We start from the raw sequence: 57671 nt of genomic DNA on the forward strand, positions 1-57671 counted from the left end.
AAATGGGAAGTGGTCCTGGTAAATATGGTAACTTCTCTAGTTCTGTTCCTGCTGAAGATTACCTTCCAACTTTCTTAAGTATGAAATATCCATACGCACAAGAAGGTGATGTAAAGGTAATGATTTATAGATATTACTCGGGAGGTACTAAAACGGTTGCCGCTGAATATACTTATTCAGAAGGTGCATGGAACTCAATGCCAACTAAAATGGATCAGTTTGTATTCTATGGAGCTGAAGGTTGGAAATTTGATCCTACTGTAACCTATACAATGGTTTCTGAAGATTACCAGATTATTGTAGACTATTCAGTAGATACACATGGTAAAACTTCTGATTATAGCGATTCTGAGTATTATTATGGTGCAGGTTCTAAGTATGTAAACTTTGACATTAGAAGTGGAAAATTCGATGAGAGTTTTGATACTTGGCAAGATGCGGTTAAGGAAGGTATTAAAACAGCTTACCTACCAAACAAATATCCTGAAGCTGTAACTCAAGTACAAGGAGTAGATGTACATTATATTATTGGATTTACAACTTATGATGGATCAAATACCAATTATACTATTGAGTTCAAGTGTACTAAATCAGGTCCAAATCCTGAATTTGAGTACGTAGAAGGTCCTACATTGAAGTAATTATAATTACAATATTTTTAAAACCCCGAATCATTGCGATTCGGGGTTTTTTGTTTCAGAAAAGTAAAGTTCAATAACGTATTAATGAGAATCTTATTGTATAAAACCCTGTGTTTAGTGACATAATAAATATCCTTGACATTGTGTGTAAACTGTATGAACTTGTTTAGTGTTTAATAAAAAATAATCAAATCACTAAAATTTTAAGTTATGAATAGAATTGATTTATGGTTACAAGACAACCTTTTAACACCAAGACCTAATGATTTTTATGCCCGGGTAAAACCAATGGGGAATATTAAAATTGAGGACATTGCCAAAGAGATTATTAAAGGGGGATCGGAGCACAACGAGGCAACCATTATTGATATCCTTTCGCGTAGCAACCAGGTGATTATTGAAAAGATGGCGCAGGGCTATAGTGTGAATACAGGAGTGTTTCATGGCCACCTTACCGTAAATGGAGTTTTTAATGGGGTTACCGATAGATTCAATCCCGAAGAGCACCGTTTAATTGCTTCTTTTACTTCAAGTAATGAATTGCGCGAAGAGCTAAAGAAAACACAAGTAGAAATTCTTGGGAAACAAACAGGTGAGCCTGTAATTGGGAAAGTAATTGATAGCCTAAGCGAGAATGAGGACAGTATCATCACTCCTAAGAATGTAATTATTGTGAAAGGCAATCGCTTAAAAGTTGCTGGTGAGGATGCATCGGTGGGAGTTTACCTTATCAACCAATCCGATGATACACTCCACAAGTGCGATCAAATCATATCCAATGACCCTAAACAGTTAATGGTAATGGTTCCAGCCTTAAGTGCCGGCAATTACGAATTGGAAATTATAACGCAATATTCATCGGGACATAATTTTAAAAAGACAGTGAGTAAAACTCAGTTTGAGCACATCTTGATTGTTGAATAAGGATACATTTGCCTATAGAAAGTCCGAATGGCTCAAAGCAGTTCGGGCTTTTATTTTTGGGGGACGCCATCCCCTCGTTGCAGGGGACAGTTTCCCCAGCAAGCAGGGAGTACTTTCCCCTCGAGGCTGGGGATGTCATTTGCTCGAGACAGGGGATACCTATCACCCTTCTGATATAAATACAAATCATTGCTTAGGTACAGCCCACCCTTATGCTGATTTCGTAATTCTTGTTTATAAAAAAAGGCTGAACCCATTAAAGATTCAGCCTTTCCAAATAAAAGTTATCAGTGCTTTATTTCTCTTTTACAAGATAAACAAACACTGGCAGGTGATCGCTATAACCACCTACGTAGTTGTCAAATGAAAAAGTTCTTTTAGGATATCCTTTGTAACGTCCATTCTCGGTAAACATGAATTTTTCTCTTAGTATTTCCGATTTCAGGTAAGTGAATCCGCCCTTTGTGTGTACCAAAGGATTTGAAAGAAGAATTTGATCGAACAAATTCCAGCTATCGCGGTAAGCAAGGGTTCCAATTCCATTTTTGTATAGATTTTCCCAAGGATTGTAGAATAAACCTCCTTGTACCTTCTTTTTGCTTGCTTTGGTACCAATTACTTTCTTCACACTTTCGTTGATTGGGTCGTCGTTTAAATCGCCCATGATAAAGATTTTTGCGTTGGCATCATCTTTTAAAAGTGAATCGGCAATAGAACGAGTAACTGCAGCAGCGCCATTTCTATTAGGACGACTTTTCTTTTCACCACCATATCGCGATGGCCAGTGGTTTACAATTACATGTACTTTATCTCCAAATAACAATCCGCTTACCAATAACTGATCGCGCGTGTAAAGTGTATCTCCATTTTCTTTAAGTGGCTGATACTTGTATTTTTTCTGATCCAAAAGTTTAAAATGATCAGGGTTGTACAATAAACCTACATCAATACCACGCTTATCAGGCGATTCGAAATGTGCAATTTGGTAGTTTCTGTTTTTAATTGGAGACTGTTGTACCAAATCTTCCAATACTCTTCGGTTTTCAATCTCCGAAACACCAAGAATTGATACTCCCTCTTGTACACCATTTTTTCCCATTAGAGAAATGATGTGAGCCATATTGAAAAGTTTGTCTTCATACCTGGCTTTGCTCCATTTTCTTTTTCCTCCTGGTAGGTATTCTTCATCGCGTTTGTTTGGATCGTCAATCGTATCGAAAAGGTTCTCCAAATTATAAAAACCTACGCAGGCCACTTGGTAGTCTTTCTTTTGTGCGAACGACTCACCAGATGAAACCATTAAAAAAGCCAATAATAAGGCTGCTATTGTTCTCATTCTTATCATGTGAATTCTGTAATTATGGCAGAAAATGTTCTGCAATAGTTTGATTCTAAATTTCTAAATAAAACAAGGGAATGGAAACTATCCCAATCAATCGGGGAGAATAGATTGATTTTACAGTCAAAATGGTTGGCAACGAATTGCGTTGCAATATTAAAGCTTTTTTAGCGATTATAAAAGTACATTAAGTTTGTAGACGATCTAAAATTGAAAAAAGGATCTTTGCATACTTATTAACATCTTAGTTTAAGTAAGGAAAATCTAATAGCTTTTGGTGCAAAATAGAATAAGGATAAGGTATTAATTATACGAATCAAAGGTTGAAAATATAGTTTAAAAAACAATAGAAAGGTTTATTTAAGAATTCTTCCCTAGGAGGGAAAAACTCAACTTGAAAAAGTGATGAAATTCATTACGGTCTAATTTTAACCATTGATTGGCATTAATTATTCTTTTTAATAATGATTTTAGTCTATGTAATCTTTGATATATGGTTGTTAATCAAAAGTTATGCGCTAAACTCGATCATTGATAACAGATATTGCAACACTTAATCAAATTAACCCATTCTTAATATGAGATTGTGATTAATATTATTAGTTTTGCAATCGTTAAAACACACCATTTTATTATCCCTCAACAAATATTCGTTGAAAGCAAATTTGTGGTTTTTTGGAATTTGCTTTTACCAGGGGAGAGGTAGGTAGTTTCCGAATGCCTAACTGTACTAATCAAATTATTTAATTTCATGAAAAAGATTCTTCTGTTTCTACTAATGGGAGTACTTTCATCTTTTGCATTGCATGCCCAAACCGGGAATGTTAGTGGTAAGGTGAGAAACTCTGTAGACAGAAATTATCTATCTCAGGTAAAGGTTGAAGTATTGGGTACCAGCTTAAGTACTTATACCGATGCTGAGGGTAATTTTCTGATCTCTGAAGTTCCGCAGGGCAAACACTTGCTGGAGTTTATTTTACAAGATTTTAAGAGCGTGTCGATGGCCGTAAATGTTGTCGCAGGAAGCACAATTGACCTTAAGGTGGTTGAATTGGTGCCAAGCGCTTTGAGTCAATCCTTAAAGGATTTCGACTTTTCTTCCTTAACCGATGAAGAATTAGATGATGAAGGTTCGAAAGAGAACATCTCTGGCTTGTTGGCAAGCTCAAAGGATGTGTTTGTTTCGAATGCAGGTTATGTCTTCAGTCAGTTGCGATTCAAAACTCGTGGATACAGCACCGACAATACCAGCATCCGTATGAACGGAATGTTGATGAACGACATGGAGAATGGTAGAGGATACTGGTACAAGTGGGGTGGTTTGAACGATGCTACTCGTAACCAGGAAATATATTACGGTTTAGGTTCAAATGATTTTGGATTTGGCGGTGTTGGTGGTACAACAAATATTAACACCAGTGCAAAAGACCAGAGAGTAGGAACCAAATTGGTTTACTCTCGTTCAAACAAAAGTTACGCTAACCGTGTAATGGCTACTCATTCAACAGGATTAATGGAGAATGGATGGGCATTTACAGTATCTGGATCTCGTCGTTGGGGAGATGAAGGATATGTTGATGCTACTTTTTACGATGCATACAGCTATTTCCTATCTGCTTACAAGCAGTTGAATGATAATCATAGCTTAAACTTTACTGTATTTGCAGCTCCTAGCGAAAGAGGTAAAGGCGGTGCATCAACTCAGGAAGTTTACGATCTTGTTGGCGATAACTACTATAACCCATACTGGGGATATCAGAATGGTGATAAAAGAAACTCAAGAGTGGGCAAGTCTCACCAACCAGTTTTCATGTTGAACCACGATTGGAAAATCAATGAGAAAAGCAATTTGAAAACAGGTGTTTCATATACATTTGGGCGTAATGGTAGCACCAGATTAGGATGGTTTAATGCTCCTGATCCACGTCCGGACTACTACAATAAGTTACCTAGTAACTCAGCAAATCCTGAAGAGGTTGCAAGACTATGGAAAACTGATCCAAAAGTTCGTCACATCGATTGGGACAGAATGTACCAGGTGAATAGCAACGATCCTAATGCACAGTATTATGTGGAAGAGAATCGTTATGATGCTGAACAGTTAATGGCCAATACAACATATACAAAGGAAATTAACAACAACTGGAATTTAACAGCTGGCTTGGATTACACTTATTATATTGGTAGCCGTTTTAATGTAATGGACGATTTGTTAGGTGCTGAATACTTATTGGATTACGACAAGTATGCTCCAACTTCAATGAGAGATAATGATTTGAATAATCCGGATAGAAAAGTAAAAGAAGGTGATACTTTTGGTTTCGATTACGATATTCATTTGAGAAAAGCAGGATTCTTTGCACAAACTGATTTCGTATACAACCAGTGGGAAGGTTACATTGGTGCTGAAGTAAGTCAGACAAAAATGTGGAGAGAAGGTAACATGAGAAAAGCGATCTTCGCTGATCAATCATACGGAGAAAGTAGTAAGAAAGATTTTACCAACTTTGGCGTTAAAGGAGGTTTAACCTACAAGTTAAACGGACGTAACTACTTTACTGCAAATGCTGCTTATCAAACCAGAGCTCCTTTCCTGAGAAATGCATTTGAATCAGCAAGAACAAGAAATAAGTGGGTTGATAATCTTGAGGAAGAAAAAATCATGTCTTTCGATGCAGGTTACCAATTGCGTTCACCTTTTGTTAAGGCAAGCATAAAAGGTTTCTATACTCGTTTCGAGGATCAAACTCAAGTTAGAAACTATTTTACAAGTAACTTCCAAAACGGACAAAGTGCTTTTGTAAATGCAATTTTAACAGGCATTGATAAAGAACACATGGGAGTTGAAGTTGGTGTTGAAGCAAAATTGACACCTACGTTAACAGCGATTTTCGCAGCATCTAAAGGTCAATATATTTATGATTCAAGACCTGAAATGAAAGAGGTTGCAGTAGATATTGACTTGGAAAGTGAAACCAATACAGTATATGCTAAGAACTTCTATGTTCCGGGGACTCCGCAAACAGCTGCTACTGTTGGATTAAAATACTCTTCACCTAAATACTGGTGGGCTGGTATTAATGCCAATTATTACGATGATACATACTTGGATTTCCATCCTGCAAGAAGAACTTCTAAAGCTGTTGAAGGTCTTACTCCAGGATCAGATGATTGGAATACTACGATTAATCAGCGTCAGCTTGATGAAGCTTTCACTTTAGATTTGAACATTGGTAAATCATGGAAAATTAATGATTACTACATTTCTTTAAATGCAAGTGTAAACAATGTTTTGGATGATACAGATATCACTACCGGAGGATACGAACAGAGTAGATCGTCTGTAGATTCAGATCGTAATTTTGGAGATAAATTGTACTACTACTATGGTCGTACTTATTTCGTGAACCTAAGTGTTCGTTTTTAATCTAAATTCTATAAAAACTAAGATATGAAGAGCATTAAAAAGTTTTTCTACGCTGCATTAATTACAGCGGGTCTTGCAACCAGCTTTGTAGCTTGTGTTGACAATGATTTTGACCAACCAGAGATTATGGTGCCTGAGTATGAAGGTACTTCAAATACAGCAATTGCTGATTTAAAAGCAAAACATACCAATGGTGAATTTGAAACTATTGAAGAAGATTTAGTAATTGAAGGATATGTTGTATCTGACGATACTGAAGGAAACTTCTACAAGCAAATCATTGTTCAGGATAGCCGCGAAGGTGCAACTGGTGGTATCGAAGTAAAAATTAATGAAAAAGGTCTTTCTTCAATGATGAAACCTGGTCAGCAGGTATTCATTAAGGCAAAAGGCTTGGTTTTGGGCGATTACAATGGATTGGTTCAGCTGGGAGGTGGAACTTTCCAGAATGGTAAGTACACAAACCTTGCAGGTATTGATCCAGGTTTAATTAAAGACCACATCTTCTTGAATGGTCTACCTGTAGAGCTACAGCCAAAAGAAGTTTCTCTTGAGGAGCTTAAAGACAACGATTTGTACAATTCATTGGTTAGTACATTGGTAAAGATTACTGCTGCTCAGTTTGAAGATGCAGATGGTACTTTAACTTATGCAGAAAAGGATAAGAGTTCGAACCGTGATCTTGTTGGTCCAAAAGGAAACAAACTAATTGTACGTAATAGTGGTTACAGCAACTTCTACGATGAAATATTACCACAAGGTTCGGGTACCATTGTTGGTGTTTTAAGTAAGTTTGGTAATGACAAGCAGATGATGATTCGTTCTTTGGAAGATGTTGACATGACTGGTGATCGTTTCGACGGATCTACTGGTGGTGGATCTGCTGGTGAAGTTACTTTAGGAAACTCAGTTACCAGTTTAAATGAAGCTTTTGACGCAATTGTAAATTACGAAGATATTGCATTTGAAGGATGGAATAATGTATATACTGAAGGAACACGTAAGTGGCAAGGAAAAGAGTACAATGGTACTAAATATGCTCAGGCTTCGGAATACAATTCTAAAGATGCGAAAAATGTTTCTTGGTTGATTACTCCAGGTTTGGATGTTACCAATGCTGAGAATAAGATTTTTAATTTCGAGACTAAGAATGGATACAATACTGGTGCTACTTTGAAGGTGTTGATTTCTACGGATTTGGCAACAGATGTGAATTCTGCTACATGGACAGAATTGTCTGCTAATATTGCCAGTGGAACAGCTGATAAGTATTCGGACTGGGTAAAATCGGGAGATATTGATCTTTCGGGATATAATGGTGTAGTATACATTGCATTCAAGTACGAAGCAGAAGTTGGTACAAAAGGTGGTACTTTCCAAATTGATAATGTGAAGTTTAATACCGCAGCAACTCCTCCTGCTGATATTACTGTAACAGAATTAAATGAGGCATTCGATAATGTTACTGCAGAGAGTGATGTGGCATTAGAAGGTTGGTTTGTTGGAGCTACAGCAGGTGATAGAAACTGGATTGGTAAAGAGTACAGTGGTAATAAGTACATTCAGGCATCAGGTTATAATTCAGAATTGGATGCTATGGAGGCTTGGGTTGTAACTCCAGGTTTAGATCTTGATGCTGCTGCTAATAAAAACTTTAGCTTCGAAACAAAGGCAGGTTATTCTAAGGAAGAAACTTTAGAAGTATTTATTGCAACAGATTTCGATAAGGATCTAACTGCTGCTAATTGGCAGCCACTAACTGTAACACTTGCTCCTAAAAATGCAACAGGTTACAGCAGTGAATTTACGAACTCGGGTGATATCGATCTTTCATCATATTCGGGAACAGTTCACATTGCTTTTAAGTATACAGGAAGCAAAGATAACAGCGGAACATGGCAACTTGATAACGTGAAATTCAATTATACAGAAGGTGGTGGCGACACTGGCGGTGGCGATAATGGAGGTGATACCAATGCAGCAAGCCTTTTCCCAGGTTCTGATTTTGAAAACTGGGATACCTTTACAGGTGCTTTAAATAGCTATGGTTTGAAAGATTATGCAACTCAAAGTACAGATGCGCATAATGGTTCTAATGCTTTACTACTTAAAGGTACTCCAACAAAGAATGATTATGTATTTACTGCTACTGTCCCAGAAGGATTTGATGCTACAGGGAAAACAAAAATTGTATTCTACATTAAAGGTACTTCTGGTAAATCTTTATCTCTAAATGTGTACAAAGCTGATGGATATGATAAATTTAATTTAGGAGATTATTCTGCAGCAGCAACTATTGAACCTTCTTCGTCTAATTCCTATACTGGAACTATTGATACAAGTGGAGAATGGGTTAAAGTTACATTAAACATTACTGATGTTGCTCTTCAAACAACAGCAGGAGAATCTCTATTTGCCTTAAAAGTTGGTAAAGAACAAGCTTACGATTTATTAGTTGATGATATTACAATTGAATAAGTAAGTTGATAAAATAATTTTAGGGCATTGTTCTTTAGCAATGCCCTATTTTTTAATAAATTGTTAGAACGATGAAAAAGATTTTATTACTGTTGTTAATGTTCAACTTCTTCTTGTTCTCTTGTGACTCGGGAAGCAGTGATGATTCAGCACCAGATACTGATATTGAACAACCAGATCAACCTGATGATGATAAGAACCCAGATAGAGAGAACTATTTGACTCCTAATGTAGACTCAGAAGGTAAGATTATCGTGAATTATACTCCAAAAGAATATGTAGCAACTGTAGAAGAGGGACAGCACATGTTGTCGGTTCGTATTCCTGATAGTTATTATACTTCTGCATCTACTCTTAAGGGAAATGATTTGAGAGAGGAGTTGCAGGAAATTATTTCTACTGGCGCTATTAAATTGTCATATACCAGCAGTTCATCTTACGATGTTTGGGACATGTGCGAAGCAGGTGATCAGAATCCGGCGGATGAAAGACAAGTATGGCAGATTTATACAGAAACAGGAAGAGCTAAAAATGACCATAGCGCTGGTGTAAGCGACGAATGGAACAGAGAGCATGTTTGGGCCAAATCGCATGGCGATTTTGGAACCGATAAGGGAGCAGGTACCGATGGTCATCATTTAAGAGCATCATACAGTAAAGAAAACAGTACCAGAGGCAATAAAAATTTTGGCGATGTGAATGGCCCTAGAACATCTAATACTCAATTTTATGAACCGCCATTAAGCGCTAAAGGTGATGTTGCTCGTATGATTTTTTACATGGCAGTTCGTTACGACTTTAAAGTTGATAACTCAGGAGTTATTAATAAAGAAGCTCGTATGGGTAAGTTGGATGATTTGTTGAAGTGGAATGAGCTGGATCCAGTAGATCCATATGAAATCAGAAGAAACAATATCATTTACGGTTTCCAGAAGAATCGTAACCCATTTGTAGACCATCCTGAATTGGTGAAGTATGTATTCGGCGACAAGAAGGATGCTGCCTGGAAAGAGTAATGATCAATTAGTAATTGTTATTACTTGAAAGAAAAAGCGGGTGTTCCAAAATATATTATTGGAGCACCCGCTTTTTTATTCATTTAATTCGGGCAAATTGAGATCCTTCAATTTATCCTTTACCAAGCCGTCATCTGGAAAAAGTATTAGAATAAAAAAACTATCATCTCTTTTGAAGAATAAAGTTGCCACATTGTATGATCTTATTGGAAAATCAAATAATACTTGATGGTATCCAGTTTCATCGCTAAGGGACATTTGGGAAACCTTGCCAATAATACCCTTCACTTTGTCCTTATTAATGTACTCATAGATTTTAGAATCAGAATTTAAGTTGAGATGTAAGTCAATGTCTAAATCAGAATTGATTCTTACTGAAGTTTCAAGAATGTCTTCTTTATTAAATGTTTGGCCAGGATATAAAATAAAATTACTTAAATCTATATTCTCAAAAAAATTAATACTGTCTATTGAGACATAGTTGTGATGTTTAAACTCCCAGATTACAAGCTGGTTGTTCTCATTGTAACGAATAAGATTAAAGTTTGCATTTTTCTTATATAGTGTAAAGCCAGAGTTAATATTATTTCTTACATTTTTATTAAGAATCCATTTATAATTCTTCCATTTGTCCCAATCTGGTTTGTACCTTTTTTGAGAAAATTCGCATGAGGATAGAATTAGGATGGAAAGTAAGATTATTACAAAACGATATTTCATTTAATTGAAGGAATTGTATAAATGGCTAATGATATAATGGAAAAAGCGGTTGAATCATCAACCGCTTTTTTTATTTCTTGATTAGTTTTTTCGAGATTCTTGTTCCATCCTTCATAGCAAATGTTAGGATGTAAATGCCTTTTGGAAGGCTGGACAAGCTTAAAGAAGTTTGTCCACTTTCTTCTATAATTGGTTTCCCTGTAAGGTTTATAATTCTTACTTTTTCAACATTTTGTTGATTTGTAAGATAAATGGTTCCGCTACTTGGGTTAGGGTAGAATGCAGGTTTAGCATCACTGGTAAAAGGATCATCTATGCTTGTGGTTCTATCTGTTTTAAAAGTCCATTCCGTTTTATCCGAAATACCTTTGAAATAATTGCCTGCAGCATCCTTCACAGCCTTTTCATCAATTAAAATGTAATAGCTTTCACCTTCTTCCAATTGGTTGCTTAAACTAATTGTAATCACATTGTCATCATACTCAATGCTCGTATTGGAAGCACCCAAATATTGTATCAGATCATCCTCTGAACTGTAAACTTTAAATCCATCACTATCATTTCCAGCACTTACAGAATGATTAAAATCCATACTGATTTCAATATCTGTACTAACATTTTCTGCTTCATTTAGAGGAGCTCTGGCAGTAATTTCAAGAGGATCGAGTACTAAATTACCTGTTGAGAATGCCCATGTGTAATTATTATCAATGCCTTTAAAATATTCCTCATCGTCATTCTTAATGGCATTGGTTTCTATTTTGATATAGTAGCTATTTCCAGCCTTAAAATTATTGTAAGGGAGTACTTTAACTGTTTTGCCATCGAAAGTTACCAATGAAGTATTATTCATTTTAATGGTTTCGAAAATACTATTATCATCCTTATTGTGAATAATTAAATTTCCTTCTCCCGCCGAAACTTCTTGAGTAAAATTCACTATTAATTCCGCATTCACTTCCACATTAGAAGTGTTATTTACAGGAACTGTAGAGGTAAGATTGAGCTCACCAGGACTTTCGTTCAACCAAATGTAATTGACGTATTCCGGATGGTCTATAAATGGATTTCTATTGCCTTGAAGTCTGTGAATTATGTTATTTCTAGCAATCTCATTATCGCTAACCGGATCTTGCTTGTGCCACTCCAGCAAGGCATCTTGTCTTCCATGATAGGACTGGCCTGATCGATATAAACTCATATCATTGGTCATTTCGCAATCAGGTTCTCCGTTAGTTCCTTCATAGCGAACGGTCATGTAAAAAATCATACGAGCAACATCGCCTTTCATTTCATCTCTAGGTTCCCATGAATCGTAATCGTATTTGCAGTCTGTTGCTTCATGATGTGCCGTTCCTCCATTGTCGAAATATTTATTGCTTCTGTCTGTATTAACGCTGCCATCGCAAGGGCGAAGACAATGAATATCTGTTGATGCACCAGGATTATCGTATGGATCTCCTAAGCCATAAGATTTGGCCCATATGTGTTCACGATTCCATTCTTTGGAATTTTTCGATTCACTACGTCCTGTGTAAATTAAAATGACATTATTGGGGTTGTTGGGATCTTCATCAGTCTCTTTCATAGCATCCCAAACATCATATTTGCTCGATGTATAAGGTAAAACAGTATTGTTTTTAATGATATTGTGAAGAGCGGTTTTTAATTCATCTCCTGATTTACCTTCAGTATTTTGGTAATATTGATCAACAGAAGTTTGGGCCAATGCAGAAAATACATTAGCCAAAAGAATAATTAGTATATAGAGTTTTGTGCGTAGAATTCTAATCATATACAAATCCTTAGTACGTTATTAATACCTTGGTTGAGAGCATAAAAATGGTTGTGGTTGTATATACTACGAACAAATCACGGAAAAGTGACTACTGTTGCACGGAATATTGAGGCCAAATTATGAAATATCTGCTATATAGCCTTATTATTCAATAATATTTTGATGAAAAAGATACAAAAAAATCCCGCCGAAGCGGGATCAAGAATGATTAACCATTTTGCGATGGTAATTGTTAAGATTTTTTATTTAATAGTAATTTATCGTAGAAATAAAGAGCAATAACAGCAAATAAGCCAATTGCTAAAATCACATACCAGATATTATCTGGATTGTAGGTGTTCCAAAGGAATTGAGTCAATTCGTTTTGGTTCATACCCATTAATTCGCCAGCTCTATTGAAATATTCTGTAGCTGAAAAATCTTTAGAGATAGCAGGAATATCCAAACCTCTTTTTTCCACTTCTTTAACCAATAGGTTCACCTTATCTGACATGCTGCCATATACATTACCTGAGATTACCCCACCAAGAGTACTACCTGCAAAAACAGGTAAGAAAGAACATCCCATGTATAAACCAACTTTATCTTTTGGCGCAATTCTACCAATGTATTCTGTAATTTTTGGAGAACTGGCCATTTCACCAATCGAGAAAATAAAGATTGCTGTAATTACAAACAATACATTTTGTGTGTAAAGGGTTAGTGCCATACCAATGGTACAAACCAAAATCCCACCCATCATTGCTTTTAATGGCTTTAGTTTCATTACAATTGATGAGATGATAATCTGGAAGATGATGATGAACATGGCATCGAAATTCACGATAAACTCTGAGTCCATTTGTCCACCTTTGCCATAAGTTTCCGTTACTGCAGGCATAAAACCTTCGAAGAAATTGTAAACTGATGAAGTATCAACCCACTGTGTAATAAATACAGGCAAGGTAAAGAATAATTGATAGTACATGCTCCAGAATGCTGCAACTAGAAGAAGGAAAATTACGAATTTAAAATCGCTTAGTGCGGTTCCTATATTTCTGAATACATTACCAATTGCTTCTCCTAATGATTCTTGTTTGATTGCTCTTTCAGGTTCCTTGTAAAACAGAATCAAGATAAAATTGATTAAGATTACACCAGCAGAAATATAGAAAACAGTAGTGTAGCCACTGTCTTTGTATGCAAGTGTTACCAAAGGACCGATAAATGCACCAATGTTAACCATCATATAAAAGATTCCAAATCCAATTGATGAGGTTTCTTCGTCGGTCGTTTTTGCTACCGTAGCTGATATAATAGGCTTAAATAAAGCTGCACCTAATGCCAAGTATAGATACATGGTAAATACTCCTGCAAAAGTATTGAATAGAGGCAGGGCAATGAAAGCTGTACTATATACAACAAATGAAATTCCTAAAACACGTTTATACCCGTATTTGTCCGCAATTGCACCAGTAATAACAGGAAGGAAGTATAAAATACCAGTTCCAACCCCCATGATAATTCCTTTTTGTGCCTGCGATAATCCAAGTGCTCCAATATCTGTTGATCCTGTAAGGTAGTTGGCAAATAGCATAAAAAAGCCATACCAAGCCCATCGTTCGAAAAGCTCAATGGTGTTGGCTACCCAAAAGGTTCTGGGAAATTTTTTAAATACTTTAGTAATACTCATAACTAAAAAAAATTGGTTGTGTAGGTTGTTTGTGTTGTTGTTTAAAATTTGATTACTATTCCATTTCCACTAAATAATACCCTCTGATTTTTGCGTTTGTGAAAATAAAGGCCTGCAAAATAGCCAATTCCTCCACCTAAAACAACATCTGAGAACCAGTGTCTGTTTCGGTACATTCTTGCTAAACTTACCGATGCTGGAATTACATAAATCCATTTGCTATATTCTTCGGCAAAAGGTGTGAACACAGACCATGCCACAAATGCATGTCCCGATGGAAATGATTTGGTGTTGTTGGTATTTCCTCCAAAAGCATCAAAGTGCATATTGCCATGCATCTGATCAGGACGAGAACGACCAGCAATAATTTTAATCCCTTCGGTTAAAATTGCTCCAGTAGCCAATGCTTTTGCAGAGTTTAGAGCTGTATTGGAAAGTCTTTCGTCTTTTATAATTGCACCAATTGCCCATGTTGCCACTATCGAAGGTGCAATAATCTTTTTTTCTCCAAATTCATTAAAGAAATCTGTGTATTTTCCTGCAAAAGAAGATTGATTGTCTTTAATTCTATCATTGGCCCATTCATCTATCAAGAAAGCACCTCCTAGCAAACCACCAAAAATGATTAGGTTCTTGCTGCTGAAAACTTCTTTACCCAAACCTGGATTTAAGATGTTTTTTGAGTTTTTAAAATAGGGAATAGAATCTTGTTGAACAGGATTAAAACCTTTTGATTGGATTGATATGACCAAAAGGAATAGAAGTGCTAGTAACTTATTTTTCACGGGTTAAATTTTTGAACCCAACAAAAATATAAGATTTTTTGAATAGGAGAGGAAGGATATGAAAAAAGCCACCCAAATTGGATGGCTTTTTTTGCTCCCCCTCTAGGACTTGAACCTAGGACCCCCTGATTAACAGTCAGGTGCTCTAACCAGCTGAGCTAAGGAGGAGTGTATAACTCCTAATTTATTTTTAAACCCATTAAGAAAGGTTTTTTGCTCCCCCTCTAGGACTTGAACCTAGGACCCCCTGATTAACAGTCAGGTGCTCTAACCAGCTGAGCTAAGGAGGAGTATAACTCCTAATATATTTTAAAACTCATTAAGAAAAGTTTTTTGCTCCCCCTCTAGGACTTGAACCTAGGACCCCCTGATTAACAGTCAGGTGCTCTAACCAGCTGAGCTAAGGAGGAGTATAACTCCTAATATATTTTAAAACTCATTAAGAAAAGTTTTTTGCTCCCCCTCTAGGACTTGAACCTAGGACCCCCTGATTAACAGTCAGGTGCTCTAACCAGCTGAGCTAAGGAGGAGTATAACTCCTAATTTTCCTCTACACCTCACGTTTGAACTGTGTTTCTTGAGGAAAATTGCGATGCAAAACTAACAGGTTTTCCTCAATAATGCAACAGCTATTTCAATATTTTTTCAAAAAAGATTCATTTTTTTTCTTCCTGCTTTCTGTGGAATAATCAGGAATTGTTCCTATCTAATTGTTTATCAATATTGATGGGGAGTGTGGGGTGGAAAAGTAAGATTGTAGTTAAAATTTAAGAAATACAGTAAAGATTACTTCCGTATGTTGAAAAAGGCATATAAAAAACAGAATTTCCCTGCTTTTAGAGACGAATTTTATTGTAATTTTGGATTGTAATTTTCAAACGATAATTCAAATATCTAAAACAACATACACATGTACGGAAAATTCAAAGACTATCTTGCTGAAGAAATACAAGGCATTAAAGATGCTGGTTTGTACAAAAACGAGAGAATCATAACAACTCCACAGGGAGCAGAAATTAAAGTGAATACTGGTGAGACAGTATTAAATTTCTGTGCTAATAATTACCTTGGATTATCATCACACCCACGTGTAATGGAAGGAGCTAAAAAAGCTTTAGATTCTCACGGTTATGGAATGTCTTCGGTTCGTTTTATTTGTGGAACTACTGATATTCATAAAGAATTAGAGCAAAAGATAGCTAAGTTCTTCGGTATGGAAGATACCATTTTATATGCAGCAGCTTTTGATGCTAATGGTGGTGTTTTTGAGCCATTGTTCACAAAAGATGATGCAATTATCTCTGATGAGCTAAACCACGCTTCTATTATTGATGGAGTTCGTTTGTGTAAAGCAGCTCGTTACCGTTACAAGCATGCTGATATGGCCGACTTGGAAGAACAATTAAAAGTTTCTCAGGCTCAGCGTTATCGTATCATCGTAACTGATGGTGTTTTCTCAATGGATGGTGATATTGCAAGATTGAACGAAATTTGTGATTTAGCAGATAAATACAATGCATTGGTAATGGTTGATGATAGCCATGCTTCAGGTTTCATTGGTGATACTGGTCGTGGAACTCACGAATATCACAAATGTATGGATCGTGTAGATATCATTACTTCTACATTAGGAAAAGCATTAGGTGGAGCACTAGGTGGGTTTACTACTGGTAAGGCTGAAATTATCGATATGTTGCGTCAGCGTTCACGTCCTTATTTGTTCTCAAACTCATTGTCTCCAGTGATCGTAGGAGCTTCTATCGCAGTATTCGATATGTTGAGCGAATCAACTGAGTTGAGAGATAAAGTTATCTGGAATGCTCAATATTTCCGCGAAGGCTTATTAAAGGCTGGTTTCGATGTGAAGCCATCTGATTCTGCAATTAATGCTTTGATGTTATACGATGCAGTACTTTCTCAGCAATTTGCTGCAAAATTGTTGGATGAAGGAATTTATGTAATCGGATTCTATTATCCAGTTGTACCAAAAGGACAAGCTCGTATCCGTATTCAGCTTTCTGCTGCGCACGAAAAAGAGCATTTGGATAAAGCTTTGGAAGCATTTATCAAGATTGGTAAGGAATTAAAAGTGATTGAATAGAACTCACAATAAAAATTGAAACCGGAGGCTCATTTGAGTTTCCGGTTTTTTTATAATTTAGTTCCAACAAATTAAATAAAGATGATGAAGCGATATTTATTCTTGTTTTTAGTTCTGTTTTTTTCTTTTGAATCTTATTCGCAGTACTATAAAGATCAAAACTATTTTGTTGGTGGATCAATTGGTTACCAGTTGCCTCTTGGCGATTTTGGTGATCAGGCAAATGGAGGTCCAAACTTTCGTTTGACCGGGAGAAAAATGCTGAATAAGAAATTAAGCGTTGGAGCAGAATTGTCTTTTAGTTTGCTAGGACAAGATAAATTTTGGGATGGAAGCCATTTGGGAAGCTATGATGTAAACTACAATATTGGTTCTGCATTACTTCGAGCATCATACTATTTCGATGCCTGGGACCGAGATTTTAGGCCTTATGCTTCACTTGCTTTCGGATATTTTTATTATCGGAATGAAATCGATTATACAGCTTCTTCTTCAGGTTCTAGTCACAGTAAGCGAACAATTACCGAAAATAAAGTAGGTTTGGCTCCAAATATTGGTTTTTTATATCACATATCCGATACATGGAGCTTTGATATGAACCTGAGGTATACTTTTATTCCTAACTTTCCTGATTCAGTTACGGCAAAGGATGAATCTGGGGAGGAATATCCATATTATTTAGGATTCGATAAAATCTCACTCCCCGAATTATCAATAGGTTTCTTTTACAGATTTTAAAATAGCCCGTGAATCTTCGCTTCAACTTTGTCCACAATACTATTTAAATCAGCTGGATTTTCAAGGAAATCGATGTTGTCAGCATCAACAATCAACAAATTTCCATTGTTATAGTTGGAAATCCAGTTTTCATATCTGTTATTCAAGTTCTTCAAATAATCCAATCGGATCGTTTCTTCGTAGTCGCGACCTCTTTTTTGAATTTGATTAACAAGGGTAGGCACCGAAGAACGCAAGTATATTAATAAATCGGGTGCTTGAACCATTGAACTCATTAGTTGAAACAGGTTACAATAGTTTTTAAAGTCGCGCTCCGACATTAAACCCATATCGTATAGGTTAGGAGCAAAAATTTTGGCATCCTCGAAAATGGTACGATCCTGCACCACATTTTTTCCCGAATTGCGGATATCCATTATTTGGGTGAAGCGACTTTTTAAAAAATAGATTTGCAGATTGAATGACCAACGCTGCATGTCGTCGTAAAAATCATTTAGGTACGGATTTTCATCCACATCCTCGTAATGAGCTTCCCATTTGTAATGTTTGGCTAATAATTCTGTTAAGGTAGTTTTTCCTGATCCGATGTTACCAGCTACGGCTATATGCATTGTATTATAATTATCAGTTATGAATTAAGAATCAAAAATTACAAGTTCAACTCATAATGATTAACTCATAATTTAGAATTAAAAAAGTCCATGAAGTTGAGCATCAATCTTAGTGATTACTGAGCTCAAGTCTTTAGGATTATTTAGGAAATCAATATCATCAACATCAATGATTAAAAGCTTTCCGTTTGTATAACCATTAATCCAGGCTTCATATCTTTCATTCAATCTCTTTAAGTAATCCAGTCGAATGGTTTCTTCGTAATCACGACCTCTGGCCTGAATGTGCTCTACCAAGGTAGAAATAGAAGCTCTAAGGTAGATCAATAAATCAGGTGGCTGAATTAATGAACTCATAATATCGAAAAGAGACAGGTAATTGTCAAAATCTCTTTTAGGCATTAAATTCATTGATTCAAGGTTTGGAGCAAATATGTATGCGTCCTCATATATTGTTCTATCCTGAATGATATCTTTTCCAGATTCTCGTAAAGCCAGAACCTGATTGAATCTGCTATTTAAAAAATGGATTTGCAAGGCGAAGGACCAACGATTCATATCGTCGTAAAAATCATTTAAATATGGATTGTCGTCCACATCTTCGAAATGAGCTTCCCAACCGTAATGTTTTGCCAATAATCCAGCCAGTGTTGTTTTCCCGGCACCAATGTTTCCCGCTACAGCAATGTGCATATTTATGTTTAGTTATTAGTGGAAAAATGCAACTAAAATTAGTAATATTTTTTTGGATATCAACCCCTTATCAATGAGAATAAATGCACTTGGTTTTTAATCAGAAACTTAGAGTTTTAATTGAGATAGAATCTTCATTTCCAATAAAGATCCTATCCTTATAGCATCTGATAATTGACTTAGAAGGATCTTTTTTTGAATAGATTAATTGATGGGATTGATTTAGAGCTTGATAAAGATGGATACCAATATGATCTTGGTAATAGATGTTGTTTCCAATTAGCTGGAAGTCTTGAAGATTTTTAAAAGACAACTTTCGAACAAATTGACCATTTTGATCCAACTGTAAAATGCCTTTATTCTTGTAAAGTAAATACAGATAACTATTGTGTTCGTAAATTTTTGTGATCTCTGCTTCCTCAAAAAAAGATCCCAACAAAATAGTTTGGTCTGCTATTTCACCATTATTGGTGATGTGAGTGGCTTGTTTTTCTATCGAGTTGTACATCCAAAAGCCACCTTTCTGCGAATTGCATACAATTTCAGTTTCGTTATCCGAAAAATCGTACAAGTCAATCTCATTGCCAATGGTAGATAATTTATTGTTTAGATAAATTATCTGATTAAAATCTCGATAAAAGACTACAATTCTCAAAGGATCTGAAACATCAATAGAACTGATACTCCCTAAAGAAGAATCAGAAAAATTACAAACTTGCTTTCCTTCAGAGTTGTACTTTAACAATTGGGATCCATTTGCCACATATACATTTCCCATGTGATCAATTTCGAAGAAATCGCAAGGAGTATTAATTTTTGTAGGTTGATATAAGTTAAGAACAGATAAAAACCAAATGAGTAAAATCTGCATATGCTATTGATTGTCTTTAAGCAATTCTTCAATTAATGTTCGGTTATTGGATAAACGAGGAACTTTATTTTGCCCTCCAAGTTTTCCTTTAGATTTTAGCCAGTTGTAAAATAATCCTTTCTTAGCAATGCTTACAATTGGTTTTTCGAGTGTGATGTTTTTGTAGCGTTTGGCTTCATAATCCGAATTCAGACTCATTAATGCATTATCAAGAATGTAATTAAATTCATCAATATTTTGTGGCGCTTGCTCGAATTCTATCAACCACTGGTGTGTTCCTTTCTGGTTTTTATCCATGAAAACCGGAGCTGCAGTATACTCCTTAATCACCGAATTGGTTTTAGTACAAGCTATTTTCATTGCCTTTTCGGCATTGTCAATAATTAACTCCTCACCAAAAGCATTGATATATAGTTTTGTTCTTCCCGAAATCTTAAATTTGAATGGTGATTTAGAAGTAAAATGAATGGTATCGCCAATTTGATATCTCCAAAGTCCTCCATTGGTAGTAATTAGCATTGCATAATTTTTGTACAACTCAACATCTTCCAGACTAATGGCTTTAGGATTTTCATCATTTACATTTTCCAATGGAATAAATTCATAATAAATGCCATAATCAAGCATTAGTAACATGGCTTCATCATTTGGATTATCTTGAATCCCAAAGAACCCTTCTGAAGCATTGTAGGTTTCCAGATAATTCATCTGAGATGAAGGTAATATCTCTTTAAACTGTTCGCGATAAGGTGTGAAACTTACACCACCATGAACGAAAAGTTCAAGATTTGGCCAAATTTCATGGATGTGATTTTTACCTGATACCTTTAGAATGTGTTTCAGTAATACCAGGAACCATGACGGAACGCCAGAAAGACTGGTAACATTTTCGTTTAATGTTGCCTCAGTCATTTTGTGTAATTTCTCTTCCCATTCATCCAGCAATACGATTGAAGTATCAGGAGTACGAATAAAATCAGCCCAGAAAGGTAAATTTTGGATCAAGATGGCAGACAAATCCCCATAGTAAGAATCATTGTTCATGTTGTTGATTTGATGACTACCTCCCAAGGTTAATCCTTTTCCATATAGAATACCGGTATTAGGATAAAGAGATGTGTAAATGGCTAAAATATCTTTACCACCTCTAAAATGACAATCTTCAAGAGCCTCTTTACTAACAGGTATAAACTTACTTTTTGAATTGGTAGTACCTGATGATTTTGCAAACCATTTGATTTCAGAAGGCCAAAAAACGTTTTGTTCGCCACTTCTCAGGCGTTCAATATGTTTTTCAATGTCTTCGTAGGTTTGTATAGGAAGTCTTTCTTTAAAGTCTTGCAGTGATTGCATGGACTTAAAGTCGTACTTTCGTCCCCACTCAGTATCAGATGCCTGATTCAATAATTGAGTAAGAGTTTCTTTCTGTATTTCAATAGGATGCTCCTTGAAAAAATCTATTTGCGAAAGTCTTTTGGTATTTAACCAGCTGACAAGAGAGTTGATAAATGCCATTTTTTAATGTTTTTGCTGTCTTAAATATAAATATTTTTTAACAGGTATATTGTCTTAGTTCATTCTAAATTAAGGTCATTATGTTGATTTTTATTATCTTTGATCGTCTATTGATAATTATAACTAACCCATTATGAACATACTTGATATCCTAATTGGCTTACCTTTAATTTATGCCATATATAAAGGATTTACCAAAGGACTAATTATTGAAATTGCTACTTTACTGGCTTTAATTTTAGGAATTTACGGAGCCATTCATTTTTCAGATTTTACTGCGGAATTCATTGAAAACCAATTTGATTACCATTCAAATTACATGGGAATTATTGCTTTTATTTCCACATTTTTGGTAATTGTGATTGTCTTAAACGTTTTGGGTAAGATGTTGAATTCTTTGATTGAGGCAGTAGCTTTAGGTATGATAAATCGCTTGTTAGGAGCTGTGTTTGGGCTGATAAAAGGGATTCTTATTTTAAGTATATTGGTATACTTTGTGAATTTTTTAGATCAGAAGTTTGATTTTATTTCGAAGGAGAAAAAGGAGGAAAGCTTGTTTTATAAACCAATGGTACAAGTGTCAGAAACCATATTCGATATATTTAATTCAGATTTAGGAGATACTACCGACAAAATAAAGGAAAAGGTTCAAAAACAACTACCCGTTGAAGTATAATGAAGCAAAGAATTAAGAAGTACCTCAGAAAATTACCCAAAAGAAGAGTTCAGCATTTCGAAGGTTTTTGTCCCAATTGTGAATTTCCCGTTAATGGAAAGTTCTGCTCGAACTGTGGTCAGTCAACAAAAAGTTTTCAACGTCCGTTTTTGACCGTTGTGTCGGAATCTGTAGGCGATGCACTGTCTGTAGATAATAGATTAATACATACACTGGTTCCCCTGTTTTTAAAGCCGGGTTACTTGACTAGGGAATTTATGCGGGGGAGAAGAGCCCGGTATACACCACCTTTTCGATTGTACCTGTTTTTAACCTTTTTTGCCTTTTTATTGCTGGCTTATAATCACAAACCAGAAAGTGCAGCAGCTAAAGAATTGACTGTTGAAACGGATGATGGTAAGAAACTGGATATGGTTTCCTTATTGGAGGAAATGGTTGATGAGGAAGAGTATGATGTAGATAGTCTGAAATTAGATTCCTTGGCAGAGTTTAAAAAAAAGAATGGGGGCGTTGCAATTAATATTGGCAAGAAGAATGTTGCAAAAGATTCCTTGAAAGCAAAGAAAGAAAAAGACGACGGTCTGATTGGAGACAGTGATGTGAAAAAACTTATTGAAATGTGGAAGTTAAATCCTTCGCTGATGATGGATACTGCTTTTAAGAAGTTATCACAAACACTCTTGGTTATTTTGCCTCTTTTTGCCTTAGCTCTGGCCTTAATGTATATCAGAAGAAAGCACTACATGCTGGAACATCTGTTGATTTCACTCAATTTTCATGCATACATTTTTGTGCTCGTAATCATTAGTGAATTGTTGCTGATGGTGAACTTGGAGTTTCTTAGTACACTGGCTTTGTACCTGTACTTTTTAATTCCGGTTCAACTGTTCCTGACCATGAAATTCTACTACAAACAATCGTGGGTAAAGACCTTTTTTAAGTTTGTATTTGTATCCTTTATCTATAACATTCTACTTTTTACAGGAATCATTATGAGTTTGGTGGCAATGGTAGCTTAAGAACCAATTTAATAGGGGAAAAGAAACGGCAAAATTCTTATCTTTGTCGTTCGATTAAAAAATAGGATAAGTATATCCAAATAAGGAAAAAAATAGAAAACATGAATTTTATTGAGGAACTACAGTGGCGTGGCATGATTCACGATATGATGCCAGGAATAGAAGAACAACTTCAAAAAGAATTGACATCAGCATATGTGGGAATTGACCCAACTGCAGATTCTCTTCACATTGGTCACTTGGTTGGTGTAATGATGTTGAAGCACTTTCAGGTAGCAGGACACAAGCCAATTGTGTTGGTTGGTGGTGCCACAGGTATGATTGGTGACCCTTCGGGAAAATCTCAGGAAAGAAATTTGTTGGACGAAAAAACTTTACGTCACAATCAGGAGTGTTTAAGAGCCCAGTTGTCTAAGTTTATGGATTTCGATTCAGATGCTGAGAATGCTGCGGAAATGGTAAACAACTACGATTGGATGAAGGACTTTTCATTCCTTGATTTCATTAGAGATATCGGAAAGCACATCACCGTTAATTACATGATGAGTAAGGATTCTGTAAAGAAAAGATTGAGCGCCGATTCAAAAGCCGGTATGTCTTTTACTGAGTTTACTTACCAGTTGGTGCAGGGAACTGACTTTCTGGAGTTGTACCGTTCTAAGAACTGTAAATTACAAATGGGTGGTTCTGACCAGTGGGGAAATATCACTACAGGAACTGAATTAATTCGTAGAAAAGAAGGTGGTACTGCCTGGGCTATTACCTGTCCGCTAATTACAAAAGCTGATGGTGGTAAGTTCGGAAAAACAGAATCGGGAAACATTTGGTTGGATCCAAAACGTACTTCTCCATATAAATTCTACCAGTTTTGGTTGAATACCTCAGACGAAGATGCTGAGAAATACATCAAAATCTTTACTCTAATTCCTCGCGAAGAGATTGCAGCTTTGGTGGAAGAGCACAAAGAGGCTCCGCACCTAAGAAAACTTCAGCAACGTTTAGCGAAAGAAGTAACTATCATGATTCACTCTGAAGAGGATTACAATACTGCCGTTGAAGCTTCACAAATTTTGTTTGGTAAAGCTACAGCTGATGTATTAAAAAAACTTGATGAAGATACCTTCTTGTCTGTTTTTGAAGGAGTTCCTCAGTTTAATGTAGATAAAACGGAGTTTGAAGCGGGAGTTGATATTTTGGAACTTTTAGCGGTTAAAGCTGAGGTATTTCCATCAAAAGGAGAGTTAAGAAGATTGTTCAAAGGAAATGCAATTAGTATCAATAAGGAAAAGGTTCAGAATTCTGAATTAGTAGTAACAAAAGAACACCTTATTGCGGATAAGTATTTTCTTGTTCAGAAGGGGAAAAAGAATTATTTCTTAGTTGTGGCTTGTTAATTTAATGCTATTGCTTTATTTTTAGAGGATAAAGTAAAATCAAAAACCAAATCATAACCAAAAAATTAAAATTTATGAAACTATTAAAGTATGCCTTAATGGTATTGTTCTCTGTTGGAATGATGAGTTGTGGAGGCGGAGGCGGTGACGATCCTGTTGATGAACAAAAGCCTACGGCAAGTATAAATAGCTCAGCAACTGTAAAAGCCGGTGATAATTATACTGTGGCATTTTCAGCAAGTGATGATATGGAGCTTGAATCATACAGAGTGCAAATTGCATTTTCAAATGCGATTGGTATGACGGTGAAAACTTATCAGGATTTTTCCTTTGATTCAAATTCTGATTTAACAGATGCTGAAGGAAATACATTACCAAGCATTAAAGGTGAAAAATCTAAGTCTGTAAGTTTCCCAGTTTCTACTCGTTTTGGAGAGAATACTGTTGCTAAAAAAGGAATGTACAAATTAACAGTTACATTAACTGATGCCTCAGGAAAAACAAATTCTGCTGAGAAGGATTTTCAAATTCAATAATTTGAATTAAGAATATAATAAAAAAGGATCGGTAACCCGATCCTTTTTTTTATGCTTTAAACTCTATACCAAACAAGGCAATATCATCCACTACAGCTTTGTTCTTTTTACCAAGATCTATGTGCCTGGTTAAATCAAGAAATGTATCTTTTAGGTTTTTATTATTTGAGAATAAATTACTGATTAATTGCATGCCAACTTCCATTTTATCATCTACCTCTAATTCAATCAATCCATCTGTATAGCAAAGTAATTTTGAGTGATCTTTAATGGTAACTTCACCTACCAATACCATTGGAATTTCATCAAGCATTCCCAAGCCAATACAGCCTTTTTTTAATAGTGTTGTTTCTTTGGTTTTGTAGTTATACAAAATTGGAGGATGATGACTTGCATTTACATATCGAAGTTTTCGGGTCGTGTAGTTGTAAACACCTATGAATAGGGTTAAGAATTTTTCATCGCTAGAGCTTTCACAAACCTTTTGATTCAATTTATTCATCAATTCGTCCAAAGGAGTATCTGGGTTAAAAAGAGCTCGTAAAGTTGCTTGGAAGTTTGACATGATAAGGGCTGCAGGGATTCCTTTTCCCGAAACATCGCCAATACAAAAGCCCAATTCCTGATCATTAAAATTGATGAAGTCGTAATAATCGCCACCTATTTCGAAGTGTGGCTGATAGTAACCTTGTGATGCAATATACTCGTTTTGTGGTAGTGAATTTTGATTTGGAATCAATAAGTTTTGAATTTTTGAAGCCAGTTCCATTTCTTTTTTTATTGCCTCTTGGGCGATCAACTGCTTGTGCATTCGCTTATTCTCCATGGCTACAATTATAATATTGGAAATGGTTTGAATAAAGGCCAGGTGCTTAATGGCAGGGCTCATTCCTTCCATTTCTTCATCCAAATCGCCAATAAGAATATAGGCAAGAACTGATTTTTTATGAAATACCGGAATTAAGAAATCAAAGATTCTGAGGTGTTCGGGAAAGTCAGTTGAAATATAGGTAATTTCTTCATGCTTTGCTAAATCACTTTCTATAATGATATTATCAATAGTATTATTAGTGACACCCGAAATTAGCAACTTCTCCCAAGTAGAATTGAATTTAAAAACGACAATTTTGCCAATCTTTAGCTCGTTAAATAGGATGTCTTCATATTGTTTGAGCAGATCTTCAACAGATAAATTTTCGTTGATTGCTTGTGTGATTTTTAAGATTAGATCTAGCTTAAACTTACTGTTTACGGCTTGTTGCTTAATCACTATAGTGGGGTTTTTAGAGAATTAGGTTTCCTCTAAATTAGTAAATATTGATTCTTCAGGCAATTTGAGAGAGGGGAATAAAAAAAGGATTCCATGAAGAATCCTTTTTGTATGATAAGATTACAGATATTAAGCTTTTACACGCTCTACATAGCTGTGATCACGAGTGTCAACTTTAATTACATCGTCGGTATTAATAAACAATGGAACCATGATTGTTGCTCCTGTTTCAATTGTAGCAGGTTTTAATGAATTTGTTGATGAAGTATCACCTCTAAGACCTGGTTCAGTATAAGTAACTTGCATTGTTACATGGGCAGGTAATTCTGCATATAGAGGAGTTTCTGTATCAGCGTGCACAACAACTTCAACTGGATCTCCATCTTTTAACAAGTCAGGAGCATTAAACAAAGATTCTTCAAGTGCGATTTGCTCATAAGTTTCAGTGTGCATTAGGTTGTAACCCATGTCATCTTTGTAAAGAAACGTATGTGGACGTCTTTCAATTCTTGCAACATCAACTTTAACACCAGAGTTAAAAGTGTTATCGATAATTTTACCAGTTTTAACGTTTTTAAGCTTAGTTCTTACGAAAGCTGGACCTTTTCCTGGTTTAACGTGTTGAAATTGAATAATTGTATATAAATCATCCTTATAATGGATACACATTCCATTCTTAAAATCTGCAGTACTTGCCATGATATTATGAATTTAATTTTATAATCGATTTCAATTTATAATGAGCATTTGATCTCATTAATTTTTTGCAAAAGTAATTGAAACAATTAATAATCTAAAATATTAAGTGTTTTTGTTTGATATAGATAGCTATGAGAAATAAATAATTTTAATTCTTACGAAGCGAACTTGTGGAAAAATTTGAAAAATTTATCAGATCGCAACGCAGAGATCCCAAAAATAGATCGAATTGTACACGCACAGGAATTTTGTTGGCATCTGCAGAGATCCATATTTTCATATCGTCTTCGTCCTCGAATGCACGTCCGGTTTGAACAATTGGAATAAACTTGTAGCATTTCACATTTCCAATTTTGCTTTTTATATTTTCATACCCCATAAATCTAAATTGCAGTAAAAACTCTTCGTCTGCAAAATAAGTTTGGATTTTAACTACCTGACCAACTTCCAGGTCTGAATTAAAATAATACGCCCGGGCGAAATAAAAAGCAGAAAGGATATCATGAATACCAACAGGAACATCTTTAATTCCCGATCGTTGACTGTTAATTTGATTTTGTTCCCGATCAAAAGTAACTTCGTTATATCTTTTATAACTTCCTTCCTTGATATCTCGAATGGCTTTTATTGGAAGTAATGTTTCTTTATCGAAAAAACTTTCGTAGGTATCCTTAACACGATAAAGGGTGTTGAATAAGCCAACGGTTCGACCTGTTAAAGTAGCATGATATACTTCTTTGTCATTAATTTTATCTGACTTAAGTTTCAAGCTGGCTTTTCCACCTCTTACAATGCCATAATGGATTACATATTTTAAATGTTCCCCTTTATCAGCTGATTTTACAGGCGTATTTGAATATGTACTTGTCGATAGTACAAATAAGGAAATTAAAAATAGTGTAAATCTCAGCATACGCATTGTTTTAGTTCTTAATTAAAGATATTCTTTTTAGGCGTTGTTGCTACAAAATCTTTCAAATAAAATGGTTCAAAATAAGCAACATCTTCCAGTTCATTTTTGTTGAATTTATTCTCTGCCAATTCAATCATTCCAACAGCAGTTGCATTTACATCATCAAGAAAGATGCCATTTTCATTTGTGATCACATCTTTGCATTTGCCTGATCCATCACCAAAGAAAACAATCTCTTGTTCTGAAAGTTCATTTGCAAATGAGTTTTCATCGATAATATCAGCAGAAATATCTTTTACCAATTCAGTATTTGCATTGTAGAATGCTGTATAAACTTCCATTCTTCTGGCATCAATCATAGGACAAAACAAAGTTTTTTCCTGATTTTTTATTATAGATGATAAATCAGAATTGTATTGCAAGGCTTTTGTCATTGATTGTAATGTACTAACTGCGATTAGAGGAATTCCTGCCCCGTAGCAAATACCTTTGGCTGTTGATACACCAATTCGTAGACCTGTATAAGAACCTGGACCCATACTAATTGCCACACCATCTAAATCAGCTGTGCTTAAATTGTTTTCTTTTAATATATTTTCGATGAAAACAGTAAGATGGCTTGCATGTTTCATGCCTTCTTTGTTTTCTTTTAAAGCCAATAATTTCCCGTCTTTCCCTAATGCAACAGAACAAATTGCTGTTGATGTTTCGATATTTAAAAGTAATGCCATGTTCTAATTTTTTAAATCACTGCAAAATAAATGATAAAATGCGAAAACTAAATGAATTACATCAGTAAATTGCACTTTAGTTTGTTAGATCAAAATTCGAATCTATCATTATTAAGACAATTGAGAATTATCAGACACGTAAATAGAATAAAAAACTCTCAACCGAAACCAGTTGAGAGTTTTTAGAGTTGTTATATTTAAACTTGATTATAATTTTATCTCGATGCCATTGTAAAAGTCAAGAATCTTTGTTCTGAAAATGTATTCATATTTTGCCTGAAGCAAGTTCGATTTGGCTTGAAATAGGTTGTTTTTTTCTTGGTTGTAGTCTACTGAATTTACCAAGCCTAAGTTGAATTTCTCTTCGGTATAACGGAATGCTTCTTCGGTTGAAGAAACTGCAGTTTCACTAGAAAAATACTTGTTCATTGCAGCTTTAGCATTTGCATGAGCTTGTTGAATTTCTTTTCTCAAGTCATTTTTTCTGTTTTCCATATTCAACTTAGAGCGATCGATATTAATTTTTGCATTGGCAATATTTCGATTAACAATACCTCCATTAAAAATAGGAATTCGTAGATTGAAACCAAACGATTTTCTTTCGCGATTTGATAACTGATCACCAAGTTTCATTTCATTACGAATAATAATTGGTTGAGGTCTATTTTCATCATCTAAAATTAAATCCCCATTGTCATCTCTTAAAAGTCCTCTCTCTTGAAAGTCTTTAGAATAACTTGAACCCCAATATCCAGACATAGAAAGCGATGGAGCTCTTTGACCTTTTGCAATCACGAGTCCTTTTTCAGAACTTTCCAATCTGTATCTTGCAGCTTTCATTTCAGGTCTGAATTCCAAAGCATTAATGAATACTGATTCAGGATCAACCATTGAGCGTGTTGCATTCAATACCGGTAATTCAGGAATGCTAATGTCGAATTCTGTAGGGTTTTCAAGATCTAGCAATTGGGCTAGATCAAGCAAAGCTAAATCAAGATTATTTGATGCATTAACTACTTCAAGTGCTTCTCGAGCTGCTTGTGCATTCTGCTCCATCAAAGTTCCTTTTGGAAGGGTTCCTGCTTCAACCAAAGCTTCTGTTCTCTTAATTTGAAGTTTAGTAACTTTTAACTTTTCCTGAGCTATATGTAACAACTCTTTGTTGAAAAGAATATTCAAATAGGAAGAAGTAATATTTAAAGCCAAATCTTCTTTTGCTTTTTCTACATCTTGAAGGCTAGCTTGAAGATCAAGCTCATTTTGTTTTATTGAATTGTACTTTTGAAAGCCTTCGAATAGCGTTACACTCGCTGATAATCCAACAGAACCACTTTGTGTATTCATATCACCATAAGTATTATCTGCTGTTAGTGTGCGACCATAGCTAAAGTCATACCCTGTGTTACCATTTAAATTTGGCAATAGATCGAACTTGGATTGTTTTGTATTGTTAGATTGAATTTCAGCATCAAGTTTACGCAACTGTAGGTCAATATTGTGTTCTTTCGCATAGTTGATGCATTTCTCTAAGCTCCATTTTTCTTGAGCATTTGCTGAAGAGAATGAAAATGCAATTGCAATTAGCGGTAATAATAATTTTTTCATTTGTTTTTGTTTTATAATCCGTAATACGGTTTAGGCAATTATAAAAACGATTTTGATATGATAAATATGAACGATATAATGCTCTTTACAAAGTTTGCTTAATCTTTCTTCTTATTTTCTTTAATCATATCTGATTTTTTCTTCTTCTCGCCCTTAAGTTTATCATCTTTGGTTATACCTTCTAAAACCTCAATATTAATTCCATCAGATAATCCAGTTTTGATAAAACGTCTTTCAAATTCTTGAGGAGAAGTTTCTACTTCAACAAAGGTTGAGTCATTTTCAAACTCTAACAAGCTTTCGTTTACAGCAAGTACTTTATCTCTTTTATCTAATACGATTTCAGCATTTGCACTATATCCTGATCGAATAAAGTACTTGTCGTTTAGTTTAACTGAAGCTTTAATTTCAAACTGAATTGCTCCATTTTCTTCAACACCTTTTGGAGAAATGTATTCAAGATTTGCATCAAATTTAACATCTTCAATAGCACCAATGGTAAGTTTAAGGTTCATTCCTTGATTAATCTTTCCAACTTCAGTTTCGTCAACTTTACCTTGGAAAATCATTTCACCCATATCAGCTACTATAGCTACAGTTGTACCATCGTTAAATGTATTGGATTGAATTACAGAGTTACCTTCCTTAATTGGAATATCCAAAATCATACCTTCAATAGTTGAGCGGATGATCGTGTTTGTTGCATTTGCTGATTTTTTTGTAACACCTTCTTTAATCAGTTGTAAATTATCTTTTGCCGATTGCAATTCTTCACGTGAGTTGCGATAAGCCAATTGAGTTTTCTGGAAATCTGATTCAGAAATTACTTTTTTATCATACAAAGCTTTATCACGATTATAGTTAATTTCAGAATCTTCATAATTAATTTTTGCAACATTAACACGTGATTCTGCACTGTTAAGGTTAATCATGTCAGGAATGATCTTAATTTTTGCAATTGGATCACCTTTTTTCAACATTTCACCAGCTTCAACATATAAAGTTTCGATAATACCAGAAACACCTTGAGGTTTAATTTCAATTTCTTTTCTAGGCACAACCGAACCCGTTGCAATTGTTTTTTTAACAATGTCAGTAATCTCAGGAGATTTAGTGTTGTAAACTACAGGTTTATCCTGCGACTTTTTATAAAGGAAAAAAATGGTTCCTACAAAAAGGACGATTAATCCTACAACCATTAAGATTCTTAGAACTTTTTTCATGACTTGTATTATTTTCAGATTTATGACTTTTATTCGTATCTCAATGCATCAACAGGTTTGATTTTAATGGCTCTTTGTGCTGGTAAAAGCCCAGCCAGAACTCCAAAAAATACCAAAACACCGAGTGCTATAAATGCAACATTAATATCAACGTAAGGATTTAATATTTGAGGATTAGGACTACCTTCGGTTGCTTTGCCTATTAATTCAACAATTACAACTCCGAATACCAATCCCCAAAAGCCTGCAAAGGAGGTTAAGAATACCGATTCGTTAATGATTTGACCAACCACTAAGGCAGGTTTTGCTCCAATAGCACGCTTAATTCCTAACTCCTTGGTTCTCTCTTTTACAACTACGTGCATGATGTTACTAACGCCAATTACTCCAGTAATCAGAACTCCGAATCCAATTACCCAAAACAAGAACCCAATGCTATTGAAAAGGCCAAATATCTTATTGAACATTTTGGCAATGTTAAAGTTCCCAATAGCTTGCTTATCTTCCGGGTGAATAGAGTGGCGGCGTGCCAGAATTTCAAATATCTTATCTTCCAATTCAGCAACAGATTCGCCTACTTTAGCAGTTGCAAGGAATACATAGAATTTGTCTCCATAATTATACAATTGTTGCAGAGTTGTAAAAGGCAACTGTATAATATCATCTCGATTACCCATGTTATTGCTCAAAGGCTTAATCTCACCAATGATTTTAAAATAAATTCCATTTACTTTTAGGAATTGCCCAATAGGATCTTCATCTTCCTCAAACATCAACTCCTTAACACGTGGACCAATGGTGATTACTTTTCGAAATTCTTTAAGGTCATTTTGGTTGATAAATCTTCCAGAAACTACTTCAACAGGGTTTACCATGTTCATTTCAGGAGATGTACCTTTAATTCTAAAATTCCCTTTTTTCTCGTTACGAAAAGTATTGTGAGTTGCACCGCCACTCCAACCATTAATATCGGGAGCAATGTGTTCCAATTCAGGAATTCCTTTTTTTAATGCAACTAAATCATCATTTGTAAACTGATAAAATCTGTTCCGGGGTAAGCCTTTGTAGGCTTTGGTTGTTCTTTCTACCCAAAATACTGTCGAGTTGGTTGCAAAGTTTCCCAAAGAAGATTGAATGTTATTTTGAAATCCTCTTCCTATTCCCAGAAGAGTTACCAAAATAAGAATCCCAAACATCACACCCAATCCTGTAAGAAAGGTGCGAAGTTTATTCTTTTTTAGTGCGGCGGTAATTTCCTGCCATTTATCTAGATCGAACATTTTAATGTCGTTTATAAGTTCGTATTATTCGTCTCTTAAAGCTTCTATTGGTCTAATGGCTGCAGCTTTTCGTGCTGGGAAAAATCCTGCCAAAGCACCAGTAATTACCAATACAATAGTTGCACCTACTGCAATGCCAAGATCAACCTGTGGATTTAAGAAGTATATTGCAGCTGGAGCATAAACCTTCTCGATAATGTCAAATTGGTTAATGGCTTCCAATAATCCAACGCCTGCAATTAATCCTACATAACCCGACGCTGCTGTAATAAATATTGCTTCCATTAGAATTAAGCCAACAACAGATCTTGGAGAAGCACCAATTGCTTTTCGAACACCAATTTCTTTGGTCCGTTCTTTTACCACAATCATCATGATATTGAAAACACCAATCACACCTAGTACAATTGTGAATATGCCTATGATCCAAACAAACATCTCGATTGCACTAAATAAACCTGCAAAAGTTTGAGAGTTTTCAATATTATTCTGAATCCATAGCGCATTTTTATCTTCTTTGCTGAAATTGTGTCGGGCAGCCATTTTATAGGTAATCTGCCTTTCAATATTTTTACTCTCTTCAACCGAAACATTATTCAATGTGAAAGAGATTCTACGGATATGATCGTTGTTATTGAATATTTTTTGAGCTACGGTAATTGGAATGTAAATATCCCTTGAGTTTTCATCGAAACTTTGTTGGTGAAAAACACCAACAACTTTAAATTTAATATCGTTAATATTAATGAATTTGTTAAGAGCGGTTTCTTTTGGGAAAAGCACTTTTTTTACTTCATCCTGAATGGCCACAACCTTTCTGTGTTCATCTAGGTCGTTCTGGTTTAGAAACCTTCCTTTTACAATTTCAAAATTTTTAATTTCTTTATAAGTATCATGTACAGGTGATACATTAAAATTCCCGAAGTTATTTTTATAGGAAATTGTTTCAGCACCAGGAATGTATGACATAGCTGAAATCGCATCAATTTTTTGAATTGATTTTTTCAGATTCAAGAAATCATCATTTACCATTTGAATCCTTTTTCCTTCTGGAGTTCCTTTATATGCTTTAGTAGTTCTACCACCATATATTTGCATACTGTTTGTAGCATCTTGAGCAAATACAGAAGTCATACCATTACGTAAACCTCTGCCTGCTCCCAATAGGAAAATCAGCATAAAAATTCCTGTAGCTACCGAAAAACCCGTTAAAATAGTACGAGTCTTATTTTTCCTTATGGTGCTAAATATTTCTTGCCACTTATCTCTGTCGAACATAGCTTGATATTAGGGTTTGGTCTATTCCTGGATAGAAATTTTAACCGATTCGGTATTGTTAATTTTGTTATTCTCTACGATTGATTCAATAAGTCCATCCTTTAAGTTGATGATTCTATCAGTCATATGAGCAATGTCGTTTTCGTGAGTAACAATAATTACAGTAATTCCCGATTTGTTGATTTTTTTTAAGAGTTCCATTACCTCTACTGAAGTTTTCGAGTCAAGAGCTCCGGTCGGCTCATCAGCTAGAATAATTTTAGGTTGAGTAATCATTGCACGAGCTACAGCAACTCTCTGCTTTTGTCCACCTGAAAGTTCGTTCGGCATGTGGTGCGCCCATTCTTTCAATCCCATTTTATCAAGATATTCCAAGGCTAGTTTGTTTCTCTTTTTTCTGGATACCTTTTGATAGTATAGTGGAAGTGCCACATTTTCCATGGCATTTTTAAAAGAAATCAGATTAAATGATTGAAATACAAAACCCAACAAGTTATTGCGAAGCTTAGCAGCTTTTGTTTCGCTCATCGATTTGATTTCCTCGTTGTTTAGTTCGTAAACTCCATCGTCATGATTGTCTAAAAGTCCGAGAATATTCAATAATGTTGACTTTCCAGAGCCGGAAGATCCCATGATTGATACCAATTCACCTTCTTTAATATGCAAATCGATACCTTTAAGTACATGCAACTTGTTGGTTCCGGTGATGTACGATTTGTGAATGTTTTGTAATCGGATCATAATATTGATGTATTTTAAAAATCTATATACAATAATAAATTTATGCGGTTTGATCTCAAATTAATTTAGACCAACGCACACAATTATCGACAAAACTGTATTATCAACTGATAATGTCGAAATAAATAAGCATAATAATAAAATAGAAAATCTTCACCCCAATACTATAGTTAATTTCAATACTCGTGCCACTAAGTGGAACTTTCATTAAATCAGTAAAATATGTGTTTTGTTTATTCTTTTTTAACGATTTTTGTGTACGATGTTATTACATAGATTGTACGAATGCGTACAATTCGATACACTAATATAACAGCTAAAGTGGTGAATTGTTAATAATTGCTAAACAAATCGGGCAATGAGAATTTTTAATGTAATTTAGGTGCTTTAAATCTAAATTATGGATTGGATAAAATTACTTTCAACGAAAAGATTCGGACAAGAAGACAAATACTCACCAGCAAGTGTTGATGTGAGAACTCAATTTCAAAGGGATTACGACAGGTTGATATTTTCATCACCATTTCGTCGTTTGCAAAATAAAACACAAGTATTTCCGCTGCCAGGAAGTATTTTTGTACACAATCGCTTAACTCATAGCTTGGAAGTTTCTAGTGTTGGAAGATCGCTTGGGAATTTGTTGGCTGAGAAATTAATTGAGAATAAAAAAGTAGATCCTGAATCAGGGATTAGGGAAATAGGTAGCATTGTTGCTGCAGCATGTTTGGCTCATGATTTGGGTAATCCTCCTTTTGGACATTCTGGAGAGAAAGCCTTGTCACATTATTTTGAAAAAGGAGAGGGAGCAGCGATAAAAGGTCGATTTAGTGATGAGGAATGGTTCGATTTAACAAATTTTGAGGGCAATGCAAATGCATTACGACTATTGACACATGCTTTTAATGGCAGAAGAAAAGGAGGTTTTGCACTTACTTATTCTACCATAGCATCCATTGTAAAGTATCCATGGGAATCAAATAAAATACCTGAAGTTGGAAAGAAAAAGTATGGATATTTTCAGGTAGAAAAAGAATCTTACTTTAAGATTGCCAAAGAGCTTGAAATTCCTGAAGTAGGTGAGGGAATATATGCACGTTTCCCTTTGGTATACTTGGTTGAGGCTGCCGATGATATTTGTTATCAAATTATGGACATCGAGGATGCTCATAAATTAAATATTCTGAGTACTGCAGAAACCAAAGAACTCCTTTTAAATTTTTATGATCCTGAAAAAGAAAAATCAAGTCTTGACAGAATAAATAAAACTTGTGAAGAGGTAACTGATACCAATGAGCAGATTGCATTTATTAGAGCAAGTGTAATTGGTAAATTGGTAGGAGAGTGTGTTAACGTTTTTCTGGATAATTACGATGATATTTTAAAAGGAACATTTAATGGCGCTTTAATCAAGGAGGTTGAGCCAACTTGCAAACAAGCGTATAAAACCTGTACAGGAGTTGCTGTTCAGAGAATTTATCGACATCGATCGGTTATTGAAATTGAATTGGCAGGTTATAAAATCTTAGGAACCTTACTGGAAGAATTTGTTTCAGCGGTGATGGAACCAGATAATTTCTATTCGAAAAATCTATTATCCTTAATTCCTCAGCAGTACGATGTGTCGGGAGAGGATGACTACAAGAAAATCATGTCTGTATTGGATTTTGTATCTGGCATGACCGATGTGTTTGCTCTTGATTTGTATCGAAAAATAAAAGGGATTGAATTACCTGAAATAAAATAAAGCATGAGAAAATTTATGTTAATTTGTATCCTTAGTTTAGGATGGATGTCAGGTGTTATTGCACAGGAAGAATGGAAAAAGATAGAGTCTGAGAAGTCAAAAATAAAATTTTCGATTCCTGATCAACCCATTGTTCAAAATAAAGAACTCAATGGCATTTCAATAGAGGTTTTCAGTTTTAAGGATGCAGTCACGGTATTTGGGATTGTGGCTTCTGATTTTTCAAAAGTAGGAATTGATTTTACCTATTCAGATCCGACCGAATATTATGAAGAAATGAAAGAAGGTAGTTTGGTGAGTAATGGAACAATTTTGTTAGAGGAAAGATCGGTAGCTTACCAGAAAATGTTGGGGAAAGAAATCGAATATACCCAAATGGTGGGCAAACATGAGTATACCTATTTTAAACGATTCTTTTTCCGTGGAAAATACATTTATCAAATTGCGATAGGTGGCCCATCGCGAATGAAAAGAATACTTCTTGATAAAAAGAATTTATACTTTAATTCGGTGGAGTTTTTATAATTACCTGATTTCAATTCAAAATATGGTCACAGTTTCAATTATTTTTTAGTGGAAATTGATTCAGATTTTTTAAACTAAATCTTGAACAAATCTGACTTACTGTGAATAATATTTTGAGTCGATTTTAGGTTAATATTTACGTAGATATTAATTGATATTACGTAATCGTGAATTCATATTACGTAATCGTTAAACCATACAAAACCAGCTTGAAAAATACACGTATTCCTATTAAATTTAAAGTAGTAAAAACAGTAAATATTAGGGGATATGAAACTATTAAAAAAGCTAAAAGATTTGTTCTACACAGCAGACGACGATTTCGTTGTTGTTGATCTTACTACAAAAATGATTCAATCGATGAATTCAAGAGAGTGGAATCGATTAAAAAACAAGAAAAACTTCATGGTTATTAAGTAGTTTTTGTTGTAGGAAGTAAAAGAGATTGGCTGGAATGATATTGGCAAATCGTTTTAGCCTGAGGGTTTGGCGACCTTATGAAAAAATGATTTCGACTATTTGTCGGAATTTTTTTTGCTGTTTTCTTTGTATTTCTTCAATCCTCGAATAATAATATTGCCTGTTCCATTTGGGTCGCATGGATATTGAAATTCTCTCTTACTCAATTCTTTATTGTTGATGATTTCATAGAATTTGTCTAGGTATCTAATTGTGTTTTTCCTGTAAGTCTTATCAATCAAGGTATTGTTTTGGTAAATGGCATAAATATCTTTTTTCAAATCATTAAATAACTCGAAAGTAGATTCAAATTCATTCATATTATCCAGGCAATAGCCTCTATACCTTCTATTGCGAACAGAACTTAATTGAAGGGCTTCTGCAGGTGCTGCATATGGGGTGTTTACAATTCCCGACATGTCAAAATCGTAAGGAACCGTAACAATTGATTTGCCACTATGATTAACCAGTAATTTAATGTTGTGTAGGTATTGTATGGACCAATCGGTGTTTCCGATTAGGTATTGAAATACAGCCATTTTCAGAAAGGATTCTTTATCGATTGTTTGTGGATTAACATTTAGTTGCTTGCGAATTGCTGAATGATTTCGCTTTGCCATTTTATTCTGATCTTCCAAAAGAATTCCATACTTAGCGCTTCTGGTTTTATTTCTTTTTGTGTCTTCAAAAATCACCTTAACTAGTCTTACCTGAAAACTTTTCTCTGTAATTAATTGGTAGATTTTATAAACGAGGTATTCTTGCACAACAAATTTTTCAATATCACAAGTGGTAACCAATTTTAATTTATTCTGCCCTTTAAAAATTGTTTTAGCCAAATCCGGTAAAGTGTCAAAATTTAAAAGTAGGGGAGGAGTTGCACAATTTGCTCTCATCTTGCGAAAATGCCCTCTTGTTTTTACTCGAATATCCAAAGAATGTTGTTGGTTATTAATATCATATGAGAAAATAAAAGGATGGTATGTTGCATTCTCTTTTCTATCGTTGAACAATTTTCTGATATCTCCTTTTAGTTTGATTTCAAATATTTCATCACTACTGAAAAGAGGCAATGTCTCGTAAGGGCTATTTGTTGCATTTTGAGCACAAACTTCCCAAGTAAAACAAAAGGATAATATCAAGAAAAGGAAGAATCTCATATTGCTTAATTTGTAGTACATGCAGATTATTTACGAAGGATATATTCATCAATCAATTCCAGTGTGTCAGGATTCTTAACGCGAACGCTGATTTTATTCCCATCAACATCTATCAATACAAGAGCATTTTGAGTAGAGAAGTTTCGCACATTTTCTGACCAGGGCGTTTTTTCCTGGGCATAATAAGGAGCACCTGCTGCACCATTGTTTATCTGGTAGAAAGTTCTGCTCAATTCCAACTTTTTGTACTGATAGCCCTGAGGATATCGTACCATTTTATTGGTGATGGTAAGTAGGTTGTAGTTGTGTTCATCGCCACTTAAGATGGCCACCGTTTTTTTGCTTTTGTTAACGATGAGGTCAAGCAATTCATCACGCCTTTCTATGATTCCTTTTTCATAAAATCGCCCCTTCACAACCGCTCTAAAGTTGTTGTTGCCATGATACCACATATCATCTTTTACATGTCCGCCATTGGGAAAGAAAGGAGTGTGAATGGTAATAAAAACATGGTCGATATCCTTATTTTTCTCCAAATGATTTAAGGTTTTTTGGAGCCATCTCATTTGGTTATCCATGATATAGGCGTGCAGATTTCCACTGCTTACATTGAGCCCGTGTGGGGCATACCAGTAATCAGAGTTAAGAACTACCATGGTAACATTGTCGTAACTGTACCAGTAAACGGATTCCTTGTAGGAAGGAAAGTCATCCTTGTCAGGATTGGGGTCGTATTTTGAATTGTCTTCACTGTGAGGACCATTTTGTGGAAGACAGAAATTATCCTGGAACAGTGACTCTCCGGAATCCGTGGCAAAAGGAAAATGATCAATCATATAATTTTGTTGGGTTTGAGGATCATGAAAAATGAAATTGTAAGCCTCATGATTTCCAAAACCCGCATAGAAGGGGATGTAGTGCCACCATGATTCTACAGCACGTTTCCAGTTTGCATATTGCAGGTTCATCCTATCGCGACTGGTGTCATACCCATCTATTACATCACCTGTGAATTGTACAAACCTGGCATCTTCAAGTTTTGCGAGAGCAGCAATACGCTTCATGATATAGGCATTGGTGCCGTATATATCCCTTTCTCCACCTCCTTGTCCCGATCGGGAGTCACTGCCATAGGCAAAAGTAAATGGTTTTCTACTGCCAGGTTCAGGGGCAGTTTTGAATTCAAATTCATATTCAAAGTCACCTACCTTTAGTTTGTAAGGATGCAGTTTGTCTGCCTGGAGCTTGTCCAGTTTTATTTCGTGAGTGAGACTTTTCTTTTTATTATTAAAAACCTTGTTATTACAAAGGATGGAGGACCGGACAGGTTTTGATGTTGTAAAAGAAATCATTGCACCCTTATGGCTTAGCTGATTTACAAAAGGCCCTTCTATAACTGTTGGTTCAGCTGTGAACAGATTGTCTTTAAAACTAAAAGCTACTTTGCCATCGTAAAAAATCATGCCGTTGCTGGCTACAATTCGATAGCCTAAAATTGCTTTGCCATTCTTTTCCCAGTCTACCATATCGTACCTCCCAGACAGATTGTCTCGTATAGGAATTTGAGCTTTCCCGTTCACAATTTGGGAGCTTTCCCTGAAATAAACAGGTTGAGGGTAACGACCATCCTGATAGTTAATAAAGCCATAGTATAAGATTCCGTTGAGTTCAGGAAATTTAAAATCAAGATCAAGTCCCAGATTTGTTCCTTTGATATTCGAATACAGATCCTCAAATTGAAAGAGGTCTTTGCGATGGACAGCATAGATTTTTCTATCCTCGAGCTTTAGAAACAGACCTTTTTCATCAATGGATATATTTGAATATACAGCAGGTATTTCCTGTGTTTTTGCCAATAAGGAAAATAGGATCAATAAACTCCCTATAAGTATATGTCTCATGCTTTTGCGTGTTATTTCTGAATACCATTAAAGATACGACATGATAATCAGTAACAGAGAATTTTTTTGAGGAGGGGAGAGGTGAACACAAAAAGCGAACCTCCCTTTTGCATGCGATTCGCTTTTGCCCTATTTATAAGGTTATGAACGTTATTTTTAAACTCTTTTAAATCGAACTTAGCTTATTAGTTGATGGAGATGTTTTCCTTCTTTAGCTCATTACTGTTAGGAAGATGTGTGTACACTTCCAGCAAATCAACCTTGGTCCAGAGGCCTGCATTGTTTGCATGTATAAAGATGTGATCGAGAGAGGCCTCTTCCTGGTTTTTCCCCTGAAAAAAGATTTCTGCCTTGAAGGGGGCCACCTGTTTTAATCGCAGCTTTAAGACTTTGTGTGAGACCAAATGAATGTCATACTCCCTGGAGTTGTTCTCATCTGCCTTGTGTTTAATTCCGTAGGCAAAGCTTTTCTCGATTCTTGTCAAAGGTTCTGTTTGCCCGTTTTTCTCATATAAGATCCAATAGGCCAGAATGGGTTCCTCCTCGTTTAGTTGCCCATTTTCCTTGAAATTTGCCTCATAAACAACGGTGTTGGTGTTGTGGGTGCGTTGAATATAGAACAAGTGATGCTCTTTTTTGTCAGGGACAGGATAGTCTGCGACTTCCCCCTTGCAAAATGTGAGTGCACTCAGAAAGATCAATAGTAAGTTCATAGTTGCTTGTTTTTTCGATACCACTGAATACTTGATGCGATGCCCGTTTCCAAATCGTATTGCGGTATAAACTTGAAAGCCTCCAGTGTTTCCTGGGAGTTACAGGCCCAGTTCATGCTGGTAAGTTCCTTGTACTTATCGCTATTGAGTAAGGAGGTTTTACTCCTTGCCTGGGCTGCTTTTTCCGACAGCAATGCAATGCATTTTAGTAGTGGTCTGGGTATAACAAGAGGAAAAGTCCATTTCCCCAGTGCTTTCTTGCTGATTTTCGACAATTGTCGGCAGGTATAGGTTTCCCCATCCGATACAAAGAAACTTCCATTGCTTACCGAACTGCCCGTTGATTGAATGAGTAAACGGGCAAGGTCTTTCACATAAATGAAGGAGAGCTGCTGTTTGGGGCTGCTGATGTAGGGCTCAATATGCTTTTGGATTGCCTTGAACAGGGACAGGAAATCTTTATCTCTGGGGCCATACACAGCCGTTGGCCTGAATATCAGGTAAGGCACTTCCTGCTGTTTTTTCAGATATTCTTCTACTCGCAGCTTACTTCTACCATAATGTGTAATGGGAGCAGGCTGGTCCGATGGCTCAATGGGAAGCATGCTTTTGGCATTTCCGGGGCCCATGGCAGCCAGGCTACTCATTAATATAAATTTCTTGGGGGCAAACTTAGCTTCCACCAGCGATTCCAGCAGGTTCTGAGTATACTGATTATTGATTCGATCAAAGTCAGAGGGCTCCACAACTTGCGTGGCTCCGGCGTTGTGAATCACATAATCGAAAGCGGGAATATCCAGCTTCTTCCACTCCTGTTTTAGTTTTTCACGATCGGAAAGATCCAGCCTCAAAATGTGAGTCCGATCCACATCCAGGTATTGCAGGTTGCTGCTGCTGCGCACTCCGGCATAGACTTCATGATTTTGCCTCAGGGCTTCTTCTACCAGGAAACTCCCAATAAACCCGTTTGCTCCGGTGATAAGTATTCTGCTCATCTTATAATTGTTTGGTGTAACACCTGCGTCTTTTGTGTTGCCTGTTTGGGGTGAATCGCCACATGGCTTGCACCTTCTTGTTATCCTCCAGTTCAATATTGCTCTCGGCGTTATAGATCCCCATGCGGGCAGCGCCACTGATAATGTCGCTCATGATAATGGCATTAACTCCCTTGTTTTGATATTGCTCATCCACTGCAATCAGGTAAAGGTCCACGCGGTCGTTTTTATTCACCGCCTTTAGCAGGTGCAGTGCGCCAAAAGGAAACAGCTTCCCCTTTGCCTTTTGCAAGGCCTTTGTGAAGGAGGGCATGGCGATTCCAACACCAATTAGTTTTCCAGTTTCGTCGCCCACCAGGCTGATCAGGTTCATGTTGATGAAACTCAAATACGACTTGGTGTAATAATCCATTTGCTCCTTGCTAAGGGGAATGAATCCATAAAGATCCTTATAGCACTCATTAATCAGCTTGAAAATTGCAGGGGCAATCTTCTTCACTTCCCTGGAACCTTTGGGTTTGATGCTGACCAACTTGTTTCTTTCCTTGCATCTTTGGGCGAGCGATTCCATTTTTCCGGCAATGGCGTCGTTGGTTTGGATCTCATATTCCACCCAATCGGTACTTTTCTCGAAGGCTAAGTTTTCAATGTGCCTTTGGTAATAAGGGTAGTTGTATAGGGTAGCCAAAGTGCCTTCACAATCAAAGCCTTCAATTAGCAAGCCCTGGCGATCCATGTCTGTAAAGCCCATGGGGCCATGCAATACTTCCGTATCATGTTGTTTCAACCACTCAATGGCAGTTTTCATCAGGGCAGCGGAAACTTGCAGGTCGTCGGTAAAATCGAACCAGCCAAAACGGCCTATCTTCTGATCCAGCTTCTCTTGTTCTTTTCGGTTGATGATGGCAGCAATGCGCCCCACAACCTGATTGTTCTGGTAAGCCAGCCAGTATTTGCTCTTGCAAAAAGCCAGTGCCGGATTTTTACTTTTTTTCAAGGTGTGCGATTCGTCAAGATGAATGGGAAAGGCAACCTGCTTATTGTTTTTGTATAGATTCGTATAAAAACGAATGAACTGCTTCAGTTCAGAAATCGTCTTAACTTCTCTTATTTCTAGTGACATAGGTTTTCTTGCGGGACATATGATTTTACAACTTGGCTAATGGTCTCAATGGCATGCTCAATTTGATCTTTGCTGTGAGCCGCTGTCAGTGAAAAACGCAAAAGTGCATCGTTCTCCTTCACCCCAGGAGCCACTACGGGATTGACATAGATTCCACGGTTCAATAATTTTCTGGCTACGCGGAAAGTAAGAATACTGTCACGAATATAGATTGGGATGATTGGCGTTTCGGCTAGACCAATATCAAGGTTGTGTTCTCTCATTAGGCGCAAAGCATAGTGGGTGTTTTCCCATAGCTTTTGGCGGAAGGAGTCATCCGATTTGATGAGGCGTAGCGAGGCCAACACACTGGCTGTGGAAGCTGGAGGCAAGCTGGCACTGAACATGTAGGAACGCGAGGCGTGGCTCAAATAGTCTATCACATCCTTGTTACCGGCAACAAAACCACCAACCGAAGCCATCGACTTGCTAAAGGTTCCTCCAATCAAGTCAACCTGTTCGGTAATGCCATAATGCGAGGCTGTACCAGCCCCATGATTTCCCAATACCCCAATGGCATGGGCACAATCTACAAAAGTGAAGGCGTCGTGCTTGCTTGCTTCCATCACAATTCTGTCCAGCTTGGCAATATCCCCATCCATGGAGAAAATACCATCGGTGATAATAAGTTTTACCCCTGCAGAGTTTTTTCCCCTGTTCAGCTTTCTGCCCAAATCAAAAATGTCATTGTGCTTGTATTTAATTCGTTGGGCCAAACTCATTCGGCAGCCGTCAATAATAGAAGCGTGGTTCAACTCATCGATGAAAATATGATCTCCCTTTCCTGCCATGGCCGGAAGCACACCCGTATTCACCTGGAATCCGGTAGGAAAGATGATTACCGCTTCCTTGCCCAGAAAATCTTTCAATTCATCTTCCAGCTCGTGGTGTAAATCCAGTGTGCCGTTCATGAATCGGCTTCCGGTACAGGAGGTGCCGTATTTATTGATGGCCGCTGTGGCCGCTTCTTTTATTTTTGGATGATTGTTCAATCCCAGGTAGTTGTTCGAGCCAAACATCAAAACTTCCTGGCCTTCGATTATGGCCGTATCGGATTGAGGTGATGAAATGGGACGAAAAAAGGGATACATGTTGGTTTCACGTAATAGTTTGGCCTGTATGACCAAATTGCTGTTTTTAACGAAATCGTACTTACTCATGATTTATTATTTTGGTTTATTGGATGAAGGTGGGCGTGTAACAAGGACAGCATATCACCAACTACCTTTAGCTTTAGATGTTTGATGTCGGTCTTCTGATAAGGATCTGCTTCTATTTGATAAAGGGCCTTGCATTTCTTGCCATCGTAGAGCAGCAGGTAATCTCCTTGAATCATCTGGTAGCACTGGTTGACAATGCTCACGGCATATTTTGGTGACTTAGGATCTAGTAAATTATTTCCCGCAGATCGGAACTCTTCCCCGTAGTTCAGGTAGCTGAGTACCGTAGGAAAAACATCAATTTGTTGCACCCGCTCTTCTCTCTTGCCTTTCAAATTCCTGCCTGGTGCATAAAACAAGAGTGGAATGGCAAAGGCATTGGCCGAGGTTGCATATTCCTTGTGCCAGGGGGTGATGGCATGATCGGCTGTGATGATGAACAAAGTATTTTGATACCAATCCTTGCTGGCCGCGGTTTTGAAAAACTGGCGCAGGGCATAATCGGTATAGCGCATGGTTTCGTGAATGCCATCGCTTCCCTTGGGAAATTTTCCCTGGTACTTCTGAGGTACCACATACGGATTGTGCGAGGACAGCGTGAATACCGTAGATAAAAATGGCCTTTTGCACTGGTCAAGCTTCTCGGCCATATAGTGCAGGTAGGGCTCGTCGAATATGCCCCAGGTGCCATCAAAATCTTTTCCGGCAGGATATTCATCCAGTCCGTAGTAGTGATCTATATCGGCCGACTGGCAAAAATCGGCAAAGCCCATGGTGGCATTGTGCGAACCATGAAAAAAGAAGGTTTCGTAGCCTTTGCCTTTTAAACAGGAGGCTAAGCTCTCTACTTTTTTACCCGCTTTGTTGGCCAGGATAAAAGGAGTCTGGTTGGCAGGAATCGAGGACAGGATGGCTGGCACTGCATCCATGCTCTTGCGACCGTTGGCGTAGGCATGGGTAAAATACAAGCTTTTCTGCATCAGGGAATCCAAAAAGGGAGCATAGCCCTTATAGTTTCCACCTTCCAAATCGGTATTTAAACTTCCGAAAGTCTCACGCGTGAAACTCTCCAGTATGATGATGACCACATTGTCGGGTCTGAATTCTCCATTTGATACCTTTTGGGCTTGTGGCTGAATCACCGGAAGGGTAGTTGTTGAATCGTCGCCGTATGATGACAGTAAGGTGAAGGCCGAGTTAAGAACAATTCCGGCATCTTCAACCTGTTCCACATCGTCAAGGGCATCGCTTATTTGCAATGATTTACCAAAGGGATTCAGATTGTTGATCATGCCCATATAGGTGGCCAGGACAATTACCAGCCAAAAGCCTGTTGCTGTTTGATAGTCAAAGGCTCTTTGGGTTTTCTTGTGCTTTTGTAAACTGAAGCGGAAAAATCTCAACAGAATCCCAATTAATAGACCTAGCAGAATAAAGGCATACCAATAGGTAAGCAAAAACTCTCCGCCAAGAGATGACATATTGGCCTGTGTCCCTAGGTAATCGAAAATAGACCAGGTAATGCGCTTCAAGGTGTATGGATAGTAAAAGATATCGGCCAGGTTAGCCACCAAACCCACCGTGTTTATCACGGCATACAAAACCATTAATAGATATTGATACCATTTCTTCTCGCAAAAAGGGAAGGGCAATAAACTCAATAGAATAAAAGGAGCATTCAGCATGCAAACGGCTGCTATATCGTATTTGATTGCATTAACCAGATAGATAGGATAAAGGTACCAGGAGATGTTGCAGAACAAAGCCTGGTTAAAGCCAATAAACAGCAGGCGGCTAAACTGAAAAAGGAGCATCAGCAAAATGAGCTGATACCCTACGGCAGTAAATCTGGATCTTACACTTACTCGTAATTTCATGATTTGATCTTGATTGATTATTTGATGGTTTATTTAGGTGCAGACCGAATTAGAAACTCACTTCTATTCTAAACCTGAAACCATGACTGGAAGAGAACTTGTCGAAATAGGCTCCCTTGTTAATTCGGTTCACATATTCAACCCTCAGGCATTTGAAAATATTGGTTACCCCAAAGCCCATTTCCATATAGGGTTCCTTGCCTGGTGCCTGAAGCATATTGGGAATCTTCATCACTTTGTCGTGATTTCCCAAAAGCTTTCCGTAGTAGGCCTTAAAGCTGACCACCTCCCTCATGTTGAATTTTTTAATCAGCGGAATCTTGTTGAATAGTACACCACCACCGTTCAAACAGAGGTGAGCACTCATATACATATCGCTGGCGAAAGAGGAATGGTGTAGTAGGTTGAAATGGTAACGTGCCGATCCAATGTCTCGTGTTCCCCGTGGCATTTGCAGCAACGGGTATGGAACGCGGCCCAGTACGGCTCCCCCTTCAATCATCGATTTTAAAAACATGGGACCCATGTTAAAGCGACTTTTCATCGACAGGTTCACATTGGCATAGTAGCCACTTTTCTTGCCACCTTTCACAGGCAATTTGTACTGTCCCATCAGGGTGGAGATGTGAAATACAGGTTTCTGATTTCCGTAATAGATGCGTGAGAAAAAGCCCTCGTCATAATCTTGGCTAAAGGAAAGTCGGGCATCCAGCATCACATTGTAGGTGTCGAAATGCGACAGGCTTTGGTTTCCCTGGTTAAAAGCCAAATTGTAATTCGAGTAGTACCTGTTTAGTGCCGGGCGTACCAATATTCCCAGGCTCTTGTTCACCTGGTGTTCGTAGCTAATGTCGATGTGACGGTTGCGAATCAAATAAGGGTTGGGAACCTTCGAGGTAAAAGAGGAAATGATATTTCCGCCTCCCTGTTGGTAAGGATTTTCCCTGATGAACTCTACGAACTTGTTCTTGGTCAGATCAAAATAATCGTAGTGGCAATTGGCCGACAGGATACTTCTCTTTTTCGTAGGAAGCATCACTTTCACATTTCCGCCATAGGCCAACTCCTTGTTTTTAAATCCATAACCCAGGTAACCTCCGGCCATGAAATTCTTAAAAAGCTTTTCGCTGGTGCGCAATGGCAGGGTAAAGCGGTGTCCTTCTATCTCATTTTTGCGATAAAAAGAGAAGTAAGGGCCCAGGTCCAGCTTGCCCAAATTGTAATACCCATTCAGGGTCATGGCGCTAAACTTATCGGCCACCTTAATAAATTTGTTTTCTTTTAGTTTCTTAATTCCCTTGTAAGCCGATTGCTCGAAAGTATCAAGAGGAGCCACTTCATGCCTGAAGGCGATAATTTTGTTGTTGCTGGCCTCCGTATTCAGCAGTGCATAACTCGATGAGGGCATCTCTGCAAAGGGAGCCAAATTGTTGGTATTGGCATCGCGATAGCAGATTAACTTTTGCACGTCGAAGGTTTTCTTCTTGCGCTTTTTTCCCTCTTTCTTGTTGATGGTCAGCTTCAGGTTAATCTTCTGGGTTTTGTAGAACCACTTCTCATCAGAAAGTTTTTCGTAATTGATGTGTACCTCCAAATCCTTCACAAAATTCAGGTTGGCCGAATTGGGCAGCGAAGCCTTTATTTCGGTCAGGGCCCAACTTCCTTCTTCTACCCAGAAATGTCCCTTAAAGGTGATGTTCTTATAGCTTTTGGGAAAGAAATTGAATTTGTAATGCTTCACCTTGTTGCTCACAATACTATCACTTAAGTAGATATTGTAGTACATCAGGGCTGTGCTCGATATCGGACTCGGAAATCCTCTTGTTAAAATATCAATCTGATTGTTGTAGAAATTGAATTCGGTTGTCACCTTCTTGTGCAGTATTGTCTTAATTTGCGGGTTTACCTGGGAGAGAATCCCATCCGATTTTTGTGCTGTAATATGGCTGTTGTCTACTTTATCCTTTCGGGCGTGCTCGCTGATGGTTTCATCCATATAGAAAGGCATCATCAGGGTAGAATCGCTGCTCTTTACAAAAGCATCAGCCGAATTTCTGAATGTTTTCGATTGAGAGGTTTTCACCCTCAGGTTCGACAGGAATACCGTTGTGCGCGTGTAGTCTTTGTAGGACAAAGGCTGGTAGTTGTCCGGATTATTTTTCTTCCTGTTCTTAATTATCTTTCTTAGTAGCGAGCGCTCGTACGAGTTGTCGGGCTTCACGGTAATCTCGTTCAGGGCAACTACATCTTCCTCAAGCATCACATTCAGAAACTGATTTTTATTCTCAACGCGAACCTCCTGCGACTTGTAGCCAATAAATTTAATGATGATGGTGCAGGGAAACTTCTCGATGTTCAGGTTAAAATTCCCATCACTGTCCGACATCATGCCATTGGTGGTATTTTTCACCAGCACATTGGCAAAAGGGATGCTCTCCCGGGTTTTTGAATCCTGAATCTTTCCCTTGATGTTGTTGGAAAATCCCAGACTTGAGAAAAGCAGAAGCAGGGCAAGGCAAAAATATTTTAGGACATATTTTCGCCAAAGTGCTTGTCCTTCATATGGATTGTTTTCTTTTTTAAAATTCTTTTCTCGCATCATGTTCACTACAAATCTTTGTTCATTTTCCAGTGAAATGCACTCATTTCACTGCTTCAATACAAAGACATTTGTCATGGGATGGACACGTATACGAGCTGTAATTTTTCTTTTGTTTTAACTTTTTTTAACGGTTTCTGATATCATGGGACACATGGTTTCGGTTAGTATTGAGTGATATGCATTCCCCATGCTGTCTGTCCCTTTATCGCCCTGTGTTCCCCATAAAGATTGTATTATTTTAACCACTGAGGAGTACAGAGTTTCACGAAAAATATTGCGGTGCGCTGCACCTAGTTTTTTTAATGAAGGATTGTGTGCTACAAATATTATGCAGCTCTGCTGCTTGATGTGGGGTACTACTCAATGTGCCGATTTGGGAATGGCCATCAACCAGAATTCATTTCTTCTCCAGTTTCTCAATCATCTTAAGCAAACGATCTCTGTTTTTTGCCGATTTAATAAACTGTGGCAATTTTTCAACCAAGGTAAAAAAGGCTCTATCGTTTCGTTCTCTTAACCCAGCTTGTATGTATTGCTTAATGTATTCCAAATGCTTGTAGTTGTGAGCAAAAAAGAATTCATTTTTAAAGCTGTCCTGCAGCCAGAATTCGCAATCGAACCAGTAATCGGTAGTGGCACTGTATGATTTCTTATTCAAATCAAGAGGTTTGTCGGTTACATAATGGCAGGAGTAGCATCTCAACTCAGCAAATTGTGGTACTTGTGTACTTTTTACCATGGCCTTACCGCCACATTTCGGACAAACCACCAAAGTCTCATCAGAGAATTCATTGGGTCTTAGGTTTTGATCGATAAAACGAGTTTTCATTTTAGGGCTTGGACATTTATTAGGTATACTAAGATAGCAATTCTGGTGTATTGTTAAAAAAAGCGAACCCCAAATATTCTTGAGATTCGCTTAGTAAAAGAATTAATTGTTATTAATGGATACTAATTGATTCAAATGAATTTTATAAGTTGAATATGCGTTAGGTTTCCAATCATAACATGCGAAGTATAAGTAATCATCAACTATAAAGGTGTGGTACTTATTGCCAATTCCTGGAGGAGGGGCATATTCGGTCCATTTATCTTGTTCAGGATTGTATACATGAAACCCTCTTTTGCTGTTTGCTCCTTCGTGGATGATATAAGCATTCCCATTGTAAAAAACACTTGTGCGGTCCTCTCTAAAATCAGGAATTTTGTTGGATAATTTGGTCCATTTTTTTGTTTCTAAATTGCATTTCCAGAATTTTTTGAATTCGTTACCCCCTGAAACCGCCCAGGTAAACATTACATATAAGGTATTGTTTGAAACAAAACAGATGGAAGGATCAGAGTAATCTACGTTCTCGTAAGGAAATGATTGAGCAGTCCAGCTTTGTTTTTCGAAATCAAACTTGGCTAAACTAGTTCCTGAACCTATATAAAATGAGTTATCGAAAGTAAAAGAGTAAACTTCTTCGAGATAATTCTGAATGCCCGAATTGTCTAGTACATTCAGCTTCTTGTTAAGCATTGAATAGGAAGAAATTTGCTTTTTATTATTGTGATAAACAAGCATTAAATCATCATTATGAATTGCTGAAGTGATTAAATATTCAGGAATATTTATTTCGGAGTAGACACTCCAATTTTCATTGCTTGGTGAAAATTGCATCACTCTTCTCCCTTTATCGATAAGAGTAGGTTTTTCATTCCACATTCCAATATATTCTGCATTGCCATAAAATTTTGTACTTCCTACATATTCCCATGGATCATGAAGATTTAGCTCTTCATTAAAGGTAAAGGATGCCAAGCCATGCTTAATCGTTAGTTTTGTTTCCCCTTCCATTTTTTCAATAGGATTGTATTTTATAATAAAATCATCTCCAATTCTTTCAATAATTTCGCATGATTGATTGGCAATGGAAAATTCTGGATTGTGTTCAGGATTAATGTTTTTAGTTGAGATATGAATCTTCTGGTTTCTTGTAAAAGTTTTAGGATTCACATCAATAATCTCAGGCGACAAAACTTTTATTTTAATATTGGTAATTGTATCAAAGGCATTTTGTTCATGAGACAAACGAATGTTGTATTCACCTGCTTTTGCGTTAGGAAGGAAACTTGCTTTGATACTATCCATTACCATGTTGTAGTGTTTTGCATCGCCAATATGAATAGTCATTCCCCTTATAAAATTTCGACCATATAATATCAAATGGTCTTGGGCATAAATAGTGTGTTTGCTTATAGAATTTATTGATGGGGATAGCCATTGAACATCTTCTTCAGAATAAACAATTTCATCATTGTACTTTGCCTGGATTTTGCCTTTTGAAAATGGTTCTTTGATAATTAATTTAATAAGACTGTCAGTTCTACTAAAAACCGTATTATTTAAATTATAATGATTTGTTAATGGATGATTAAAATTATATACAAGGGTAAGGTTTTTACCTTTAATAAATAATGTATCATTATACCATACTTCCTTTGGATAGAAGGAATGAATAGTTGGAAGTATTCCCTCAAAAATACCATCATATGTAATTTCTTGATCTAAATACTTAAAGGTGGTGGATAGTTCGCCAGATGAAATTTCCCTGGGAATTCTAATTTTCAACAAGCTATCCGATACAATTTTCATCTTATAATTATAGGAGTTAACCGATTTGCCACCTATTTTAACTTCACCAACTGTACTAAAGTTAATGCCATAAATATCAATTTCGTTTAATGAAACTACCTTGCTTTGCGATACGGAATCAATTCTTGGCGGATTTATAGTAAGTGTATTATTGGTATATACATCAGTGTTGGCCACATTAATTTTAAGCTTAAACTGATTTTTTTTCAAGCCTTGTGGAACAATTGCCTTCATTGCGGTATCGCTTACAGCAAATGGCATTACATTGATGTTATCAAAGCCAATAGAATCTACCCAGTTTCTTGGGTTTAGGTATAATCCGCTAATCGAAATCGTATCTCCAATATTTACTGTATCAGGCTTGAAACTGAGATTTAATTCCGATTCAACATGGCTCACAAATTCAATTTCTTCTCCATAATAAACTTGGTCATTGAACTTGGCGAATGCTCTTACAGCATACTTTCTGTCTTTAACAAAGTCTTTGGCGTAAACCCCCTCGAAAGTAAAACTATTCTGGTTTGAACTTCCTAAGGTAAATTTGCTAACAGAATTAAAATCTGGCTTATCATAGTAATATCTGTAAGGGTAAAACACAAATCCATGATCTTGTATGAAACCATTTTGGGGTTTTCGAAGCGAACCAGTTACCCAAACGCCAATATGATTTGATTCATCTACAGATAAGGTTTCAATAATGGGAATTGAGATATCATCATCAGATTTGTTACATGTAATAAAGAAACAACAGAGTATCGTAAGAATGATTAATCGTTTTTTCATTAAGGTTAGCTTATGGTATTTTATGAGATGTTTAATTTTTATCCTGTAAACTTACAATAAATTAGAATCTTAAAGTTATTGTATAGTTTTTTTTTGTAAGTGCCGAATAAAAAAAAGCGAACCCCAAACATTCTTGAGATTCGCCCCGGTAAATATATCAACTTAACACTATTTTCTATTCTTCGTTTGTTGTTTCTTCAACTACTTCTTCATTCTCTTCGGCCTGGGTAGTCGATTTGCTCGAAGCATAAAGCACATAGTCGTTGTAAAAAGCTTCGTTTTTGTGCTCCCAGATTCTTTTGCCAACCTCGCACAACTCAACAATTAAGTCGTAAAGCTCGTTACCCATTGCCAAACGCTCCACACTTTTCTGTTCGCGAATCGATATGGCCTCGGCCTGTGCATCAATGGCATCATCTAAAGCAATGGTAGCATTGGTAGTTTGGGTGATTAACTCAGCAGTTACATTGCGTGTGCTCAACTTATCGATAAAGAAGTTGGCAGTTTGGCAAACGTGCTTGGAGTAAGCCACCAATTCATTGTCCGTTTTGCGATCTACTCCACTAAAACGGAAGGTTGCATACTCCTTGCTTCCATTTCCCAAAGCCAATTTGGCTTTAAAAGCAATTTCTCCTAAGAGTCCCACCAAAGTGCTTCTGCATTCATCCTTGGCATTGGTTTTTAAGGTCTTTTGCCCTTCCCAATACATATCGGGCAAGATATCCTTAAACTGTTTGGTTTTTTCTGCCACCTTGGTAGGGATGGTTTCTTCGTAGCCAAACTTAACGAATTCGGCCACATCACGAGCAACAACAACTTGAACTCTATCGCCACGCTGTCCCAACTCAGGGTAGGCCATTGTAAACTTTTTGGTCTGTTTCATTGTTTAATGATTTTAGGGTGATTGATACATTTTACCGTTAGAACTAATATGTTGTAAAAACATAGATTTAAATTAATAATATTATGCTTTCAATCGTATTAAAATATGTTAAAATTGATTTGGGATAGCTGAAATGCCGATTAGCCGTGGCTTTGCGACTATTTTGTTAGATGGGATTTTGGCTGTTAACTTATAATCAGATGCTAAAATGGCTTCTTGATTGGGTTTGAAAAGGCGAAAATAATAACTGATATGTCATTTTTTGTGTGAGACCTGCCAATGTTAGCGTGAGACTTGCCAATGTTTCCCTCAATGTTAATGAGTGCACGCTCATACCTGCCATCTGCGTCGTGAGACCTGCCAACCGCACGCTCAATGTTGATATCTGCGCCGTCAATGTTAATAAATGCACCGTGAGACCTGCCATCTGCATCGTGAGACCTGCCATCTGCACGCTCAATGTTAATAACCGCACGCTCATTGTTAATAAGTGCAACGTATTTGGCAGGAATGACACAAGCATTGGCAGGTGGGAGCATGCATTTATTCACTCTCACAAGCCCAATGGCAGGTAGAAGCATACCGATGAGGAGAATTAGCGCACCAATAACAGGAGTGAGGCAAACAAAAACAGGAATGAGTGTGCAGTTGTGGGGTAGAAGGGAGTTTTTGTTGGTGTTATGGTTGAGACGTAGCAGTGCTACGTCTTTACGGATGAGGGGGGGATGAAAATACACCACATTACCTAGCTATTGCTCCTTAATGAAAAAACAATATAGTGCAACGCATTCTAATAGATTGCCACAGTTCTTCCACTCCTTCGCAATGACAGAAGAAATTGGAGGAAAATTCTACAATCCCCGCATCCACTCCTCACGTAATCTTGCATTGGCAGGATCGTCGAGAACTGCATTAATTCTGTTAAGCATTTCCTGTTTGTCGCGAGGGAAATTGCCACGAAGAACCAAATAGTTGGAAGCATGGTCGCTGCGGAAAACAGTTGATTCCAGTTCCAGGTTTTCGATAAAGACTTTCATTTCGGCAATTAGCTTTACCGTGTTTAAAGGAATGAACTCTCCATCGAACTTTTTGGCAAAATGATCTTCCCCATACGGATAGCTCAAAACCAATGTAGATAGGAACTCTGGTTGAATTTCGTTTACCACTTTGGCAGAATTCAAAGCATGCTGGTGAGAGTAATTTTTACCACCCAGTCCATTTAGAATCATTACCGAAAGTTTGATTCCTGCGGCACGAGCTCTTTTTAAAGCTTTGGCAGTGCTTTCGTAGTTTTCCGATTTGTTGATTCTGCCCAACAATTCATCATCGCCTGATTCGATTCCTACATACAATAGCTTTAATCCTTTTGCGGCCAATTGCTGTAACTCTTCGTCGGTTTTTGCTTCAATATCTTTAGGCAAAGCATAAGCCGAAATGCGAGTCAATCGTGGAAACTTCTCGTTTAATCTGTCCAATATGCGCGAAAGCTTGTCGAAAGAAAGGACCATGGCATTTCCATCGGCCAAAAATACCTTGCGATAATGATTGGCATAGGACTGCATAGAATCGATATCGGCAAAAATATCTTCCTCTTTGCGAGTGCGAAATTGCTTGCTGCTGTACATTTCGCAAAATGCACACTTGTTCCAGGCACATCCTAATGTTACCTGCAATATAAATGAATAGGCCTCGCTTGGCGGGCGGAATAATGGTTCGTCGTATTGGATCATGAGGGCAAAAATAATACGTAGGGAGGTTGCATGCAACGTCTGTAAGTATAAATGATTGAAATCATATAAAATCATAAGCATCATGAAAATCTGCGTCTTCATGAGGAGATCATGTTCCTAACTTAAATTTCTTAACTTCGTAACTCAAAATTGTAATTGATTCGTTTGTGGCAGAAAAATCAGTAAATATCACTGTTTTTGGAAAAGTACAAGGTGTAGGCTTTCGGTATCATACCCGAAAGGCGGCGCAGCGTTTTGGTGTGAATGGTTTTGTAAAGAACCAGGTAAATGGAACGGTTTATGTAGAAGCAGAAGGGGATGAATTGGCTGTTGATTTATTTTGCGAGTGGTGTAAGAAAGGACCAGACTGGGCCAGGGTTGATCGTATTACTATTTGCGATGCTGGAGTGAAGGATTATTCGGGATTCGAAATCAGGTAATGGTATAAAATAAAAAAAAGCTCCGAAAGTGAATTTCGAAGCTTTTAAGTTGACCCATAAGGACTCGAACCTTAAACGTCTGGACCAAAACCAGATGTGTTACCATTACACCATGGGTCAATACCATACAGTCATTTTCTGACTAAGACGCTGCAAATATAGTGGAAATATTTTTACGTCAAAACGAAAAATTACAAAAATATTGCGAAGTTTTTTGCGTTAGGAAACAGGAGAGCTTGAATGCTTCTCATTGTCAATTTAAAAGGGGTTTGGAGATGGAAGAAAAAAAAATTGAATCTTTAACTGGAAAATGGATTTACGAAGAGGATTATGGCTATGGAACGGCCCAGGGAGAATTAATTTTGGTGCAGGAAGGGAAGAAATTGTCTGGCAAAATTATTTTTTCGGAGAATGCCGATTCCAATGAAACTTTCATGATTCAGGAAAAGATAGAAGGAGAAATCAACCAAAACAGAATAAAAATTAGGGCAACGGAATATGATATCATCCATGCCGATTACGATATAAGATACGAATTGGACTCCTGGGAAGGAATGATGATTAATGAAACCATGATTGAAGGAGAAAGTTTGGACGATCAGGGAGTGGCCGGGAGTTTTAGGTTTACGAAAATAGTATAAGGGTCTAAAAGTCCAATAGTCTAAAGGTCTAAAAGTCTAAAGGTCTAAAAGTCGAAAAGTCTGAAAAGTAAAAAAGTGCAGAGATAATAAGGCTTTAAATATTTTGAAGTACTAAAATCGAATTAAATTCTCCCCTTTTAGGGGAGATCCCGACAGGGAGAGGGGTGCTTTTAGTATACTCTATTTGAAAATTCGATAAGAGATTTTATCACTGCCTAAACTATGGTGTATGAATTGCTCCGGGTTTCAACTCGGAGTTTTTAGATTTGATTGAGGAATCCTTAAGTAGTGAAAGTTTTAATATTCCGAGTTTTAACTCGGATTTCAGATATGGTACATAAGTATGGATACAAAAAAAGCTTCGAAAGTAATTTCGAAGCTTTTTTAAGTTGACCCATAAGGACTCGAACCTTAAACGTCTGGACCAAAACCAGATGTGTTACCATTACACCATGGGTCAATCATAATGCGCCTTTTCGTAAAGACTTTGCAAATGTAATAATTTTTTTTTGTGTGCAAACAAAATTCGAAAAATATTCTGTCGGAATTCAAGGGAAACCCTGAAATTTGACTATTTTCGTTCAGATTATTTCACTACGAATCAATAAAAAAAACGAAAATACACACAAGATGAATTCGAATTACAAATTGGTTAATAATGTGTTAGGATGGGTAGCTTTTCTGATAGCAGCCATTACTTACTTGTTAACTATTGAGCCAACTGCCAGTTTATGGGATTGTGGAGAATTTATTACCACAGCTTATGGTTTAGAGGTTGGTCACCCACCAGGAGCCCCTCTTTTCATGATTATGGCTCGATTTTTTGCACTATTTGCGCCAAGTCCTTCCGAAGCTGCCTTAATGGTAAATGTAATGTCTGCTTTGGCTTCGGCATTTACAATTCTGTTTTTGTTCTGGACCATCACTCATCTTGCGAAGAAATTGGTTGATAAAGGTGAAGAATTGACGAAAGGCAATTTATTTGCTGTTATGGGAACCGGTATGGTAGGAGCTTTGGCTTATACTTTTTCTGATACCTTTTGGTTTTCGGCAGTAGAAGGAGAGGTTTATGCATTATCATCACTGTTTACAGCCATTGTTTTCTGGGCAATCCTGAAATGGGAAGATGTAGCCCATGAGAAGTATGCAAATCGCTGGATTATCCTGATTGCTTATTTAATGGGATTGTCGATTGGTGTTCACTTGTTGAACTTACTTGCTATTCCTGCCATTGTTTTTGTGTATTACTTTAAAAAGTATGAGCCAACCCGAAATGGAATTATTGCAGCAGGAGCTATAGCGGTTGCCATTTTAGGAGTTGTAATGTATGGTGTTATTCCTGGCGTTGTAAAAGTGGCTTCGTGGTTCGAATTGATGTTTGTAAATGGCTTTGGTTTGCCTTACAATACAGGAGTAATGGTTTATGCCGTATTGCTGATATCTTTTGTGATTTGGGCAATTGACTATACCATTAAAAAGAACTATGTGGTTTTAAATACCATTGTTACCGTATTTATGGTAATTGTAATTGGTTACTCATCTTTTGCAATGATTGTAATTCGTT

The 57671-nt window shown here is 36.8% G+C and carries 48 protein-coding genes and 6 tRNA genes (2 of these 54 cut by a window edge); 17 read left to right on the plus strand and 37 right to left on the minus strand.

Features of this window, described 5'->3' with window-relative positions; translation table 11 throughout:
• Positions 1-641, plus strand: the end of a protein-coding gene (locus BXY64_RS01510; protein WP_147375847.1) for a choice-of-anchor J domain-containing protein. The gene continues 1177 nt to the left of window position 1, outside the view; 641 of the gene's 1818 nt are visible here — the last part of the coding sequence; its start codon lies off the left edge, out of view; it ends in the stop codon at positions 639-641.
• A gap of 210 nt (positions 642-851) precedes the next feature.
• Entirely contained in the window at positions 852-1565 is a 714-nt protein-coding gene (locus BXY64_RS01515; RefSeq protein WP_120238223.1) for a DNA-binding domain-containing protein, read from the plus strand.
• A 295-nt stretch (positions 1566-1860) separates the two neighbouring features.
• Here the strand turns inward: BXY64_RS01515 and BXY64_RS01525 are convergent, their stop codons facing one another.
• Positions 1861-2901, minus strand: a complete 1041-nt coding sequence (locus BXY64_RS01525) for an endonuclease/exonuclease/phosphatase family protein (RefSeq protein ID WP_211334388.1) — start codon at positions 2899-2901, stop codon at positions 1861-1863.
• 754 nt (positions 2902-3655) lie between these two features.
• Between BXY64_RS01525 and BXY64_RS01530 the strand changes: the two genes are divergently transcribed.
• From BXY64_RS01530 to BXY64_RS01540, 3 genes are all read left to right on the plus strand, one after another.
• Positions 3656-6331 carry a carboxypeptidase-like regulatory domain-containing protein gene (locus tag BXY64_RS01530; protein WP_120238225.1) on the plus strand — a complete coding sequence of 892 codons (2676 nt, stop codon included), beginning with the start codon at positions 3656-3658 and terminating at the stop codon, positions 6329-6331.
• A 24-nt stretch (positions 6332-6355) separates the two neighbouring features.
• On the plus strand, positions 6356-8809 hold the full coding sequence (locus BXY64_RS01535) for a DUF5689 domain-containing protein (protein ID WP_120238226.1): 2454 nt from the start codon (positions 6356-6358) through the stop codon (positions 8807-8809).
• 71 nt (positions 8810-8880) lie between these two features.
• Positions 8881-9825: an endonuclease I family protein gene (locus tag BXY64_RS01540; protein WP_120238227.1), complete on the plus strand. Its 945-nt coding sequence runs from the start codon at positions 8881-8883 to the stop codon at positions 9823-9825.
• 75 nt (positions 9826-9900) lie between these two features.
• On the opposite strand, the gene BXY64_RS01545 is transcribed toward BXY64_RS01540, so the two are convergent.
• The 8 genes from BXY64_RS01545 to BXY64_RS01580 all read right to left on the minus strand — a co-directional run bounded on the left by BXY64_RS01545 (position 9901) and on the right by BXY64_RS01580 (position 15330).
• Positions 9901-10545, minus strand: a complete 645-nt coding sequence (locus tag BXY64_RS01545) for a hypothetical protein (protein WP_120238228.1) — start codon at positions 10543-10545, stop codon at positions 9901-9903.
• A 70-nt stretch (positions 10546-10615) separates the two neighbouring features.
• On the minus strand, positions 10616-12340 hold the full coding sequence (locus BXY64_RS01550; protein WP_120238229.1) for an endonuclease: 1725 nt from the start codon (positions 12338-12340) through the stop codon (positions 10616-10618).
• 235 nt (positions 12341-12575) lie between these two features.
• A complete protein-coding gene (locus BXY64_RS01555; RefSeq protein ID WP_120238230.1) occupies positions 12576-14015 on the minus strand; it encodes an MFS transporter in 1440 nt (479 codons plus the stop codon).
• A 41-nt stretch (positions 14016-14056) separates the two neighbouring features.
• Entirely contained in the window at positions 14057-14800 is a 744-nt protein-coding gene (locus tag BXY64_RS01560; RefSeq protein WP_120238231.1) for a phosphatase PAP2 family protein, read from the minus strand.
• 94 nt (positions 14801-14894) lie between these two features.
• Positions 14895-14968: transfer RNA gene (locus BXY64_RS01565), tRNA-Asn, on the minus strand.
• A 48-nt stretch (positions 14969-15016) separates the two neighbouring features.
• Positions 15017-15090: transfer RNA gene (locus tag BXY64_RS01570), tRNA-Asn, on the minus strand.
• Positions 15091-15136: 46 nt separating this feature from the next.
• Positions 15137-15210: transfer RNA gene (locus tag BXY64_RS01575), tRNA-Asn, on the minus strand.
• Positions 15211-15256: 46 nt separating this feature from the next.
• Positions 15257-15330: transfer RNA gene (locus BXY64_RS01580), tRNA-Asn, on the minus strand.
• Between the two features lie 380 nt (positions 15331-15710).
• Here BXY64_RS01580 and kbl point away from each other — a divergent pair.
• Both kbl and BXY64_RS01590 read left to right on the plus strand, forming a co-directional pair.
• A complete protein-coding gene (gene kbl / locus BXY64_RS01585) occupies positions 15711-16901 on the plus strand; it encodes a glycine C-acetyltransferase (RefSeq protein ID WP_120238232.1) in 1191 nt (396 codons plus the stop codon).
• Between the two features lie 84 nt (positions 16902-16985).
• Complete coding sequence (locus tag BXY64_RS01590; RefSeq protein ID WP_170150545.1) at positions 16986-17639, plus strand: outer membrane beta-barrel protein; 654 nt, start codon at positions 16986-16988, stop codon at positions 17637-17639.
• Here the strand turns inward: BXY64_RS01590 and BXY64_RS01595 are convergent.
• The 4 genes from BXY64_RS01595 to BXY64_RS01610 all read right to left on the minus strand — a co-directional run bounded on the left by BXY64_RS01595 (position 17636) and on the right by BXY64_RS01610 (position 21329).
• Positions 17636-18250 carry a deoxynucleoside kinase gene (locus tag BXY64_RS01595; RefSeq protein ID WP_120238234.1) on the minus strand — a complete coding sequence of 205 codons (615 nt, stop codon included), beginning with the start codon at positions 18248-18250 and terminating at the stop codon, positions 17636-17638. The two genes, BXY64_RS01590 and BXY64_RS01595, sit on opposite strands and share 4 nt — an antisense overlap.
• Before the next feature lie 78 nt (positions 18251-18328).
• Entirely contained in the window at positions 18329-18943 is a 615-nt protein-coding gene (locus tag BXY64_RS01600; protein ID WP_110363597.1) for a deoxynucleoside kinase, read from the minus strand.
• A gap of 100 nt (positions 18944-19043) precedes the next feature.
• Positions 19044-19814 (minus strand): hypothetical protein, encoded by a 771-nt coding sequence (locus tag BXY64_RS01605; RefSeq protein ID WP_120238235.1) that lies wholly within the window; start codon positions 19812-19814, stop codon positions 19044-19046.
• Between the two features lie 3 nt (positions 19815-19817).
• A complete protein-coding gene (locus tag BXY64_RS01610) occupies positions 19818-21329 on the minus strand; it encodes a GH3 auxin-responsive promoter family protein (RefSeq protein ID WP_120238236.1) in 1512 nt (503 codons plus the stop codon).
• Between the two features lie 133 nt (positions 21330-21462).
• Here BXY64_RS01610 and BXY64_RS01615 point away from each other — a divergent pair, with 133 nt between their 5' ends.
• The 4 genes from BXY64_RS01615 to BXY64_RS01630 all read left to right on the plus strand — a co-directional run bounded on the left by BXY64_RS01615 (position 21463) and on the right by BXY64_RS01630 (position 24954).
• Positions 21463-22005 (plus strand): CvpA family protein, encoded by a 543-nt coding sequence (locus BXY64_RS01615; RefSeq protein ID WP_120238237.1) that lies wholly within the window; start codon positions 21463-21465, stop codon positions 22003-22005.
• Entirely contained in the window at positions 22005-23024 is a 1020-nt protein-coding gene (locus BXY64_RS01620; protein ID WP_120238238.1) for a DUF3667 domain-containing protein, read from the plus strand. The genes BXY64_RS01615 and BXY64_RS01620 overlap by 1 nt, the downstream gene beginning before the upstream one ends.
• A 101-nt stretch (positions 23025-23125) precedes the next feature.
• Positions 23126-24418, plus strand: a complete 1293-nt coding sequence (tyrS, locus tag BXY64_RS01625) for a tyrosine--tRNA ligase (protein ID WP_120238239.1) — start codon at positions 23126-23128, stop codon at positions 24416-24418.
• Positions 24419-24492: 74 nt separating this feature from the next.
• Positions 24493-24954, plus strand: a complete 462-nt coding sequence (locus BXY64_RS01630) for a DUF4625 domain-containing protein (protein ID WP_120238240.1) — start codon at positions 24493-24495, stop codon at positions 24952-24954.
• A gap of 49 nt (positions 24955-25003) precedes the next feature.
• Here the strand turns inward: BXY64_RS01630 and BXY64_RS01635 are convergent, their stop codons facing one another.
• The 9 genes from BXY64_RS01635 to BXY64_RS01675 form a co-directional block, all read right to left on the minus strand.
• The gene (locus BXY64_RS01635) at positions 25004-26224 is read right to left on the minus strand and encodes a GAF domain-containing SpoIIE family protein phosphatase (RefSeq protein WP_120238241.1); all 1221 of its coding nucleotides are present in this window, start codon (positions 26222-26224) and stop codon (positions 25004-25006) included.
• Positions 26225-26353: 129 nt separating this feature from the next.
• Entirely contained in the window at positions 26354-26923 is a 570-nt protein-coding gene (efp, locus tag BXY64_RS01640; protein WP_120238242.1) for an elongation factor P, read from the minus strand.
• 148 nt (positions 26924-27071) lie between these two features.
• Entirely contained in the window at positions 27072-27836 is a 765-nt protein-coding gene (locus BXY64_RS01645; protein ID WP_170150546.1) for a DUF3108 domain-containing protein, read from the minus strand.
• A 17-nt stretch (positions 27837-27853) separates the two neighbouring features.
• Positions 27854-28567, minus strand: a complete 714-nt coding sequence (gene tsaB / locus BXY64_RS01650) for a tRNA (adenosine(37)-N6)-threonylcarbamoyltransferase complex dimerization subunit type 1 TsaB (protein ID WP_120238244.1) — start codon at positions 28565-28567, stop codon at positions 27854-27856.
• A 207-nt stretch (positions 28568-28774) separates the two neighbouring features.
• Positions 28775-30172 carry a TolC family protein gene (locus tag BXY64_RS01655; protein WP_120238245.1) on the minus strand — a complete coding sequence of 466 codons (1398 nt, stop codon included), beginning with the start codon at positions 30170-30172 and terminating at the stop codon, positions 28775-28777.
• 98 nt (positions 30173-30270) lie between these two features.
• The gene (locus tag BXY64_RS01660) at positions 30271-31395 is read right to left on the minus strand and encodes an efflux RND transporter periplasmic adaptor subunit (protein WP_120238246.1); all 1125 of its coding nucleotides are present in this window, start codon (positions 31393-31395) and stop codon (positions 30271-30273) included.
• A 29-nt stretch (positions 31396-31424) separates the two neighbouring features.
• Entirely contained in the window at positions 31425-32675 is a 1251-nt protein-coding gene (locus BXY64_RS01665) for an ABC transporter permease (RefSeq protein WP_120238247.1), read from the minus strand.
• A gap of 24 nt (positions 32676-32699) precedes the next feature.
• Positions 32700-33953: an ABC transporter permease gene (locus BXY64_RS01670; RefSeq protein ID WP_110363569.1), complete on the minus strand. Its 1254-nt coding sequence runs from the start codon at positions 33951-33953 to the stop codon at positions 32700-32702.
• Between the two features lie 21 nt (positions 33954-33974).
• On the minus strand, positions 33975-34694 hold the full coding sequence (locus tag BXY64_RS01675) for an ABC transporter ATP-binding protein (protein ID WP_110363567.1): 720 nt from the start codon (positions 34692-34694) through the stop codon (positions 33975-33977).
• A gap of 400 nt (positions 34695-35094) precedes the next feature.
• Between BXY64_RS01675 and BXY64_RS01680 the strand changes: the two genes are divergently transcribed.
• The 3 genes from BXY64_RS01680 to BXY64_RS21275 all read left to right on the plus strand — a co-directional run bounded on the left by BXY64_RS01680 (position 35095) and on the right by BXY64_RS21275 (position 37383).
• Positions 35095-36438: a deoxyguanosinetriphosphate triphosphohydrolase gene (locus tag BXY64_RS01680; RefSeq protein ID WP_120238248.1), complete on the plus strand. Its 1344-nt coding sequence runs from the start codon at positions 35095-35097 to the stop codon at positions 36436-36438.
• Between the two features lie 3 nt (positions 36439-36441).
• On the plus strand, positions 36442-36963 hold the full coding sequence (locus BXY64_RS01685) for a hypothetical protein (protein WP_147375848.1): 522 nt from the start codon (positions 36442-36444) through the stop codon (positions 36961-36963).
• A gap of 270 nt (positions 36964-37233) precedes the next feature.
• The gene (locus BXY64_RS21275; RefSeq protein WP_170150547.1) at positions 37234-37383 is read left to right on the plus strand and encodes a hypothetical protein; all 150 of its coding nucleotides are present in this window, start codon (positions 37234-37236) and stop codon (positions 37381-37383) included.
• A gap of 95 nt (positions 37384-37478) precedes the next feature.
• Here BXY64_RS21275 and BXY64_RS01690 read toward each other — a convergent pair whose 3' ends face one another.
• From BXY64_RS01690 to BXY64_RS01750, 13 genes are all read right to left on the minus strand, one after another.
• Complete coding sequence (locus BXY64_RS01690; RefSeq protein WP_120238250.1) at positions 37479-38603, minus strand: CotH kinase family protein; 1125 nt, start codon at positions 38601-38603, stop codon at positions 37479-37481.
• A gap of 5 nt (positions 38604-38608) precedes the next feature.
• Positions 38609-40483, minus strand: coding sequence for a metallophosphoesterase (locus BXY64_RS01695; RefSeq protein ID WP_147375849.1), 1875 nt, complete (start codon positions 40481-40483; stop codon positions 38609-38611).
• A 185-nt stretch (positions 40484-40668) separates the two neighbouring features.
• Positions 40669-41196 (minus strand): DUF4833 domain-containing protein, encoded by a 528-nt coding sequence (locus BXY64_RS01700; protein WP_147375850.1) that lies wholly within the window; start codon positions 41194-41196, stop codon positions 40669-40671.
• Complete coding sequence (locus BXY64_RS01705; protein ID WP_120238253.1) at positions 41193-42191, minus strand: NAD-dependent epimerase/dehydratase family protein; 999 nt, start codon at positions 42189-42191, stop codon at positions 41193-41195. Before BXY64_RS01705 ends, BXY64_RS01700 begins: the two co-directional genes overlap by 4 nt.
• Position 42192: 1 nt before the next feature.
• Positions 42193-43314 (minus strand): hypothetical protein, encoded by a 1122-nt coding sequence (locus BXY64_RS01710; protein WP_120238254.1) that lies wholly within the window; start codon positions 43312-43314, stop codon positions 42193-42195.
• The gene (locus tag BXY64_RS01715) at positions 43305-44513 is read right to left on the minus strand and encodes an aminotransferase class I/II-fold pyridoxal phosphate-dependent enzyme (protein ID WP_120238255.1); all 1209 of its coding nucleotides are present in this window, start codon (positions 44511-44513) and stop codon (positions 43305-43307) included. The genes BXY64_RS01710 and BXY64_RS01715 overlap by 10 nt, the downstream gene beginning before the upstream one ends.
• The gene (locus BXY64_RS01720) at positions 44510-46390 is read right to left on the minus strand and encodes an LTA synthase family protein (RefSeq protein WP_120238256.1); all 1881 of its coding nucleotides are present in this window, start codon (positions 46388-46390) and stop codon (positions 44510-44512) included. The genes BXY64_RS01715 and BXY64_RS01720 overlap by 4 nt, the downstream gene beginning before the upstream one ends.
• 49 nt (positions 46391-46439) lie before the next feature.
• On the minus strand, positions 46440-48992 hold the full coding sequence (locus tag BXY64_RS01725) for a DUF5686 and carboxypeptidase-like regulatory domain-containing protein (RefSeq protein WP_120238257.1): 2553 nt from the start codon (positions 48990-48992) through the stop codon (positions 46440-46442).
• A gap of 397 nt (positions 48993-49389) precedes the next feature.
• Positions 49390-49821, minus strand: a complete 432-nt coding sequence (locus BXY64_RS01730; protein WP_120238258.1) for a hypothetical protein — start codon at positions 49819-49821, stop codon at positions 49390-49392.
• Between the two features lie 102 nt (positions 49822-49923).
• Positions 49924-52413, minus strand: coding sequence for a Kelch repeat-containing protein (locus tag BXY64_RS01735; RefSeq protein WP_120238259.1), 2490 nt, complete (start codon positions 52411-52413; stop codon positions 49924-49926).
• A 175-nt stretch (positions 52414-52588) separates the two neighbouring features.
• Positions 52589-53296: a hypothetical protein gene (locus BXY64_RS01740; RefSeq protein WP_120238260.1), complete on the minus strand. Its 708-nt coding sequence runs from the start codon at positions 53294-53296 to the stop codon at positions 52589-52591.
• Positions 53297-53499: 203 nt separating this feature from the next.
• A complete protein-coding gene (locus BXY64_RS01745; protein WP_120238261.1) occupies positions 53500-53877 on the minus strand; it encodes a hypothetical protein in 378 nt (125 codons plus the stop codon).
• A gap of 270 nt (positions 53878-54147) precedes the next feature.
• Entirely contained in the window at positions 54148-55026 is an 879-nt protein-coding gene (locus BXY64_RS01750) for a radical SAM protein (protein ID WP_211334389.1), read from the minus strand.
• A 167-nt stretch (positions 55027-55193) separates the two neighbouring features.
• Between BXY64_RS01750 and BXY64_RS01755 the strand changes: the two genes are divergently transcribed.
• A complete protein-coding gene (locus BXY64_RS01755; RefSeq protein WP_120238262.1) occupies positions 55194-55466 on the plus strand; it encodes an acylphosphatase in 273 nt (90 codons plus the stop codon).
• A 49-nt stretch (positions 55467-55515) separates the two neighbouring features.
• Here BXY64_RS01755 and BXY64_RS01760 read toward each other — a convergent pair.
• Positions 55516-55586 (minus strand) — tRNA-Gln (locus BXY64_RS01760).
• 155 nt (positions 55587-55741) lie between these two features.
• Between BXY64_RS01760 and BXY64_RS01765 the strand changes: the two genes are divergently transcribed.
• Complete coding sequence (locus tag BXY64_RS01765; RefSeq protein ID WP_120238263.1) at positions 55742-56107, plus strand: hypothetical protein; 366 nt, start codon at positions 55742-55744, stop codon at positions 56105-56107.
• Between the two features lie 389 nt (positions 56108-56496).
• On the opposite strand, the gene BXY64_RS01770 is transcribed toward BXY64_RS01765, so the two are convergent.
• Positions 56497-56567, minus strand: a tRNA-Gln gene (locus BXY64_RS01770).
• A 170-nt stretch (positions 56568-56737) separates the two neighbouring features.
• Here BXY64_RS01770 and BXY64_RS01775 point away from each other — a divergent pair.
• On the plus strand, positions 56738-57671 hold the 5' portion of the coding sequence (locus BXY64_RS01775) for a glycosyltransferase family 117 protein (RefSeq protein WP_120238264.1). 2120 nt of this gene lie beyond the right edge of the window; the window shows 934 of its 3054 coding nt (coding positions 1-934); it begins with the start codon at positions 56738-56740; its stop codon lies off the right edge, out of view.

This window comes from Marinifilum flexuosum, from assembly GCF_003610555.1.
Taxonomy (GTDB): domain Bacteria; phylum Bacteroidota; class Bacteroidia; order Bacteroidales; family Marinifilaceae; genus Marinifilum; species Marinifilum flexuosum.

Bases quoted from the DNA above. Each gene is read 5' to 3' on its own strand.
- BXY64_RS01725 (WP_120238257.1), bottom strand. From the start codon at position 48,992: ATGATGCGAGAAAAGAATTTTAAAAAAGAAAACAATCCATATGAAGGA.
- BXY64_RS01685 (WP_147375848.1), top strand. From the start codon at position 36,442: ATGAGAAAATTTATGTTAATTTGTATCCTTAGTTTAGGATGGATGTCA.
- BXY64_RS01720 (WP_120238256.1), bottom strand. From the start codon at position 46,390: ATGAAATTACGAGTAAGTGTAAGATCCAGATTTACTGCCGTAGGGTAT.
- BXY64_RS01750 (WP_211334389.1), bottom strand. From the start codon at position 55,026: ATGATCCAATACGACGAACCATTATTCCGCCCGCCAAGCGAGGCCTAT.
- kbl (WP_120238232.1), top strand. From the start codon at position 15,711: ATGTACGGAAAATTCAAAGACTATCTTGCTGAAGAAATACAAGGCATT.
- BXY64_RS01615 (WP_120238237.1), top strand. From the start codon at position 21,463: ATGAACATACTTGATATCCTAATTGGCTTACCTTTAATTTATGCCATA.
- BXY64_RS01735 (WP_120238259.1), bottom strand. From the start codon at position 52,413: ATGAAAAAACGATTAATCATTCTTACGATACTCTGTTGTTTCTTTATT.
- BXY64_RS01765 (WP_120238263.1), top strand. From the start codon at position 55,742: ATGGAAGAAAAAAAAATTGAATCTTTAACTGGAAAATGGATTTACGAA.
- BXY64_RS01630 (WP_120238240.1), top strand. From the start codon at position 24,493: ATGAAACTATTAAAGTATGCCTTAATGGTATTGTTCTCTGTTGGAATG.
- BXY64_RS01550 (WP_120238229.1), bottom strand. From the start codon at position 12,340: ATGATTAGAATTCTACGCACAAAACTCTATATACTAATTATTCTTTTG.
- BXY64_RS01515 (WP_120238223.1), top strand. From the start codon at position 852: ATGAATAGAATTGATTTATGGTTACAAGACAACCTTTTAACACCAAGA.
- BXY64_RS01605 (WP_120238235.1), bottom strand. From the start codon at position 19,814: ATGCAGATTTTACTCATTTGGTTTTTATCTGTTCTTAACTTATATCAA.
- BXY64_RS01730 (WP_120238258.1), bottom strand. From the start codon at position 49,821: ATGAAAACTCGTTTTATCGATCAAAACCTAAGACCCAATGAATTCTCT.
- BXY64_RS01655 (WP_120238245.1), bottom strand. From the start codon at position 30,172: ATGAAAAAATTATTATTACCGCTAATTGCAATTGCATTTTCATTCTCT.
- BXY64_RS01620 (WP_120238238.1), top strand. From the start codon at position 22,005: ATGAAGCAAAGAATTAAGAAGTACCTCAGAAAATTACCCAAAAGAAGA.
- BXY64_RS01530 (WP_120238225.1), top strand. From the start codon at position 3,656: ATGAAAAAGATTCTTCTGTTTCTACTAATGGGAGTACTTTCATCTTTT.
- BXY64_RS01660 (WP_120238246.1), bottom strand. From the start codon at position 31,395: ATGAAAAAAGTTCTAAGAATCTTAATGGTTGTAGGATTAATCGTCCTT.
- BXY64_RS01540 (WP_120238227.1), top strand. From the start codon at position 8,881: ATGAAAAAGATTTTATTACTGTTGTTAATGTTCAACTTCTTCTTGTTC.
- BXY64_RS01645 (WP_170150546.1), bottom strand. From the start codon at position 27,836: ATGCTGAGATTTACACTATTTTTAATTTCCTTATTTGTACTATCGACA.
- BXY64_RS01590 (WP_170150545.1), top strand. From the start codon at position 16,986: ATGAAGCGATATTTATTCTTGTTTTTAGTTCTGTTTTTTTCTTTTGAA.
- BXY64_RS01690 (WP_120238250.1), bottom strand. From the start codon at position 38,603: ATGTACTACAAATTAAGCAATATGAGATTCTTCCTTTTCTTGATATTA.
- BXY64_RS01665 (WP_120238247.1), bottom strand. From the start codon at position 32,675: ATGTTCGATCTAGATAAATGGCAGGAAATTACCGCCGCACTAAAAAAG.
- BXY64_RS01545 (WP_120238228.1), bottom strand. From the start codon at position 10,545: ATGAAATATCGTTTTGTAATAATCTTACTTTCCATCCTAATTCTATCC.
- BXY64_RS01740 (WP_120238260.1), bottom strand. From the start codon at position 53,296: ATGAAACAGACCAAAAAGTTTACAATGGCCTACCCTGAGTTGGGACAG.
- BXY64_RS01595 (WP_120238234.1), bottom strand. From the start codon at position 18,250: ATGCATATAGCCGTAGCTGGTAACATCGGATCAGGAAAAACTACCTTA.
- BXY64_RS01705 (WP_120238253.1), bottom strand. From the start codon at position 42,191: ATGAGCAGAATACTTATCACCGGAGCAAACGGGTTTATTGGGAGTTTC.
- BXY64_RS01715 (WP_120238255.1), bottom strand. From the start codon at position 44,513: ATGAGTAAGTACGATTTCGTTAAAAACAGCAATTTGGTCATACAGGCC.
- tyrS (WP_120238239.1), top strand. From the start codon at position 23,126: ATGAATTTTATTGAGGAACTACAGTGGCGTGGCATGATTCACGATATG.
- BXY64_RS01745 (WP_120238261.1), bottom strand. From the start codon at position 53,877: ATGCTTCTACCTGCCATTGGGCTTGTGAGAGTGAATAAATGCATGCTC.
- BXY64_RS21275 (WP_170150547.1), top strand. From the start codon at position 37,234: ATGAAACTATTAAAAAAGCTAAAAGATTTGTTCTACACAGCAGACGAC.
- BXY64_RS01680 (WP_120238248.1), top strand. From the start codon at position 35,095: ATGGATTGGATAAAATTACTTTCAACGAAAAGATTCGGACAAGAAGAC.
- BXY64_RS01710 (WP_120238254.1), bottom strand. From the start codon at position 43,314: ATGTCACTAGAAATAAGAGAAGTTAAGACGATTTCTGAACTGAAGCAG.
- BXY64_RS01695 (WP_147375849.1), bottom strand. From the start codon at position 40,483: ATGAGACATATACTTATAGGGAGTTTATTGATCCTATTTTCCTTATTG.
- efp (WP_120238242.1), bottom strand. From the start codon at position 26,923: ATGGCAAGTACTGCAGATTTTAAGAATGGAATGTGTATCCATTATAAG.
- BXY64_RS01700 (WP_147375850.1), bottom strand. From the start codon at position 41,196: ATGAACTTACTATTGATCTTTCTGAGTGCACTCACATTTTGCAAGGGG.
- BXY64_RS01610 (WP_120238236.1), bottom strand. From the start codon at position 21,329: ATGGCATTTATCAACTCTCTTGTCAGCTGGTTAAATACCAAAAGACTT.
- tsaB (WP_120238244.1), bottom strand. From the start codon at position 28,567: ATGGCATTACTTTTAAATATCGAAACATCAACAGCAATTTGTTCTGTT.
- BXY64_RS01675 (WP_110363567.1), bottom strand. From the start codon at position 34,694: ATGATCCGATTACAAAACATTCACAAATCGTACATCACCGGAACCAAC.
- BXY64_RS01670 (WP_110363569.1), bottom strand. From the start codon at position 33,953: ATGTTCGACAGAGATAAGTGGCAAGAAATATTTAGCACCATAAGGAAA.
- BXY64_RS01525 (WP_211334388.1), bottom strand. From the start codon at position 2,901: ATGAGAACAATAGCAGCCTTATTATTGGCTTTTTTAATGGTTTCATCT.
- BXY64_RS01555 (WP_120238230.1), bottom strand. From the start codon at position 14,015: ATGAGTATTACTAAAGTATTTAAAAAATTTCCCAGAACCTTTTGGGTA.
- BXY64_RS01600 (WP_110363597.1), bottom strand. From the start codon at position 18,943: ATGCACATTGCTGTAGCGGGAAACATTGGTGCCGGGAAAACAACACTG.
- BXY64_RS01535 (WP_120238226.1), top strand. From the start codon at position 6,356: ATGAAGAGCATTAAAAAGTTTTTCTACGCTGCATTAATTACAGCGGGT.